Annotated in this window: 55 protein-coding genes, 1 tRNA gene and 1 pseudogene (2 of these 57 running past the window's edge); 36 read left to right on the forward strand and 21 right to left on the reverse strand. The window is 61.8% G+C overall.

Going from position 1 to position 57193, the window contains the following annotated elements; all coding sequences use genetic code 11:
* From PYR71_RS04305 to PYR71_RS04320, 4 genes are all read left to right on the forward strand, one after another.
* Positions 1–1212, forward strand: the 3' portion of a protein-coding gene (locus PYR71_RS04305; RefSeq protein ID WP_275618348.1) for a phosphopentomutase. It extends 9 nt beyond the left edge of the window; 1212 of the gene's 1221 nt are visible here — the last part of the coding sequence; the start codon falls outside the window, past its left edge; it ends in the stop codon at positions 1210–1212.
* Positions 1209–2177, forward strand: a complete 969-nt coding sequence (locus tag PYR71_RS04310) for an adenosine deaminase (protein ID WP_183919221.1) — start codon at positions 1209–1211, stop codon at positions 2175–2177. Before PYR71_RS04305 ends, PYR71_RS04310 begins: the two co-directional genes overlap by 4 nt.
* Before the next feature lie 131 nt (positions 2178–2308).
* Positions 2309–2938, forward strand: coding sequence for a uracil phosphoribosyltransferase (upp, locus tag PYR71_RS04315; protein ID WP_097608133.1), 630 nt, complete (start codon positions 2309–2311; stop codon positions 2936–2938).
* A gap of 127 nt (positions 2939–3065) precedes the next feature.
* Positions 3066–3629 (forward strand): TIGR02281 family clan AA aspartic protease, encoded by a 564-nt coding sequence (locus tag PYR71_RS04320; protein ID WP_275618349.1) that lies wholly within the window; start codon positions 3066–3068, stop codon positions 3627–3629.
* 6 nt (positions 3630–3635) lie between these two features.
* Here the strand turns inward: PYR71_RS04320 and deoA are convergent, their stop codons facing one another.
* The 8 genes from deoA to PYR71_RS04360 form a co-directional block, all read right to left on the reverse strand.
* Positions 3636–4943 carry a thymidine phosphorylase gene (gene deoA / locus PYR71_RS04325; RefSeq protein ID WP_275618350.1) on the reverse strand — a complete coding sequence of 436 codons (1308 nt, stop codon included), beginning with the start codon at positions 4941–4943 and terminating at the stop codon, positions 3636–3638.
* A gap of 1 nt (position 4944) precedes the next feature.
* Positions 4945–5721 carry a deoxyribose-phosphate aldolase gene (deoC, locus tag PYR71_RS04330; RefSeq protein ID WP_275618351.1) on the reverse strand — a complete coding sequence of 259 codons (777 nt, stop codon included), beginning with the start codon at positions 5719–5721 and terminating at the stop codon, positions 4945–4947.
* A gap of 113 nt (positions 5722–5834) precedes the next feature.
* Complete coding sequence (locus PYR71_RS04335) at positions 5835–6635, reverse strand: purine-nucleoside phosphorylase (protein ID WP_183919217.1); 801 nt, start codon at positions 6633–6635, stop codon at positions 5835–5837.
* Positions 6632–7021, reverse strand: a complete 390-nt coding sequence (locus tag PYR71_RS04340) for a cytidine deaminase (RefSeq protein WP_275618352.1) — start codon at positions 7019–7021, stop codon at positions 6632–6634. The genes PYR71_RS04335 and PYR71_RS04340 overlap by 4 nt, the downstream gene beginning before the upstream one ends.
* A 2-nt stretch (positions 7022–7023) precedes the next feature.
* Positions 7024–7995 (reverse strand): ABC transporter permease, encoded by a 972-nt coding sequence (locus tag PYR71_RS04345; protein WP_275618353.1) that lies wholly within the window; start codon positions 7993–7995, stop codon positions 7024–7026.
* 10 nt (positions 7996–8005) lie between these two features.
* Positions 8006–9109, reverse strand: a complete 1104-nt coding sequence (locus PYR71_RS04350) for an ABC transporter permease (protein ID WP_275618354.1) — start codon at positions 9107–9109, stop codon at positions 8006–8008.
* 7 nt (positions 9110–9116) lie between these two features.
* The gene (locus PYR71_RS04355; protein WP_275618355.1) at positions 9117–10628 is read right to left on the reverse strand and encodes an ABC transporter ATP-binding protein; all 1512 of its coding nucleotides are present in this window, start codon (positions 10626–10628) and stop codon (positions 9117–9119) included.
* An 88-nt stretch (positions 10629–10716) separates the two neighbouring features.
* Positions 10717–11709 carry a BMP family lipoprotein gene (locus PYR71_RS04360; RefSeq protein ID WP_064800277.1) on the reverse strand — a complete coding sequence of 331 codons (993 nt, stop codon included), beginning with the start codon at positions 11707–11709 and terminating at the stop codon, positions 10717–10719.
* A gap of 158 nt (positions 11710–11867) precedes the next feature.
* On the opposite strand from PYR71_RS04360, the gene PYR71_RS04365 reads away from it, so the two are divergent.
* Positions 11868–12065: a hypothetical protein gene (locus tag PYR71_RS04365; protein ID WP_275618356.1), complete on the forward strand. Its 198-nt coding sequence runs from the start codon at positions 11868–11870 to the stop codon at positions 12063–12065.
* A gap of 59 nt (positions 12066–12124) precedes the next feature.
* On the opposite strand, the gene PYR71_RS04370 is transcribed toward PYR71_RS04365, so the two are convergent.
* A complete protein-coding gene (locus PYR71_RS04370) occupies positions 12125–12442 on the reverse strand; it encodes a hypothetical protein (protein WP_038686170.1) in 318 nt (105 codons plus the stop codon).
* A gap of 226 nt (positions 12443–12668) precedes the next feature.
* Here PYR71_RS04370 and PYR71_RS04375 point away from each other — a divergent pair.
* Positions 12669–12758: transfer RNA gene (locus tag PYR71_RS04375), tRNA-Ser, on the forward strand.
* 245 nt (positions 12759–13003) lie between these two features.
* Here PYR71_RS04375 and PYR71_RS04380 read toward each other — a convergent pair.
* On the reverse strand, positions 13004–13480 hold the full coding sequence (locus PYR71_RS04380; protein ID WP_183919212.1) for an Lrp/AsnC family transcriptional regulator: 477 nt from the start codon (positions 13478–13480) through the stop codon (positions 13004–13006).
* 109 nt (positions 13481–13589) lie between these two features.
* On the opposite strand from PYR71_RS04380, the gene PYR71_RS04385 reads away from it, so the two are divergent.
* From PYR71_RS04385 to PYR71_RS04395, 3 genes are all read left to right on the forward strand, one after another.
* Positions 13590–14153 (forward strand): RBBP9/YdeN family alpha/beta hydrolase, encoded by a 564-nt coding sequence (locus PYR71_RS04385; RefSeq protein WP_183919211.1) that lies wholly within the window; start codon positions 13590–13592, stop codon positions 14151–14153.
* 122 nt (positions 14154–14275) lie between these two features.
* The gene (locus tag PYR71_RS04390; protein ID WP_275618357.1) at positions 14276–14485 is read left to right on the forward strand and encodes a KTSC domain-containing protein; all 210 of its coding nucleotides are present in this window, start codon (positions 14276–14278) and stop codon (positions 14483–14485) included.
* A 327-nt stretch (positions 14486–14812) separates the two neighbouring features.
* Positions 14813–15037 carry a CrpP-related protein gene (locus tag PYR71_RS04395; protein ID WP_183919209.1) on the forward strand — a complete coding sequence of 75 codons (225 nt, stop codon included), beginning with the start codon at positions 14813–14815 and terminating at the stop codon, positions 15035–15037.
* Here PYR71_RS04395 and pncB read toward each other — a convergent pair.
* The 7 genes from pncB to PYR71_RS04430 form a co-directional block, all read right to left on the reverse strand.
* Complete coding sequence (gene pncB / locus PYR71_RS04400; protein WP_275618358.1) at positions 15034–16338, reverse strand: nicotinate phosphoribosyltransferase; 1305 nt, start codon at positions 16336–16338, stop codon at positions 15034–15036. The two genes, PYR71_RS04395 and pncB, sit on opposite strands and share 4 nt — an antisense overlap.
* 167 nt (positions 16339–16505) lie before the next feature.
* On the reverse strand, positions 16506–16862 hold the full coding sequence (locus PYR71_RS04405; protein ID WP_275618359.1) for a hypothetical protein: 357 nt from the start codon (positions 16860–16862) through the stop codon (positions 16506–16508).
* Positions 16863–17060: 198 nt separating this feature from the next.
* The gene (locus PYR71_RS04410) at positions 17061–18020 is read right to left on the reverse strand and encodes a 2-hydroxyacid dehydrogenase (RefSeq protein ID WP_275618360.1); all 960 of its coding nucleotides are present in this window, start codon (positions 18018–18020) and stop codon (positions 17061–17063) included.
* Between the two features lie 8 nt (positions 18021–18028).
* Positions 18029–19666 (reverse strand): ABC transporter ATP-binding protein, encoded by a 1638-nt coding sequence (locus PYR71_RS04415; protein ID WP_275618361.1) that lies wholly within the window; start codon positions 19664–19666, stop codon positions 18029–18031.
* Positions 19663–20811 (reverse strand): ABC transporter permease, encoded by a 1149-nt coding sequence (locus PYR71_RS04420; RefSeq protein ID WP_275618362.1) that lies wholly within the window; start codon positions 20809–20811, stop codon positions 19663–19665. The genes PYR71_RS04415 and PYR71_RS04420 overlap by 4 nt, the downstream gene beginning before the upstream one ends.
* On the reverse strand, positions 20811–21899 hold the full coding sequence (locus PYR71_RS04425; RefSeq protein ID WP_275618363.1) for a microcin C ABC transporter permease YejB: 1089 nt from the start codon (positions 21897–21899) through the stop codon (positions 20811–20813). Before PYR71_RS04425 ends, PYR71_RS04420 begins: the two co-directional genes overlap by 1 nt.
* A 150-nt stretch (positions 21900–22049) precedes the next feature.
* Positions 22050–23882 carry an extracellular solute-binding protein gene (locus PYR71_RS04430; protein ID WP_275618364.1) on the reverse strand — a complete coding sequence of 611 codons (1833 nt, stop codon included), beginning with the start codon at positions 23880–23882 and terminating at the stop codon, positions 22050–22052.
* Between the two features lie 246 nt (positions 23883–24128).
* On the opposite strand from PYR71_RS04430, the gene mepA reads away from it, so the two are divergent.
* From mepA to PYR71_RS04460, 6 genes are all read left to right on the forward strand, one after another.
* Positions 24129–25205 carry a penicillin-insensitive murein endopeptidase gene (mepA, locus tag PYR71_RS04435; protein ID WP_275618365.1) on the forward strand — a complete coding sequence of 359 codons (1077 nt, stop codon included), beginning with the start codon at positions 24129–24131 and terminating at the stop codon, positions 25203–25205.
* A 99-nt stretch (positions 25206–25304) separates the two neighbouring features.
* The gene (locus PYR71_RS04440) at positions 25305–25685 is read left to right on the forward strand and encodes a methylglyoxal synthase (protein ID WP_183919201.1); all 381 of its coding nucleotides are present in this window, start codon (positions 25305–25307) and stop codon (positions 25683–25685) included.
* Between the two features lie 17 nt (positions 25686–25702).
* Complete coding sequence (locus PYR71_RS04445) at positions 25703–26728, forward strand: glucokinase (protein ID WP_275618366.1); 1026 nt, start codon at positions 25703–25705, stop codon at positions 26726–26728.
* Positions 26729–26852: 124 nt separating this feature from the next.
* Positions 26853–28640: an ABC transporter ATP-binding protein gene (locus PYR71_RS04450; protein WP_275618367.1), complete on the forward strand. Its 1788-nt coding sequence runs from the start codon at positions 26853–26855 to the stop codon at positions 28638–28640.
* Between the two features lie 19 nt (positions 28641–28659).
* Entirely contained in the window at positions 28660–29484 is an 825-nt protein-coding gene (gene dapB / locus PYR71_RS04455; protein ID WP_275618368.1) for a 4-hydroxy-tetrahydrodipicolinate reductase, read from the forward strand.
* A 20-nt stretch (positions 29485–29504) separates the two neighbouring features.
* Positions 29505–30140 carry a 2,3-bisphosphoglycerate-dependent phosphoglycerate mutase gene (locus PYR71_RS04460; protein ID WP_275618369.1) on the forward strand — a complete coding sequence of 212 codons (636 nt, stop codon included), beginning with the start codon at positions 29505–29507 and terminating at the stop codon, positions 30138–30140.
* Positions 30141–30185: 45 nt separating this feature from the next.
* Here the strand turns inward: PYR71_RS04460 and phnF are convergent, their stop codons facing one another.
* The gene (phnF, locus tag PYR71_RS04465; RefSeq protein WP_275618370.1) at positions 30186–30923 is read right to left on the reverse strand and encodes a phosphonate metabolism transcriptional regulator PhnF; all 738 of its coding nucleotides are present in this window, start codon (positions 30921–30923) and stop codon (positions 30186–30188) included.
* Between the two features lie 161 nt (positions 30924–31084).
* Between phnF and phnG the strand changes: the two genes are divergently transcribed.
* The 15 genes from phnG (at position 31085) to PYR71_RS04540 (ending at position 43809) form a co-directional block, all read left to right on the forward strand.
* Positions 31085–31561 (forward strand): phosphonate C-P lyase system protein PhnG, encoded by a 477-nt coding sequence (phnG, locus tag PYR71_RS04470; RefSeq protein WP_275618371.1) that lies wholly within the window; start codon positions 31085–31087, stop codon positions 31559–31561.
* Positions 31561–32169 carry a phosphonate C-P lyase system protein PhnH gene (gene phnH / locus PYR71_RS04475; protein WP_275618372.1) on the forward strand — a complete coding sequence of 203 codons (609 nt, stop codon included), beginning with the start codon at positions 31561–31563 and terminating at the stop codon, positions 32167–32169. The genes phnG and phnH overlap by 1 nt, the downstream gene beginning before the upstream one ends.
* Positions 32170–32173: 4 nt before the next feature.
* Entirely contained in the window at positions 32174–33280 is a 1107-nt protein-coding gene (locus PYR71_RS04480) for a carbon-phosphorus lyase complex subunit (RefSeq protein WP_275618373.1), read from the forward strand.
* The gene (locus PYR71_RS04485; RefSeq protein ID WP_275618374.1) at positions 33277–34152 is read left to right on the forward strand and encodes an alpha-D-ribose 1-methylphosphonate 5-phosphate C-P-lyase PhnJ; all 876 of its coding nucleotides are present in this window, start codon (positions 33277–33279) and stop codon (positions 34150–34152) included. Before PYR71_RS04480 ends, PYR71_RS04485 begins: the two co-directional genes overlap by 4 nt.
* Positions 34149–34925 carry a phosphonate C-P lyase system protein PhnK gene (gene phnK / locus PYR71_RS04490; RefSeq protein ID WP_275618375.1) on the forward strand — a complete coding sequence of 259 codons (777 nt, stop codon included), beginning with the start codon at positions 34149–34151 and terminating at the stop codon, positions 34923–34925. The genes PYR71_RS04485 and phnK overlap by 4 nt, the downstream gene beginning before the upstream one ends.
* Before the next feature lie 127 nt (positions 34926–35052).
* Complete coding sequence (gene phnL / locus PYR71_RS04495) at positions 35053–35760, forward strand: phosphonate C-P lyase system protein PhnL (RefSeq protein ID WP_275618376.1); 708 nt, start codon at positions 35053–35055, stop codon at positions 35758–35760.
* A complete protein-coding gene (locus PYR71_RS04500) occupies positions 35757–36374 on the forward strand; it encodes a DapH/DapD/GlmU-related protein (protein WP_275618377.1) in 618 nt (205 codons plus the stop codon). Before phnL ends, PYR71_RS04500 begins: the two co-directional genes overlap by 4 nt.
* 118 nt (positions 36375–36492) lie before the next feature.
* Positions 36493–37338 carry a phosphonate ABC transporter ATP-binding protein gene (gene phnC / locus PYR71_RS04505; protein WP_275618462.1) on the forward strand — a complete coding sequence of 282 codons (846 nt, stop codon included), beginning with the start codon at positions 36493–36495 and terminating at the stop codon, positions 37336–37338.
* Between the two features lie 83 nt (positions 37339–37421).
* Positions 37422–38327 carry a phosphonate ABC transporter substrate-binding protein gene (phnD, locus tag PYR71_RS04510; protein WP_275618378.1) on the forward strand — a complete coding sequence of 302 codons (906 nt, stop codon included), beginning with the start codon at positions 37422–37424 and terminating at the stop codon, positions 38325–38327.
* Positions 38328–38393: 66 nt separating this feature from the next.
* Positions 38394–39353 carry a phosphonate ABC transporter, permease protein PhnE gene (gene phnE, locus PYR71_RS04515; RefSeq protein WP_275618379.1) on the forward strand — a complete coding sequence of 320 codons (960 nt, stop codon included), beginning with the start codon at positions 38394–38396 and terminating at the stop codon, positions 39351–39353.
* A gap of 7 nt (positions 39354–39360) precedes the next feature.
* Positions 39361–40704, forward strand: a complete 1344-nt coding sequence (phnE, locus tag PYR71_RS04520) for a phosphonate ABC transporter, permease protein PhnE (protein WP_275618380.1) — start codon at positions 39361–39363, stop codon at positions 40702–40704.
* A gap of 141 nt (positions 40705–40845) precedes the next feature.
* Entirely contained in the window at positions 40846–41541 is a 696-nt protein-coding gene (locus PYR71_RS04525; protein WP_275618381.1) for a DUF1045 domain-containing protein, read from the forward strand.
* 13 nt (positions 41542–41554) lie between these two features.
* Positions 41555–42694 (forward strand): alpha-D-ribose 1-methylphosphonate 5-triphosphate diphosphatase, encoded by a 1140-nt coding sequence (locus PYR71_RS04530; RefSeq protein ID WP_275618382.1) that lies wholly within the window; start codon positions 41555–41557, stop codon positions 42692–42694.
* Entirely contained in the window at positions 42691–43287 is a 597-nt protein-coding gene (gene phnN, locus PYR71_RS04535) for a phosphonate metabolism protein/1,5-bisphosphokinase (PRPP-forming) PhnN (RefSeq protein ID WP_275618383.1), read from the forward strand. The genes PYR71_RS04530 and phnN overlap by 4 nt, the downstream gene beginning before the upstream one ends.
* Before the next feature lie 18 nt (positions 43288–43305).
* The gene (locus PYR71_RS04540; protein ID WP_275618384.1) at positions 43306–43809 is read left to right on the forward strand and encodes a GrpB family protein; all 504 of its coding nucleotides are present in this window, start codon (positions 43306–43308) and stop codon (positions 43807–43809) included.
* Between the two features lie 36 nt (positions 43810–43845).
* Here PYR71_RS04540 and PYR71_RS04545 read toward each other — a convergent pair whose 3' ends face one another.
* Both PYR71_RS04545 and polA read right to left on the reverse strand, forming a co-directional pair.
* On the reverse strand, positions 43846–46242 hold the full coding sequence (locus PYR71_RS04545) for a DNA translocase FtsK (protein WP_275618385.1): 2397 nt from the start codon (positions 46240–46242) through the stop codon (positions 43846–43848).
* 171 nt (positions 46243–46413) lie between these two features.
* The gene (gene polA, locus PYR71_RS04550) at positions 46414–49413 is read right to left on the reverse strand and encodes a DNA polymerase I (RefSeq protein WP_275618386.1); all 3000 of its coding nucleotides are present in this window, start codon (positions 49411–49413) and stop codon (positions 46414–46416) included.
* 435 nt (positions 49414–49848) lie between these two features.
* Between polA and PYR71_RS04555 the strand changes: the two genes are divergently transcribed.
* Positions 49849–50265: a MarR family winged helix-turn-helix transcriptional regulator gene (locus PYR71_RS04555; RefSeq protein WP_004674042.1), complete on the forward strand. Its 417-nt coding sequence runs from the start codon at positions 49849–49851 to the stop codon at positions 50263–50265.
* A 155-nt stretch (positions 50266–50420) separates the two neighbouring features.
* Here PYR71_RS04555 and PYR71_RS04560 read toward each other — a convergent pair whose 3' ends face one another.
* On the reverse strand, positions 50421–52748 hold the full coding sequence (locus PYR71_RS04560; protein WP_275618387.1) for a bifunctional diguanylate cyclase/phosphodiesterase: 2328 nt from the start codon (positions 52746–52748) through the stop codon (positions 50421–50423).
* 212 nt (positions 52749–52960) lie between these two features.
* Here PYR71_RS04560 and PYR71_RS04565 point away from each other — a divergent pair, with 212 nt between their 5' ends.
* From PYR71_RS04565 to PYR71_RS04580, 5 genes and pseudogenes are all read left to right on the forward strand, one after another.
* The gene (locus PYR71_RS04565; protein WP_275618388.1) at positions 52961–54349 is read left to right on the forward strand and encodes a dipeptidase; all 1389 of its coding nucleotides are present in this window, start codon (positions 52961–52963) and stop codon (positions 54347–54349) included.
* 387 nt (positions 54350–54736) lie between these two features.
* Entirely contained in the window at positions 54737–55426 is a 690-nt protein-coding gene (locus PYR71_RS04570) for an SH3 domain-containing protein (protein ID WP_275618389.1), read from the forward strand.
* A 237-nt stretch (positions 55427–55663) separates the two neighbouring features.
* Positions 55664–55816: a hypothetical protein gene (locus tag PYR71_RS04575; RefSeq protein ID WP_275618390.1), complete on the forward strand. Its 153-nt coding sequence runs from the start codon at positions 55664–55666 to the stop codon at positions 55814–55816.
* Between the two features lie 86 nt (positions 55817–55902).
* Positions 55903–56122 (forward strand): annotated as a pseudogene (locus PYR71_RS30800) (hypothetical protein).
* 262 nt (positions 56123–56384) lie between these two features.
* Positions 56385–57193, forward strand: partial view of a transglycosylase domain-containing protein gene (locus tag PYR71_RS04580; protein WP_275618391.1) — the 5' portion only. Its footprint extends 1519 nt past the window's final position; the window shows 809 of its 2328 coding nt (coding positions 1–809); its start codon is at positions 56385–56387; its stop codon lies beyond the right edge, outside the window.

Here is a 57193-nt window from a genome sequence, read left to right on the forward strand (position 1 = left end):
GCCTTTCTTTTCGTTCTGGATTCCTTCGGCGTCGGCGGCGCCCCGGACGCGGCGGCCTATGGCGACGAGGGTGCCGATACGCTCGGCCATATCGCCGAATTCTGTGCAGCCGGAGCCGGCGATCGCGCTGGGCTGCGCAGCGGACCGCTTTGCCTGCCGAATATGTCCGAGCTTGGGCTGATGCATATCGCGCGCGCGGCCTCCGGTCAGTTTCCGGCCGGTATGTCTCTTCCGGAAAAGATCTACGGCGTTTATGGCACCGCCAACGAAATCTCCCGCGGCAAGGACACGCCCTCGGGCCATTGGGAGATCGCGGGAACCCCGGTCAATTTCGATTGGGGATATTTCCCGACGGAGGGCGACGCCTTCCCGCCGGAACTGATAGAGGCCTTGTGCAGAGACGGCGATGTCCTCGGCATTCTCGGCAACTGCCATGCTTCCGGAACCGAAATCATCGCCCGGCTCGGCGAAGAGCATATCCGCACCGGCAAGCCGATATGCTATACCTCTTCGGATTCAGTCTTTCAGGTCGCCGCGCACGAAGCGCATTTCGGTCTCGAACGCCTGCTCACCTTCTGCCGCATCGCCCGCGGCCTGCTCGATCCCTACAATATTGGCCGAGTCATCGCCCGGCCCTTCATCGGCCAGTCGGCTTCCACCTTCCAGCGCACCGGAAACCGGCGCGACTTCTCGGTGCTGCCGCCGGAACCGACATTGCTGGACAGGCTGCTCCAGAACGGCCGACACGTGCATGCCGTCGGGAAGATCGGCGATATCTTCGCCCATCAGGGAATTTCGCGCGTCATCAAGGCGACAGGCAACGAGGCGCTGATGGATGCGTCGCTGTCGGCGATCGACGCGGCGAACGACGGCGATCTCGTCTTCACCAATTTCGTCGATTTCGACATGAATTACGGCCATCGCCGTGACGTGCCGGGATATGCCGCAGCCCTCGAAGCCTTCGATGCGCGCCTGCCGGAAGTGCACAAGAAGCTCAAGCCCGGCGATCTTGTCGTGCTTACCGCCGATCATGGCTGCGATCCGACCTGGCGCGGCACCGATCATACGCGCGAACGCGTGCCTGTTATCGCCTTTGGCCCCGGCATCGGGTCGCGATCGATCGGCGTGCGCCGCACCTATGCCGATATCGGCGAAAGCATTGCGCGCCATCTCGGCATTCCGGCCGGGCCGCATGGGAGGAGTTTTCTGTGACATCGCATTTGAAGAAGGTCGAGCTGCACTGCCATCTGGAGGGCGCGGCACCCCCTGCCCTGACTGAGGCGCAGGCGCAGAAATACGGCATCGACATCAGCGGGCAGCTTCGCGACGGCGCCTATATCTGGCATGATTTCGCAAGTTTCCTCGAATGCTACGACAAGGTTTCGGAGGTCTACAAGACCGAGGAGGACTATGCGCTTCTGACCGAAACCTATCTCGATGAACTGGCCGCCATCAACACGATCTATAGCGAACTCATCGTCTCACCCGATCACGGAAAACGCATCGGGCTCGGCGCCGATGCCTATATAGCGGGTGTCTGCGAAGGCATCCGGCGCGCTCGGGAAAAGAGCGGCATCGAGGCCCGGCTGATCGTCACCGGAGAGCGGCATTTCGGCCCGGAGAGCGTGATCGGGGCGGCCGAATATGCGGCCAAGGCCGGCAATCCGTTGATAACAGGCTTCAACCTGGCCGGCGAAGAGCGCATGGGCCGCGTCGCCGATTATATCAGAGCCTTCGATATCGCTCGCGATGCCGGCCTGGGGCTCACCATCCATGCCGGCGAGGTTTGCGGCGCCTTCAGCGTCGCCGATGCACTTGATGCCGTGCGCCCCGCGCGCATCGGTCATGGCGTACGCGCCGTCGAAGATCTCGATCTGGTGAAGCGGCTTGCCGATCTCGGCACCGTGCTCGAGGTCTGCCCCGGCTCCAATATTGCACTGCGGGTCTTTCCCGATTTCGCTTCGCATCCGCTGCGCCGGCTGAAGGAAGCGGGCGTGCAGGTGACGATCAGCTCGGATGACCCGCCTTTCTTCCATACGTCGCTCGAGCGCGAGTATGCGCTTGCCGCTGAAGCTTTCGGCTTCGGCGATGCGGAGATCGACGCCATGACGCGCACTGCAATCGAAGCGGCCTTTGTCGACGAGGAGACGCGGAGGGCTCTGCTCGCCCGCCTTTGAGGGTGAGAGCCTGTCCTAACCGGGAAAGGCTCCGGAGGTTGGGGAAGATCGGCGCAAATTCGGCTGCACTCTTGCGGTCGGGCCGATTTCCGTGAAAGAAACATTCAATAGAAAGAATGAAAGGCTTCCCCATGGACGGCGTCACGGTCATCGATCACCCGCTTGTGCAGCACAAGCTCACCATCATGCGGCGCAAGGAGACATCGACGGGAAGTTTCCGGCGGCTGCTGCGCGAAATCTCCACGCTGCTCTGTTACGAGGTTACCCGCGATCTCGAATTGACGATGGCAACGATAGAGACGCCGCTGCAGACAATGGAATCGCCGATCCTGGAAGGCAAGAAGCTGGTCTTCGCCTCGATCCTGCGCGCCGGCAACGGGCTGCTTGAGGGCATGCTCGACTTGGTGCCTTCCGCCCGCGTCTCACATATCGGCGTCTACCGCGATCACGAAACGCTGCAGCCGGTCGAATATTACTTCAAAGCGCCGGAAGATGTGGCCGAGCGCCTGATCATCGTCGTCGACCCGATGCTGGCGACCGGCAACTCCTCGATCGCGGCGATCGACAAGCTGAAGGAACGCGGCGCCCACAATATCCGCTTCCTCTGCCTGCTTGCCGCCCCGGAAGGCATCCGCAATTTCCGCGCCGCGCATCCCGACGTTCCCGTCTTCACCGCGGCGATCGACAGCCACCTTAACGAGAAGGGCTATATCGTGCCCGGCCTCGGCGACGCTGGCGACCGCATGTACGGCACCAAGTAATTTCAGCCTTCCTTTACCAAATCGAAAGAGTTTAACGGCCCCGCGGTTCTCCCCGGGCCGTTTTCCTGCCGATATTAGCAACTTATCAGCACTTGCCGCTTAGCAGTCTGAAAGCATGAGGCCTCGCATGAAGCGGGGTTTATACAGGAAGGATTTCTGTTTCATGCTCGTGCGTACGATCATATTCGCCAGCATCGCCGCCGTGCTCGCCACACAGGTGCCGTCCTTCTTCGCCGGCACCGGCGAACAGCCCGCCGAAACTCCTTCCGCCAATTACATCTCGACCGAAAGCGGTACGCCCGCAGCCCCCATCTCCGGCAGCAATGCGATCCGGCTGCAGGCGGATGCGCAGGGCCACTATACCGGCAGTTTCAAGATCAACGGCAAGCCGGTGCAAGGCCTGATCGATACCGGCGCCACCTACGTCGCACTCAACGAGACGCTCGCGCGCCGGCTGGGCTTCACCGCCAACCAGCTCGATTTCCGCTATGGCGTGAACACCGCGAACGGCCAGACCAAGGCCGCGCATGTGACGCTCGACCGGATCGAAATCGGCGGCATCCGCGTCCGTGATGTCGAAGCCTTTGTCCTCAAGGATGAAGCGCTGACGACGACGCTGGTCGGCATGAGCTTCCTGCAGAAGCTCGCCTCCTATTCCGTCGCTGACGGCTCGCTCAGCCTCAAGCAATAGACGGCGTCAGATAAGACCCGCAATAACGGGATTCAGCACCGGCTCGTCCTCGGTGATGCGATAGTGCGCGGCAAGTGCTGTGGCTGCCCTCTCCGCCGCAGCTTCGTCGGCGGCGTGAACGAGGGCGATGGGCTCGCCGGCATTCACGCGGGTGCCGAGCGGCAGGAGTTCGGAGAAGCCAACGCGGTGATCGATCCGATCCGCGGGATGGCGTCTTCCGCCACCGAGATCGATGACGCTGACACCGATGCCACGGGCGTCGCAGGCGGCAAGCCAGCCGGAGCGGGCCGCCGGGACAGGCTTTTCGACCGGCGCTCTGGCCAGGTATTTGTCCGGGTTCTCGACGAGATCGGCCGGGCCGCCGAGCATGGATACCATGCGCGCAAAAACCTCGACTGCCTTGCCAGACGACAGAGCCCGGCGCGCCATTGCCTCGCCTTCCTCAAGCGAAGCGGCAATGCCCGATTTCTCCAACATCTCGGCGGCGAAGGCAAGAACGACAGTATCGAGCCGCGTATTCCCTTTCCTGCCCGCCAGGAAATCCAGGCAGTTGCGCATCTCGACGGCATTGCCGGCGCTATCGGCGAGCGGTTCGTTCATGTCGGTGATCATTGCCGAAGTCTTCACACCCGCGCCATTTGCCACTTCGACCAGCGACCGTGCCAGAATTTCCGCCTGATCGCGGTCCGCCATGAAGGCGCCGTTGCCGACCTTGACATCGAGCACCAGCGTCTGAAGACCGGCGGCAAGTTTTTTGGAGAGGATGGAGGCGGTGATTAAGGGAATGGAATCAACGGTGGCGGTCACATCGCGCACGGCATAAAGCCTGCCGTCGGCGGGCGCCAAGGCGCCGGTCTGGCCGATGATGGCGCATCCTGCCTGTTTGACCACTTGGTGAAACAGATCTGCATCCGGGGTGATCATATAGCCGGGAATGGATTCGAGCTTATCGAGCGTGCCGCCGGTATGGCCGAGGCCGCGGCCCGATATCATCGGAACGGCAAGGCCGCAGGCGGCAGCGATCGGAACCAGCATCAGCGAGACATTATCGCCGACGCCTCCGGTCGAGTGTTTGTCGGCAATCGGACGGTCGATATCGGCCCATTGCAGCCGATTGCCGGAATCGGCCATCGCCAGCGTCAAGGCCACGATTTCCTCGCGCGACATGCCCTTGAACCAGACGGCCATGGCGAAGGCGCCGATCTGGCCTTCGGACAATCGACCGGCGGCAAGCGCATCGATGAAAGACCGGATATCGGCAGCGTCGAGTTCGCCGCCGTCGCGCTTACGCCGGATGATCTCCTGCGGGATCATCTCAATAGCCCGACGCCGCGGCCGATGCCGGCTGCGCTCCGCTTAGAACCGCCAGTATATCGTCGAGCAGGCCGGAAGCGCCGAAGCGGAAGGTCGAAGGCATGGCCCAATCCGGCGCCATGATTGTTTCGGCGAGGCTGAGATAGAGCGCCGCATCGGCCACCGAGCCGATGCCGCCGGCCGGTTTGAAGCCGACCTTGCGTCCGCTTTCGCGAATGGCCCGGATCATGATGTCGGCGGCTTCGAGCGTTGCGTTGACGGCGACCTTGCCGGTGGAGGTCTTGATGAAATCGGCGCCGGCATCGATCGCAAGTTCGGAGGCGCGGCGGATCAATGCCGCCTCCTTCAATTCGCCGGTCTCGATAATGACCTTCAGCAGAACGGGGTCGGCGCATTCGGCGCGCACCGCCTTGACCATGTCGATCACCGCCTTCTCGTTGCCCGACATGAACTTGCGGTAGGGGATGACCAGATCGATCTCGTCGGCGCCGTCGGCAATCGCCTCGCGGGTTTCGGCTGCAACATCGGCCAATTCCATCTCGCCCGCCGGGAAATTTACGACGGTCGCGATCCGCACGGCATGGCCGGTGCCGAGGATATTGCGGGCCTGGGCGACGAAGCGCGGCCAGATGCAGATCGCAGCGCTGTTGCCATAGGGCGTCTGCGCGCGGGCGCAGAGCGCTTCGATCTGCGCCTCGGTGCAATTGTCCTTCAGATTGGTGAGATCGAGAAGGGAAAGGGCGACCGCCGCCGTTTCCCGGATGGAATGGCTATTCATCTTCACTTCCTCTACAGCATGATGCCGAAAAGTGTGAGCGGTTTTCGGACGACATCATGCTCTCACTATTTAATGTAGAACAGGATTCAGATTTTAGGCCGACCGGCCTAAAGTCATCCTGTTCTGGCCGCAATCATGTCTTTCAGTATGGCGGCGAGACGGGCGCCACCGACAGGCGCCATATCCTTGGTTTCTTCATGGCTGAGCTCATTGCCGGTCATGCCTGCCCCATAGTTGGTGATGACGGAGGCGGCTGCAACCCTCAGGCCGAGCATTCTTGCGATGATGACCTCGGGCACCGTCGACATGCCGACGGCATCGGCGCCGAGGATGCGCGCCATGCGGATTTCGGCCGGCGTTTCGAAGCTTGGACCGGAGAACCACATATAGACACCCTGCGCCAGTTCGATCTTGAGCTTTGCCGCAGCCTTCCGCATCGCCGCGGCGAGGCCGGCGTCATAGGCATTGGTCATGCCGACGAAGCGATGGTCGCTCTCCTCACCGATCAGCGGGTTCATGCCGGAATAGTTGATGTGATCGGTGATCTGCATCACTGAGCCGGGCGGCATGTCGTCACGCAGCGATCCTGCCGAATTGGTCAGGATCAGCGCCTCGACGCCAAGCGCCTTCAAGACCTCGATCGGCAGGCGCATGGCGTTGGGATCGCCCTTCTCATAATAATGGACGCGGCCGGAAAGCATGACAACGGGCACGCCGCCGAGCCGGCCGGCAACAACTTCGCCGGCATGGCCGGAGACGGCGCTGACGGGAAAGCCCGGCAGGTCGCGATAGGGAATACGGACGGCGCCGTCCAGCTGACCGACGAGGGAGCCGAGGCCGGAGCCGAGCACGATGCCATGGCGCGGCTTGATGGCGCCGAGCAAGGCGGCGAGCAGGTCAACCGTCGCCTTCATCCGAGTTCCGTCTCAAAACTGAAGGGAAGAAGCTCTTCCATCGTCATGGTCTTCTGCACGCCCGCCTCATCGCAGAGATAGATCTTCGTGTCCTTTGCGGCGAATTCGGAAATCTTCTGGCGGCAGCCGCCGCAGGGCGGGCAGAGCGGCAGTTTCTCGGCGATCACGGCCATTTCGACGATCTTCCTGGCGCCGCCCATGATCATGGCGCTGATCGCCGTCGGCTCGGCGCACCATCCTTGCGGAAAGGAGAGGTTTTCGATGTTGGCGCCGGTATAGACCTTGCCGTCCTCGGCGCGGATCGCCGCGCCGACCGGGAATTTCGAATAGGGCGCATGCGCAAAGGCCATGGCGCCGCGAGCGGCCTCGAACAGGTCGTGGGACATGATCAACGTTCCTTCGTATAGGGCACGCCACCTGCCTTCGGCGGGATTGCGACGCCGATGAAGCCGGCAAGCAGAATGCAGGTCAGGATATAGGGGAGCGCCTGGAAGACCTGAACCGGCACTTCGCCGACCAGCGGCACCTGCTTGCCCTGCATGAAGTTCGCCAAAGCATCGAGGAAGCCGAAGAGAAGGCAGGCGAACATCACCGGCACCGGCTTCCACTTGGCGAAGACCAGCGCCGCCAGCGCGATATAGCCCTTGCCGGCCGACATGTCCTTGATGAAGGCGGCCGATTGAGCGATCGCCAGATAAGTGCCGGAAAAGCCGCAAAGGATGCCGGCGCACATGACGGCGCGGTAGCGCAGCCAGGCAACCGAGATGCCTGCCGTATCGACTGCGCCCGGATTTTCGCCGACGGCGCGCAGCCTGAGGCCGAAACGCGTGCGGTAAAGCACCGACCAGGAGAAGGGCACGGTGAGGAAGGCGAGATAGGTGAGGATATTGTTGCCCGAGATGACATTGGCATAGAGCGGGCCGAGGATCGGCACACTATGGATGGCATCTGCGCCCGGCAGGATGATCGGCGCGAAGCGCGCTTCCGGCGAAAGCTGCGGCGTGCGCCCGCCCTGGCCGAACCAGGCCTGGCCGAGGACGATGGTGATGCCGGCAATGAAGAAGTTGATCGCCACACCGGAGACGATTTGATTGCCCCGGTTTGTGATCGAGGCGAAGCCATGCACCAGGCTGAGCGCCACCGAGCAGACAATGCCGGCGCCGAGCCCGAGCCAGGCCGAATCGGTGAGATAGGCGATGCAGGCGGCGGCGAAGGCCGAGCCCAGCATCTTGCCCTCGAGGCCGATATCGAAGATGCCGGCGCGTTCCGAAAACAGACCGGCGAGTGCAGTGAAGATCAGCGGGATCGACAGGCGGATCGTGGAGGCGAGAATGCTGACGAAAATGTCATAATAATCCATCGTGCACTCCTCAGGCTCGCTTGAACTGTTGATAGAGACGCACTATCGCCGGCCGGAACATGTATTCTAGTGCACCGGCGAACAGGATCACCAGACCCTGGATGACCAGGATCATTTCGCGGGTGATGTTCGGCATTTCGAAGGAGATCCAGTCGCCGCCCTGATAAAGGATACCGAAGAGGATCGCCGCGAAGATGATGCCGAGGGGATGATTGCGGCCCATCAGCGAGACGGCGATACCGACAAAGCCGGCGCCGCTGACGAACCCCACCTGCAGGCGTGCAGACGCGCCCATAACAGGATTGAGCGCCATCATGCCAGCCAGCGCACCGGAAAGCATCATCGCGATCATCACGATCCGTACGTAGGGAATACCGGCGTAGGAAGCGGCGGTGGGGCTAACGCCGAGCGTGCGCATCTCGAAGCCGAGCTTCGTGCGCCAGATAAGAAGCCAGACGATATAGCACATAACCAGCGCGATAATGAAAGAGACGTTTAACGGGGCAGCGCCGAGCTTTGTCCCGAATATCTCCATCAACCAAGCCAGCTTCGGTAACTGCCCACCCTCAAGGAAGGTCCGGGTTTCCGGCGCCATTTTTCCTGGCACGATCAATACGTGCACAAGCAGGTAGTTCATCAGCGAGGCGATGATGTAGTTGAACATGATCGTCGTGATGACGATGTGGCTGCCCCGCTTCGCCTGAAGCCATGCTGGAATGAAGGCGGCAATCGCGCCGAAGAGCGCGGCGCCAACAACCGCAACCGGCATCGTCACATACCATGGCACGTAATTGTCGAGCGAAAGCGCCACCAGGGCACAGCCGAGGCCGCCGATATAGGCCTGGCCTTCAGAACCGATGTTGAAGAGGCCGGCATGGATGGCAACTGCCACGGAGAGGCCGGTGAAGATGAAACTCGTCGCATAGAACAGTGTGAAGCCGATGAATTCGCCATTGCCGAGCGCGCCTTCCAGCAGCAGCGACAGGGCACCGAGCGGGCTTTCGCCGATCAGCCAGACGACGAAGCCGGAGATCAGGAAGGCGACGATGAGGTTCAAAAGCGGGATCAGGCCATAGTTGATCCAGTTTGGCAGCGGAACGGAAGCAGTGCTCATTAGGGCCTCACGCGGCAATGCCGGCCATCATCAGGCCGAGGGTCTGTTCACCGGCATCGGGCGTCTTCTCGCCGACGACATGGCCGGCAAACATGACAAGGATACGGTCTGAAAGGGCGCGGATCTCATCGAGTTCGACGGAGACGAGCAGGATCGCCTTGCCCGCATCGCGCATCTCGATGATCCGGCGGTGGATGAATTCGATGGCGCCGATATCGACCCCGCGCGTCGGCTGGCCGATGATCAGCATCTTCGGATCGCGTTCGATTTCGCGGGCGACGACGATCTTCTGCTGATTGCCGCCGGAAAAATTCGCCGTCTTCAGCCGCGGGTTCGGCGGGCGGATGTCGTATTTTTCGATCTTTTCCATTGCGTCCTTGCGGATCGCATCGAGATCGAGCAGCGGGCCTTTGCTGTAGCCCGGGCGGCGGTGATAGCCGAGCACGGAGTTTTCATATTCCTCGAATTTCAGCACCAGCCCCATGTGGTGCCGGTCCTCGGGAATATGGGCAAGCCCGAGGTCCCGCAGGCGGGCGGGATCGGCCTTGTCGATCGTCTGGCCGTCGAGAAGGATTTCGCCGGAGACAGGCTTGCGGATTCCGGCAATCGCCTCCAGCAATTCCGACTGGCCGTTGCCGGCGACACCGGCGATGCCGACGATCTCGCCGGCGCGCACCTCGAAAGAGACGTTGTCGACCATGGTGACGCCGCGATTGTCCTTGACCGTGAGGTTGCGGACGGAAAGCACGGCAGCACCTGGATTGGCTTCGCCCTTCTGCACCCGCAGCAGCACGCGGCGGCCGACCATCAGCTCGGCAAGCTCCTCCACCGTCGTTTCCGCCGTCTTGCGGGTGGCGACCATCTCGCCGCGGCGCATGACGGAGACCGTATCGGTGATCGCCATGATCTCGCGCAGCTTGTGGGTGATGAGGATGATCGTCTTGCCCTGGTCGCGCAGCACCTTGAGGATGCGAAAGAGGTGATCGGCTTCCGCCGGCGTCAGCACGCCTGTGGGTTCGTCGAGGATCAAGATTTCGGCGCCGCGATACATGGCTTTGAGAATTTCGACGCGCTGCTGCAGTCCAACAGGAAGCTCTTCGATCAGCGCGTCCGGATCGACCTCGAGGCCGTATTCGGTTTCCAGCCGCTTGAGTTCGGCGCGGGCCGAAGCGACGCCTCTTGCCAGCAACGAGCCGCCTTCGGCGCCGAGCATGACGTTCTCAAGCACCGTGAAATTGTCGACCAGCATGAAATGCTGGTGCACCATGCCGATGCCGGCGGCGATCGCCGCCTGACTGTCGCGAATGGTGATCGGACTGCCGTTGACGCGGATTTCACCGCTGTCGGCGTGGTAAAAACCGTAAATGATCGACATCAGCGTCGATTTGCCGGCGCCATTTTCGCCGATGATGCCGTGGATCGTCCCCTTGGCAACGGTGAGGTTGATGTCCTTGTTGGCATGGACGGCACCGAATTTCTTATCGATGCTGACGAGCTCGATAGCGGGCTTATCTGTCACAGCAGGCTCCAAATAAGAAAAGGGCGTATGGCGAAAATCCCCTCCGCCATACGCCCGATCTCAATCGTCGATTACATCAGGGCGCGGATCACTTCGGGCAAGCGTTGTCCGAGGTGTAATCGTGAACCTTGACGGTTCCGGCGATGATATCGGCCTTGGCCTTGTCGACGGCGGCCTGCATTTCCGGCGTGATCAGCGACTTGTTGTTGTCGTCGATTGCAGCGCCAACACCATCTTCCTTGACGCCGAGCGCCTGAACGCCGCCGGTGAACTTGTCGTTCTTGGTATCGGTATAGGCGTTGTAAACGGCAAGGTCGACGCGCTTGACCATCGAGGTCAGCACCGAGCCCGGATGCAGATGGTTCTGGTTGGAGTCGACGCCGATCGACAGCTTCTTGTTGTCGGCGGCGGTCTGCAGAACGCCGAGGCCGGTGGCGCCGGCTGCCGCGTAAATGACGTCGGCGCCCTGGTCGATCTGGTTCTTGGTGAGCTCGCCGCCTCGAACCGGGTCATTCCAGGCCGCGCCGGTGGTGCCGGTCATGTTCTGGAAAACCTGGATATCGGCCTTGGCGGCGCGAGCGCCCTGCTCATAGCCGCATTCGAATTTGCGGATCAGCGGAATGTCCATGCCGCCGACGAAACCGACCTTGCCGGTCTTGGAGGCCATGCCGGCGAGAATGCCGACGAGATAGGAGCCTTCTTCTTCCTTGTAGACGACCGAGCGGACGTTCGGCTTGTCGACGACGGAGTCGACGATGATGAACTTGGTGTCGGGGAACTCGGCTGCGACCTTCTCAATGGCCGAAGTCCAGGCGAAGGAAACGGCGACCACGGGATTGAAGCCGCGGCTTGCGAAGTTGCGGATGGCCTGTTCGCCCTGCGTGTCGCCCGTCGGCTCGAAGTCGCGATAGGCAATGCCGGTCTCGGCCTTGAACTTCTCGGCGCCGTTATAGGCCGCTTCGTTGAAAGACTTATCGAACTTCCCGCCAGTGCCGTAGACCAGCGCCGGCTTGACATCGGCGGCCAGCGCCGTCGTCGACATGGCAGCCACGGCAAGAAGGGTGAGAAGGGATTTTTTCATGAGTTGCAGCCCTGTTGTTGCTATTTGTTTGGGGTCCTCCCGCAAGCCCTTTTCGGACGTGTCTGCGGAACCACCGACCTCCCCCCGGAGGCCTGGCTGCGCGCATCCTTGCATGGCTCACGGAAAAATTCACCAGAAATTTTTCAGGCGGTAAAGATTTGCAGCAATTGCTGAAAATCAGTTCTGCCGAGCGGTTTTTTGGACATTTCGCCGACCGGGATGCGGATTTTTTAGCCGATCCGCTGGCCGTTGCTGAAACTAGGGACGGGCTAATGCACCTAGTCTTTTGCCGGATCGCACCGGCTCAAACAGCGAAAGCACGTCGCATCAAATTTGATTCATGCGACGCGCTTTAGCTGTTTGTTTTTATGCATGTCGTTGTCCTGGAACCGCTGCACACTTCCGGCGACATGCATTAAGCCGTGAAGCGACCGGCGATCGGCGGCTTCTTGTAGCCGATCATCCAAAGAAGCAGCGCGATCACCAGAAAGACGGCAAAGGCCGGCTGGAGCATCAGCCACTGGAAGATGAAGGCGTAGAAACGGGGATGGATATAGTAGGATAGCGCAGATTGCAGCGAGGTCAGCGTGTCCGGGCTCACATCCTGCCAGGCCTCCGACATCGGCGTCATGACGACGGCGGATGCCGCAACCGATTGGATCGAATCGATGGTCCCGGCAATAACGGCCGCCGCAAGCGCGACAAGACTGGCCAGACGCAACAGGAAACGCATCAATTCCTCCGACGCTTCGATATGCCGGACAATTCCGGCGAACCCGCGCCATTCTCCACCTTGAGAATTACATAGTCATCGATGGGGTGAAGCACAATGGACGGGCGCAGGCGAGTTTTATCGGAAGAAGTCAAAAAACTGTTAGATTTGGGTTGATCGGCAAAAATTCATCGGTATATATCGCGCCGTTCCGACGATTTGCTCCTCTCCTGGTGCGAACGCTAAAGGACAGGTGGCCGAGTGGTTTAAGGCGCACGCCTGGAACGCGTGTGTACGTGAAAGCGTACCGAGGGTTCGAATCCCTCCCTGTCCGCCATTTTTCGTCGATCTTGCGCCCGGCGCGGTACTCTGTGCGGCGGTACGCAAATACCTCTGCCTCAGGTCTACTAGGACGGTCCAGCGATCCTCTCGACACCGAACTGAGCGGGATTGCCCTAATAACTCCCCCTCGCGTAACGTGGGCACTGCCTGAACGTGTCCTCGCCATCGTCGAACCCGGCCTCTCACGTCGCTCGCGTCGATTGGATTCAAGCCGTACCTAAATAAAGTGTCCGGATATTCTTAAGGGCGCTGCAGCAGGGCGCGTCCGATCGGCTTCGGATTCTCGCTGCGCAACACCAGAGACGTCGTCACGGCGCCAAAACGTGCGATCGTATCGACGATGGTTTCCAGTTCTCCCGGAGACGGAACCAGCACCTTCAAGAGGAAACAGTCCTCTCCGGTAAGGCGCAATACTTCCATGACTTGCGGCATCTCGGCAAACTGTTTCAGGCAGGCCTTGATATGTTCATGCGTCGTCCGCAGGCGAAGCACCGCCGTCATTCCAATGCCCAAAGCCGCGGGATCGATGCGGGCGGAATAACCGACAATGATGCCGCGGTCCTCCAGCCGCTTGACCCGCTCCGATGCCGCCGGCTGGGAGAGTCCGACCCGTCGACCGAGTTCGGAAATTGCGATGCGGCCATTTTCCTGCATCGCCTCGATAATCGCGACATCGGTCGGATCGAGCGCTACACGATTATTTTCCTGCAAAGCCATGGGATCACCTTGAAATCATCGGAGAAGGACGCGGTTTTCCGATGATCATTCATTCCGATGCAAATGAAAATGCATCATTTTTACCTGCACGATTGATCAGAGGAAACGCATGAAGGACATCATCATATTGCCAGGCATTGGCGGTTCGGGCGACGCTCATTGGCAGACCCGCTGGGAAATATCGAGCCCGGAAATGCGGCGTTTCCAGCCAAGCGATTGGGATAGGCCCGACTTGACGGACTGGATGTCGGCCCTCGATCGCGCCGTCGGCGCATCGGCAACCCCGCCGCTGCTGGTCGCCCACAGCCTCGCCTGTCTGCTGGTTGCGCATTGGCAGCAGCTTTCATCGCTTGCCGTTGCCGGAGCTTTTCTCGTGGCGGTCCCGGATCCGCAGTCCGCTTCATTTCCTAAGGAGGCGGCCGGTTTCGGCAATCCGCCATCGCAAGAGATGCGCTTCCCCACTCTGATTGTTGCAAGCGCCAATGATCCTTTCGGCACGCTCGAGCATGCCCGGGCACGAGCCGATCTCTGGGGTAGCGGCCTTGTCGAGATCGGTGCTTTCGGCCATATCAACGGGCAAAGCGGCCTTGAGGAGTGGACGCAGGGGAAGGCTCTGCTGACGGCCTTCGCCGCCGGATTGGCAAAACCTGATCGGTGTGATCTGGCTGAATAGAGCTCGGCGATGGCCGAGGTTTAAAACACCACGCGATTCCTGAATTTTTACCATGCCGCTTCACCGGGTCTTTGCACGTGACGCGGTATGCTCTGGAAAATTAATAACCAGAGGTAAAACAGGTGGAAGAACTTTCGGTGAAGTCGAAGATCATCAAATCCGTCTATTTCAGCCAGGAAGACGGGCGGCTCAGGATTTGCTTCAGGAATGGCGAGGAGCGGCTGTTCGAGGGCGTTCCCTCTTCGGAAGCGCATGCGATGACGGCGGCGCAGTCTCCCGGCCATTATTACCTCGACCGGATCAGAACCCGGTTTCGCAGGCTGGCTGCGTGAACAGTCGAGGAATGCCGCAACCGACCTGCCGGATCGTGTGGGATCGGCGCAGATTCGGTGGATATTAGCCGACCGTTCACCATTGATCTCATCTTGGTTGGATCGCACCGGCCGTAACGCGCCAAGTTGTCGGCGCTGCCGACTTGAAGATCGGCCAGCCGGGAGGCTCGGCGGCGGACCCCAGCCAGGAAGCCGGGCCTCCCCGTCAACTCAGCATCGAGATAGCAAATTAGGGCTAATCCTGTGAAAAACCGAAATCGTCGCATCCGGACTCGACAATGCTTCATTAGCATGATTGCATAAACCCCGTCTAAAGAGGGGGTGACGATGTTCGACGATCTGCTTGAGATGCAGGAACGCGGTGCACGCGACCGTTCGCTCGGCCGCAGTCTGGCCGACAATCCGATGTCGAAACCGGATGTCCTGCCGATCACCGACCTGCAGGAATGGTTTTCGATGTTCGACGCCTGGCGCTTCGGCTGGTCAATCGAGGACGCGATGGCCGGGCACATCGATATGCCCCGGGACGGCCGTGCGGCGCGGCGAGCCTAAACCAGGACGGTCTGATCGACCCTGTCCTCGGTGCCGAAGAATTTCAGGTAACGTTCGACCTCTGCCGGTTCGCCGGTCGCCTTCTGCGGATTGTCTGAGAGCTTCACCGCCGGACGGCCATTGGCATCGCTGACCTTGCAGACGACCGAGATCGGGTTGAGGCCCGAGATTTCGGTCGGGGCGCAGCCGGCAAAATCATTGGTCAGGTTCGTGCCCCAACCGAAGCTCATCCGCACCCGGCCTTCGAAATGCCGGTAGGTATCGATGATGGCATCGACATCGAGGCCGTCGGAAAAGATCAGCAGCTTCTGCCGCGGATCGCGGCCCATCTTTTTCCACCAGTCGATGATCTTCTCACCGCCTTCGATCGGTGGCGCGCTGTCCGGGCGGAAGCCGGTCCAGTCGGCCACCCATTCCGGGGCGTCGCGCAGGAAGGCCGCAGTGCCAAAGGCATCCGGCAGGACGATCAGAAGGTTGCCGCCATAGAGCTTGTTCCAGTCGCGCAGGATCTTGTAGGGCGCGTTGCGCAGCTGCTCGTCGGTTTGCGCCAGGGCAGCGGCCACCATCGGCAGTTCGTGGGCATTGGTGCCGACCGCCTCGAGATCGGAATCCATAGCCAGCAATACATTGCTGGTGCCAGTAAAGGCCGGGCCGATGCCTTCCTTCAGCGCCTCGACGCACCAGCGCTGCCACAGAAAACTGTGGCGGCGGCGGGTGCCGAAATCGGAGATGCGCAAGCCTGGCAGTTCCCTCAGCCGCTCGACCTTCGACCACATCTTCGCCTTGGCGCGGGCATAGAGCACGTCAAGGGTGAAAGGGCCGAGTGCCTTCATCGCCGAGCGCGACCGCAGCTCGTTGACGATCGCGAGCGCCGGGATCTCCCACATCGTGGTATCCTTCCAGGCCCCGTGAAAATCCAGCACATATTGGCCGTCCTTCTTCGACAGCTCGTATTCGGGAAGCTGAAAGTTGGAAAGCCAGCCGAGGAATTCCGGCTCGAAAATCTGCGCGCGGCCGTAGAAGCTGTTACCCGCAAGCCAGATCATCTCCTTCTTGGAGAGCCTCAGCGTACGGGCGTGATCCAGCTGTTCACGCAGTTCACCTTCGTCAATCTCCTCGGCGAGGTGGACGCGTTTGGTCCGGTTGATCAGCGTGAAGGAGGCATTGACGTCTGGATAGAGCTTCCAGATCATCTGCAGCATCAGCAGCTTATAGAAGTCGGTGTCGATCAGGCTGCGGATGATCGGGTCGAGCTTCCAAGCGTGATTGTAGACGCGTCGTGCAATATCGGTCTTGGCCATGAATTCCTGCCCCTGTCCAATCCGGTCAGGTGCTGCCAAGTGTCCGGGCCGGCGCACGAAACCGGCTCGTGCGTCTTCTTATCGAAAAATCGGCGGGCAAAGTCCAGATAAAACATAAACATCCCGCCGCGGCACGGCGGCGGGATGGGAGATCATCTGGAATTGCTCTATTGGGCCGGCGCCGCAGGCTGGGCCGGTGCCGCAGGCACAACATTCGGGGCCGGCGCTGTTGCCGGCGTCTCGGTCGGCACTGCGTTGCTATTCTGCTGCGTCGGGGTAGGTGCTGTTTCCGATTGCTGGAGCTGCTGGCCGGGCTGCTGTGGCGCCACCTCGTTCGCCTCGCGATTACCCCAGATCTCGACCGGGATCCACACGACGAAAGCGAGGATCAGCGCGACGAGCAGCACCGTGAGGATCCGGTATCCCATGCGCCCCTGTTTTGCCTTGACCGGCGGGATCTGCTCTTCCTTGTGAAGCTTGCCGTCGGATTTTTCCCAGCGTGTTTCCGTCTGATGCGCCATCATCGTCTCCTTCCGCTGCCTTAGAGCATGATGCCGAAAAGTGTGAGCGGTTTTCGGACGACATCATGCTCTAACTCTTTAATTTAGAACAGGATTCAGATTTTAGGCCGACCGGGCCTAAAATCATCCTGTTCTAGCGGCCGATCCGACCGCAAAACGTTCGCAGAGAAAACGGTCAGTCGTCTCGAAGGTTCCGGGCGCTCAATAGCCGGCGGTGCGGTCGATCACGAATTGCAGCGGTTCACCGCGCTCGAAGCGGGCGATCTGTGTCTCGACATGACGGAACAGCGCGTTCTCTTCGGAGACCGCCGCGTCATGCGGGGTAATGAAGACGTTCTCCAACGCCCACAGCGGGTTATCTGATGCTAAGGGCTCCGCCTCGAAAACATCAAGCGAGGCGCCGCCGAGGATGCGGCTCCGGACCGCCGAGACGATATCGGCCTCGACTTGGCTGCGGCCGCGGCCGGCATTGATGAAGACCGGGCGTCCAAGCGCACCGTCGCGGCGGAGCTTCCTAAATAGCCCGCTATCATAGAAACCCGTAGTGTCTGGTGTCAGCGGCAACAGACCGACGAGAATGTCGGTCCTGGCGAGGAAGCCGTCCAGTTGGCGCGCGTCGAAGGTCTCGACGCCGTCGATCTCTTTGCGGGTGCGCGACCAGCCGATGACGTTGAAACCCATCACTTTCAGCTTGGCGACCGCGTCCTGCCCGAGCACGCCGAGGCCCATGACGCCGACCGTCACCTCCGCTGCTTCGGGCGCGATCAATTTGGCCCATTCGCGCCGCCGCTGGCTGATATCGTGGGCGTATTGCCCGCGCAGATGCATCAGGCATTGCATCACTACCCATTCGCTCATGCGGGTGGTCAGGCTGCGGTCGACGAAACGAACGATCGGTATGTCAGGCAGGCCATCCATGCCGATGATATGGTCGACGCCGGCGCCGCCCGAGAAGATGACCTTGAGGTTCGGAGCCCGGTTGAAAAGATCGGCATCAGGCTTCCAGACAAGCGCGTATTCGGCCGCTCGCAGATCCCGCATGCGATCGGCCGGATCGGCGAGATTGATGCTGCCGCGGTCGGCAAAGGCCGTTTTCAGCACGCGGGCGACGCCTTCGGGATTGAACTTTATGTCGACGAGAACAGGAGAGGGTGTGGACATGATGTTCTTTACTGCTGCACGGCGGGCGTCGGCACCGCCTCGATGTTGAAGGCGGCGGCCATCAGCGCCTTGGTGTAATCGTCCTTCGGAGCACGGAAGATTTCCGAGGAAGGCCCCTGCTCCACCACCTTGCCGAAACGCATGACGATGACGTCGTTGGCAAGCGCCTTCACCACCTTCAGATCATGGCTGATGAAGAGATAGGCGAGGTCGTGCTTCTTCTGCAGGTCGCGCAGGAGATCGACGACCTGGGCCTGGACGCTCATATCGAGCGCCGAGGTCGGCTCGTCGAGCATGACGAAGCGCGGTTTGAGCACCATGGCGCGGGCAATGGCGATGCGCTGGCGTTGGCCTCCGGAAAACTCATGCGGGTAACGCCACCGGGTCAGAGGGTCGAGACCGACCTCCTCCAGCGCCCAGCAGACGCGCTGGTCGCGCTCTTCCGCGCTCAAGGAGCGCTCATGCACCTTCAGCCCTTCGGCAATGATATCGCCGACCGACATGCGCGGGCTCAACGAGCCGTAAGGATCCTGGAAGACGATCTGCAGCTGATTCCGCAGCGGCCGCATCTCGCTGAACGAATAGACGGCTATGTCCTTGCCGACGAAAGCGATCCGCCCTTGCGAGGAGATCAGCCGCGTGAGCGCCAGGCCGAGCGTGGTCTTGCCGGAACCGGACTCGCCGACGACGCCGAGCGTCTGCCCGGCGCGTAGCGAAAGATCAATGCCGTCGACTGCCTTGACGTGGTCGACGACGCGGCGCATCAGCCCCGCCTTAATCGGGAACCAGACGCGAATGTCGGAACCTTCCATCACCACCGGCTTCGACGGATCGGCAAGCGGCGGCTCGCCGCGCGGCTCGGAAGCAAGGAGATGCCGGGTATAATCGTGCTTCGGATTGGCGAACACCTCCGTGACGGTTCCCGTCTCGACGATCCTGCCCTTGGTCATGACGCAGACGCGATCGGCGAATTTGCGTACGATGCCGAGATCATGGGTGATGAACAGCAGCGACATGCCGTGCGCCGCCTTCAATTGCCGCAGCAGTTCGAGGATCTGCGCCTGCACGGTGACATCGAGCGCCGTGGTCGGCTCGTCGGCGATCAGCAATTCCGGCCGGTTGGCGAGCGCCATGGCGATCATGACGCGCTGGCGCTGGCCGCCGGACAGTTCGTGCGGATAGGCCTTCAACCGCTTTTCCGGCTCGCGGATGCCGACCTGGTTCAACAGGTCCAGCACGCGCTGGCGCGCCGGCTGGCCGGTGATGCCCTGGTGCAGGGCGAGGATTTCGGCGATCTGCTTCTCGATCGTCTGAAGCGGATTGAGGGAGGTCATCGGCTCCTGGAAGATCATGGTGATGTCGTTGCCGCGAACCTCACGCAACTCCCGCTCCGACGCCTTCAAGAGATCCTTGCCCTTGAACAGGATCTCGCCGGACGGATGGCTTGCGGTGGGATAGGGCAGAAGCTTCAGGATCGAATTGGCCGAGACCGACTTGCCGGAACCGGATTCGCCGACGAGCGCGACCACCTCGCCCTTGGCGATATCGAAGGAGATGCGATCGACGGCAAGCGAGGTGTCGCCGCCCTGATGAAAGGCAACCGAGAGATCGCGGACGGAAAGGAGCGGTTCTGTCATGTCATTCATCGGAACGTCTTCCTCGGGTCGAAGGCGTCGCGCACGGCTTCGCCGATGAAGATCAGCAGGGACAGCATGATCGACATGGTAAAGAACGCCGTCAGCCCGAGCCATGGCGCCTGCAGGTTGGTCTTGCCCTGGGCGATCATCTCGCCGAGCGAGGGGGAGCCCGGCGGCATGCCGAAGCCCAGGAAATCGAGCGAGGTCAACGTGGTGATCGAGCCGGAGAGGATGAAGGGCAAGAAGGTCAGGGTCGCGACCATTGCGTTCGGCAGCAGATGGCGCCACATGATGGTGCGGTTATTGACGCCGAGGGCGCGGGCGGCGCGCACATATTCGAAATTTCGGGCGCGCAGGAATTCGGCGCGCACGACGCCGACGAAGCCGACCCAGGAAAAGAGCAGCATGATGCCGAGCAGCACGAAGAAGCCGGGCGGCAGGATGGCGGCGATGATGAGCAAGATGTAGAGCACTGGCATCGACGACCAGATCTCGATGAAGCGCTGCAGCAAAAGGTCGGTCCAGCCGCCGAAATAACCCTGCACCGCGCCGGCCGTCACGCCGATGATTGCCGAGCAGATGGTCAGCGCCAGCCCGAAGAGCACCGAGATGCGGAAACCGTAGATGACGCGGGCGAGCACGTCGCGGGCCTGATCGTCGGTGCCGAGCCAATTGAGATTGCCCAGCGTGCAGGCCGGATCGTTGACCCCTTGCGGATAGCCGGAGCAGCGCTCCTCCTTTGTCATCAGCCAGAAGGGCGGCGTCGGCGCCGAGTGCGGAATGTTGGAGTTGACCGAGCGGTAGGAATAGCGGACCGGCGGCCAAATCATCCAGCCATTGGCGTTAATCTCGTCTGCGATCACCGAGGAACGGTAATCGGTTTCGGCAAGGAAGCCGCCGAACTTCTCCTCGGGATAGTCGATCAGCACCGGGAAGAGGATTTCGCCCTTGTAGGAAGCGATGATCGGCCGGTCGTTGGCGAGGAATTCTGCAAACAGGCTGAGTACGAAGAGCAGCAGGAACAGCCACAACGACCAGTAGCCGCGGCCGTTCGCCCGGAAATTCCGCCAGCGGCGAATATTGGTCGGCGACAGCAGGCCCTTGCGCGGCGGCTTGACGGGGGTTGCGACTGCAGGATTTGCGGTAGCGTCCATCAGACATCCCTCCGCTCGAAATCGATGCGCGGATCGATCCAGGTGTAGATCAGGTCGGAGATCAGGCTGACGAAAAGGCCGAGCAGCGAGAAGATGTAGAGGGTGGCGAAGACGATCGGATAATCCCGGTTGACCACCGAGAGATAGCCGAGGCGGCCGAGACCATCGAGCGAGAAGATGTTCTCGATCAGCAGCGAGCCGGTGAAAAAGGCGGAGATGAAGGCGCCGGGAAATCCGGCGATGATGATCAGCATGGCATTGCGGAACACATGGCCATACAGCACCTGCCGCTCGTTCAGCCCCTTGGCACGGGCGGTGACGACATATTGCTTCTTGATCTCCTCGATGAAGGAATTCTTGGTGAGCAGCGTCGTCGTGGCGAAGGCGGCGAGCGAAAGCGAGATCAGCGGCAAAGTGAGGTGCCAGAAATAATCGAGCGGCTTCTGCCACCAGGCGAGCTGGTCGAAATTATCGGAAACCAGGCCCCGCAGCGGGAACCAGTCGTAAAATGAGCCGCCGGCGAAAAGCACGATCAGCAGGATGCCGAAGAGAAAGCTCGGCACGGCATAACCGACGACGATGACGCCCGAAGTCCAGACATCGAAGGTCGATCCGTCCTTGACCGCCTTGCGGATGCCGAGCGGGATGGAGATCGCGTAGGAGAAGATCAGGATCCAGATGCCGAGCGAGATCGACACCGGCAGCTTTTCCTTGATGAGGTCGAGCACCGAGGTGTTGCGGAAGAAGCTCTCGCCGAAATCGAAGCGGATGTAGTTCCACATCATCTCGCCGAAACGCGTCAGCGGCGGCTTGTCGAAGCCGAATTGTTTTTCAAGCTTGGCGATCAGCTCCGGATCGAGCCCCTGGGCGCCGCGATATTTCGAGCTTTCTTCGCCTCCCCCTCCGCCGAGAAGATCACCGCCGCCGGACAGGCGCTGATCGGCGCTGTCGGCCTGGCCGGTCAGTTGGGCGATCACCTGCTCGACCGGACCGCCGGGGGCGAATTGAACGACGATGAAGGAAATCGCCATGATGCCGACGATGGTCGGAATCATCAAAAGCAGGCGGCGAATGATATAGGCGCCCATCAGCCTTCAGCCTCCGGGAATGTTTTTCCTGTCTGCACGCCGTTCAGTCCAATGCCGCTCAATCCGCCAGCCTTCCCTTGCCGGCCCCGCCGGCTTGTCGTGATTCGCGCTCGCCATTTGGAGCCCAGGCCCGCTGCAATGCAAGCCCACTCATTTTGCCGAGGTGGACCACCAAGCGTCCGGAAAACCAAGGCTGTAGGCCGGAAACTCCGCCGGATGCGTAATGGTGTTCCAATAGGCAACGTTTTGCGTCTCGCGGTAGAACAGCGGGATTACGTAGTGATTTGCAAGCAGGACCCGGTCCATGGCCTTGATCGCCGCTATCTGCTCATCGCGGTTCGGCGCGAAGATAATCATGCGAATGAGCTCATCGACGGCCGGGTTGGCAATGCCGGCATAATTGCGAGAACCCTGCTGATTGGCCGAGCCGGAACCCCAGTAGTCGGCCTGCTCATTGCCCGGATTCATCGTTTCAGCCCAAACATTCCAGATCATGTCGAAGTCGAAGGTGCGTTCGCGATTGACAGCTTGCGACGCGTCGACTGTACGGACGCGCGCATCAATCCCGATTTTCTTGAGGTTGTTGGCGTACGGCACCGCCCAGCGCTCCAACATTGGACTCGACAATAGGATCTCGAAACTCATCGGTTGGCCGGTTTTGGAGTTGACCATCCTGTTGTTCTTGAGCTCCCACCCGGCTTCTTTCAACAGTGCAATAGCCTTGCGGAGGTTGTCGCGGCTTTTCTGCGGATCACCACCGACCGGATTAGTGTAAGGCGTCGTAAAGACCTCTGGCGGAACTTTGTCCTTCAGCCCCTGCAGTAGTTCAAGTTCCCGTCCCTGAGGCAGGCCGGAGGAGGCGAGGTCGGTGTTCCAGAAATAGCTGTCGATCCGCTTATAACTGTTGAAAGCAACCGTGCGGTTCAACTCTTCGAAATCGAAACCGTAATTCAGCGCCTTGCGAACCCTGATGTCCTTGAAGAGGTCGCGCCGCATGTTGGGCACGAGCGCTTGCAGGATGCCGGTAGAGCGAAGCGGGTTTGCAACCTCCTCCTTCTTGACGCGTCCTTCCTTCACTGCGGGAAAATCATATCCCGTCGCCCAGCGGGCAGCGGTTGTTTCTTGCCAGTAGTCGCTGTTGCCGGCGCGAAAGGCTTCGAACTCGACGTCCCGATCACCGAAATAGGTGTAGATGACGTTGCGGAAATTGTTCTGGCCGACATTCACATTGAGGTCCCTTCCCCAATAGTCATCACGCAGTTCATAGCGGATCGTGGCGCCGGGCGAGAAGGAGGCGATCTTGTAAGGTCCCGACCCCATCACCGGCTCCAGGGTCGTCTTGGTAATGTCGCGCGGTTTACCGTCCGGTCCCGGCGCCTCCCACCAATGTTTGGGGACGACCATCAATTGGCCAAGAATGTTCGGCAGTTCGCGATTGTTCTTCTCATCAAAGGTGAAAGTGACATCACGCTCACCCGTCTTTTCCGCTTTAACGACGTGCTGGTAGTAGTTGCCGGTAATCGGGTTCAACTCCTTGGTCTTGCTCAGACTAAAGATGACGTCTTCAGGCGTTACCGGCTGACCATCGGCCCATTTCGCTTCCTTGCGCAGCCGAAAGGTCGCGCTTGAGACGTCATCTGGATAGGAGAGCCCTTCGGCAAGCAGGCCGTAGGAGACGAGGAGTTCGTCATCGGCCGGCTTCAGCAAGGTGTCATAAACAAGCGACAGACCTACCGCTGTCTGGCCCTTCGCAAGCAGAGGATTGAAGGTATCGAAGGCACCGCTTGCGGACAGACGGAGATCGCCACCTTTTGGGGCATCGGGATTGACGTAGTCGAAATGCGCAAAGCCAGGCTTGTACTTCATCTCGCTGACGACCGAGCTTCCGATCTGAAATGGCTGGTCCTGGCCCACGGCCGTCAATGGCGCCAACACACCTGCAAGCGCCAGAAACACACCGATCTTCAACCACAGAGCCGCCATTCACGTTTTCCCCTGATTTTTCATAGATTCGACAATACGAGAAATAGGGGCGAAAAACAGGAGAGAGTTTGGTTTTTGCCGGGCTCGCGAAATTTTGAGCCCTTATCGGCGTCAGCGATCGCAGATGCCTTTGACCGCTGCGGCGATCCGCCACCGCCGCCTCCGGCGCCCGCCCGGCAAATCATCGATTCACCAAAATCTCTTTTCACGTTAGATTCGCAACAAATCACTTCTCAAGGGAACAGCATGGCATTCGGCTTCGCTCAAGCTTTCAGGACATTCGGCAGACTGGCGCTCGCCGGCGCAATCGGCGCAGGCCTTGCCGCCGGCGACGTCGGCGCCGAGCAGAAGACGCCGAGCCCGGGCAGTGCCAAGGCGCTATTCGCAGGTGTCAGCCTGCCGACGCAGGGGGCGGCCCAGCCGATCGGCTTTTATGCCAAGGGCTGCATGACCGGCGCGGTGGCGCTGCCGACCGACGGGCCGACCTGGCAGGCGATGCGGCTATCGCGCAACCGCCGCTGGGGCAACCCGGCGATGATTGCGCTCCTGGAACGGTTTTCGCAGGATGCGGTCAAATATGCCGGCTGGCCGGGCATACTCGTCGGCGACATCGCCCAGCCGCGCGGCGGGCCGATGCTCAACGGCCATTCCTCCCACCAGATCGGCCTCGATGCTGATATCTGGTTCACCCCGATGCCGGCGCGCCACATGACGGCTCAGGTGCGCGAAGACCTGCCCTTCACCAGCATGCTGCAGAAGGACAAGTTCCTCACGGTCAATCCCAAGGTATGGACGGAATCGCGTGCGCGGCTTTTGATGCTGGCGGCGAGCTATCCCGAAGTGGAGCGCATCTTCGTCAATCCGGCGATCAAGAAGAAGATGTGCGACACCTGGACCGGCGACCGCACCAACCTTGGTAAGCTTCGGCCAATATACGGCCATGACTCGCATTTCCACATCCGCATCAAATGCCCGCCCGGCGCTGCCGGATGCACGCCGCAAGCTCCTGTCGGCTCCGGAGACGGCTGCGACAAGTCGCTTGCCTATTGGTTCACACCGGCGCCTTGGGCGCCACCGAAACCGCCCAAGCCCGGCGCCAAGCCGCCGAAGCCGCCGCGTGAGATGATGGTCTCCGATCTGCCGAAGGCCTGCGCCGCAGTGCTCGATGCCGCTTCCGTCGCTTCGGTGCAGGCCGCCACCTATGGCGGGACGTCCGCCGCAACGGCCTTCACCGCCGCTCCGGCAGCAGCGCCGGCTGCCGACGACGATGAGGCGCTGCCGGATGTCGGCCCTGTTCCGAACGATAAGCCGACGATCCAATGAGGCCGCCCGAGACCGAGGGCAGGGCGCTGTCTTTCAAATCGCAACTTCTTGGTATAAAGCGATCAAATCGATTGAATTGTTCGGGCGGAGATTGACTTCATGGCCGGCAGCAAATGCGTTGCGTTGATCGCGCATGACCAGAAGAAGGATGACATGGCGGCGTTCGCCCGCGCCAACGAGCATCTTCTCTCGCGCTGGAAAATCGTCGCCACAGGCACGACCGGCGGGCGCGTGCTCGACGCCGCTCCCGATCTCAACGTCACCAGGCTGAAAAGCGGGCCGCTTGGCGGCGATCAGCAGATCGGCGCGCTGATTTCGACCGGCGAGGTCGATGCGCTGATCTTCTTCGTCGATCCGCTGACGCCGATGCCGCATGATGTCGACGTGAAGGCGTTGATGCGGCTGGCGATCGTCTACGACATTCCGATGGCGCTCAACCACGCGACCGCTATAAAGCTCCTTCCCACCCTCGAAGCCTGATCAGCACGGAACCGGCCATGCCAAAACCGAACCAAAGCACCGCTCCGCTGCCCTTCCCGATCCTGATCGGCGATATCGGCGGCACCAATGCCCGCTTCTCCATCCTGTCCGATGCCTATGCCGAGCCGAAGCAGTTTCCGAACGTGCGCACGGCGGATTTCGCGACGATCGACGAAGCGATCCAAAACGGCGTGCTCGACAAGACCGCTGTGCAGCCGCGTTCAGCGATCCTCGCCGTGGCCGGGCCGATCAACGACGACGAGATCCCGCTGACCAATTGCGACTGGGTGGTGCGGCCGAGAACGATGATCGAGGGTCTCGGCATCGAGGACGTGCTCGTCGTCAATGATTTCGAGGCACAGGCGCTGGCAATCGCCGCCCTGTCGGATGAAGACCGCGAGCGCATCGGCAATGCCACCGGCGACATGATCGCGTCACGCGTCGTGCTCGGGCCCGGCACCGGCCTCGGCGTCGGCGGGCTCGTGCATGCCCAGCACAGCTGGATCCCGGTTCCAGGCGAAGGCGGCCATATCGATCTCGGGCCGCGCAGCAAGCGAGACTATGAGATTTTCCCGCATATCGAGACGATCGAAGGCCGCGTCTCGGCCGAGCAGATCCTCTGTGGGCGCGGCCTCGTCAATCTCTATAACGCCATCTGCATCGTCGACGGCATCCAGCCGACGATGAAGGATCCGGCCGACATCACCTCGCACGCGCTCGCCGGCAGCGACGAGGCCGCCGTCGAGACCGTCTCGCTATTTGCTACCTATCTCGGCCGCGTGGCCGGCGACATGGCGATGGTGTTCATGGCACGCGGCGGCGTCTACCTCTCCGGCGGCATCTCGCAGAAGATCCTCCCCGCGCTGAAGAAGCCGGAATTCCGGCAGGCCTTCGAGGACAAGGCGCCGCATACTGCGCTGCTTCGCACCATCCCGACCTATGTAGTGACGCATCCGCTGGCAGCCCTTGCCGGGCTTTCCTCCTATGCGCGCATGCCGGCCAATTTCGGCGTCTCGACGGAAGGCCGCCGCTGGCGGCGCTGATCCAGTGCGCGTCCCACCCGGACGCGCCGCACTCTAGCCAAACCGATCCCAACTCTTTATAGAGCCGCCAAAAGCACGCGTCGCCCCCCTGCGCCGCGTTGGGTCGAGACAGGAAAGCTCATTATTGGAAGCGGCGGAAAGCAGAAAGCAGAGCGTCAGCAGCGATACCGTCACCGGCATCCTGAAGCGCATCATCGCTGAAAACGGCCGCGACCATCTCTGGGGTTATGTCTTCGCGATTGCCTGCCTCATCATCGTGGCGCTTTCGACGGCGTTCACTGCCTGGATCATGCGGGCGATCATCGATGAGGCCTTCGCCAATCGCCGCGCCGACGTCGTCTGGATCATCTGTCTTTCGATCTTCGTCGCCTTCGTGCTGCGCGGTTTTGCGAGCTACGGTCAGGCGGTGGCGCTTTCCAAGGTCGGCAACGATATCGTCGCGCGATATCAGCGCCGCCTCTACGCGCATCTGATGACGCTTTCCGTCGGCTTCTTCAGCGAAGCGCGCTCGGCCCATATCGCCGCGCAGGTGAGCCAGAACGTCAGCGGCATTCGCGACGTGCTCAACCTCACGATCACGTCGACGGTCCGCGATCTCCTGACCTTCGTTTCGCTGATCGGCGTGATGGTCCTCCAGGACCCGCTGCTCAGCCTTGCCGTGTTCATCATGGCGCCGCCGCTGCTCTATGCGCTTCGCTATGTTTCCAAACGGCTGCGCTCGGCAACCCGCGAAGCCGTGCATCTGAACAGCCACGTGCTGGGCGCCATGCAGGAGACGATCCAAGGCATCGCCATCGTGAAAGCCTTCACGATGGAAGAGGAGCTGGAACGCAAGGTCAACAAACTTATCAAAGGTGCTGAAAACCGGGCAAACCGGATTGCCCGGCTTTCCGAACGCACCTCGCCGCTGACCGAGAGCTTTGCGGGCTTTGCCGTTGCCAGCGTGCTTGCCTATGCCGCCTACCGCTCGATCTATTACAACGTGCCGCCTGGCGCCTTCTTCTCCTTCGTCACCGCCTTGCTGCTGGCTTATGACCCAGCCCGCCGGCTTGCGCGCCTGCAGGTGCAGATGGAGCGCGCCGTCGTCAATGCGCGAATGATCTATGAACTGCTCGACATGGAGCCGCGCCAGCGCGACCTGCCGGATGCTCAGCCGCTGACGGTGACGCAAGCCAGGATCGAATTCCGCAACGTTTCCTTCGGCTACGGCAATGAGAGCGTACTGAGCGGAGTCAGCTTCATCGCCGAGGGGGGCGCGACGACGGCCCTGGTCGGGCCCTCGGGGGCCGGCAAATCCACCGTCATCAACCTCATTCCGCGCTTTTACGACCCGCGCGAGGGCGAGATCCTGATCGACGGGCAGGACATCGCCCACATCACCAAGAAATCGCTGCGCCAGCAGCTCGCCTACGTCTCGCAGCAGCCTTACCTGTTCGAGGGCACGATCCGCGACAACATCCGCTATGGCCGGCCGGAGGCGACCGATACCGAGGTAGAAGAGGCAGCCCGGCTTGCCTATGCGCATGATTTCATCTGTGCCCAGCCACAGGGTTACGATACGCCGGTCGGCGAAAACGGCGTAACGCTTTCGGGCGGCCAGCGCCAGCGGCTGTCGATTGCGCGGGCCCTGGTGCGCAATGCGCCGATCCTGCTTCTCGACGAGGCGACCTCGGCGCTGGACACCGAATCCGAAGCCGCCGTCCAGAAGGCGCTCGACGAGGCGATGACCGGACGCACCGTCGTCGTCATCGCCCACCGGCTTTCGACGGTTGTGCGCGCCGACAAGATCGTCGTCATGCAGCAGGGCCGGGTCGTGGAAGAAGGCAATCACGAGACGCTTGCGAAGGTCAGCGACGGTCTTTACGCTCGCCTCAACAATCTGCAGAGGCCTTCGGCTTCCGATTCAAACTGAGCTGATACGAGAGACCGAAATGAGCGATGCTGCGATGAAACTGGTGGTGGTCGGCGCGGCAGGGCGCATGGGACAGACGCTGATCCGGCTCATCCATTCCATCGAGGGCGTGACTTTGCATGCTGCCGTCGAGCGCCCCGGGTCGCCGTTCGTCGGCAAGGATGCCGGCGAGATTGCCGGGCTCGGCCCGACCGGCGTCATCATCGGCGACGATCCGCTCAATGCCTTCCTGCATGCCGAAGGCGTGCTCGACTTCACTTCGCCGGCGGCGACGGTGGAATTTTCAGGCCTTGCCGCCCAGGCCCGCATCGTCCATGTCGTCGGCACCACCGGCTGTTCGGAAGACGACAATGCCAGGATCGCCGCGGCCGCCCGCCATGCCCGCGTCGTCAAGTCGGGCAATATGAGCCTCGGGGTCAATCTGCTCAGCGTGCTCGCCGAGCAGGCAGCCCGGGCGCTCGAACCCGCTGACTGGGACATCGAAATCCTGGAAATGCACCACAAGCACAAGGTGGATGCGCCTTCCGGCACCGCGCTTCTTCTCGGCGAGGCCGCGGCCAAGGGGCGCAATATCGATCTCGCCTCGAAATCGGTCCGGGTGCGCGACGGCCATACCGGCGCTCGGCAAGCGGGCACGATCGGCTTTGCGACGCTGCGCGGCGGCTCCGTCATCGGCGAACATTCCGTGCTTTTCGCCGGAGAAGGCGAAATCGTCACCCTGTCGCACAGTGCGGCCGACCGCTCGATCTTCGCGCGCGGCGCCATCAAGGCGGCTCTCTGGGCGCGCGACAAGAAGCCGGGTCTCTATTCCATGCTCGACGTGCTCGGGCTTTCTTCCCAATAACGACATTCGGAGACATATTGATGAGCGGAACCCTCGTCCTCGTTCGCCACGGCCAGAGCGACTGGAACCTGAAGAATCTCTTCACCGGCTGGAAGGATCCCGATCTGACCGAGCTCGGCATCCAGGAAGCCAATGCCGGCGGCGCAGCACTCGCCGAATACGGGATCAAATTCGACGTCGCCTATACGTCGGCGCTGGTGCGCGCCCAACACACGCTGAAGCTCGTCCTCGACAAGGTCGGCCAGCCCGACCTGCCGACGATCCGCGACCAGGCGCTGAACGAGCGGGACTATGGCGATCTCTCCGGGCTGAACAAGGACGACGCCCGCGCCAAATGGGGCGAGGAACAGGTGCATATCTGGCGCCGTTCCTACGACGTGCCGCCGCCCGGCGGCGAAAGCCTGCGCGATACCGGCGCCCGCGTCTGGCCTTATTATCTCACCGATATCCTGCCGCGCGTGCTCAGGGGCGAGAAGGTGCTGGTCGCCGCCCACGGCAATTCGCTGCGTTCGCTGGTCATGGTGCTCGACAAGCTGAGCAAGGAAGGCGTGCTTGCCCTCAACCTCGCGACCGGCGTTCCCATGGTCTACAAGCTGAACGCCGATTCCACCGTCGCTTCCAAGGAAGTGCTCGGCGACATGTCCGGCGCACATTGAAGCCAATCGCCGCGCCAGCCGACGACGGCTGGCACGGCGCATGTATCAATTCTCGATCGTGAACTGCACCCGGTCGGCCGCAAACCGGCTGATCGAATATTGCACCGGCACGCCGTCAAGATCGGTATTCATCGCCTTGGCGATCAGAAGGATCGCACCGGGGGTGAGTTCGAGATCGGCCAGATCGGCCGTGTCGGCATGGGCCGCCGTCACCTCGGTCGTCGCCCGAACATAATCCGCCAGCCCAAGTTCGGCGAAAGCTTTGGTGATCGATTGATGTTTACGGTAGGCCTCGCCGATCCCGGCGAAACGCTCGGCGGGAAACCAGCTCGTCGCCTTTGACACCGGCCGCCTGTCGGCCTCGCGCAACGTTTCCAGCCGGATCACCTGTGCGCCCGGCTTCAGGCCCAGCCAACGGGCGACCTCGGCGCTCGCCTCCTCCGTCACCTCATCCAGCAGCAGGCTGCGCATCTCGCGCGCCTGATCGCCAATGCCGGCGGTAAAACGCGTGCGCCGGGTGATCGGGAAGCTCAGCCGCTCCTTGCGCTCGATCAGCGTGCCGCGACCTTGCACCGCACGAACGATGCCTTCCTGCGCCAAGGCTGCCAATGCGCTACGCACCGTATGCCGGTTGACGCCGAATTGCAGCGCCAGGACGGTTTCGGGTGGCACCATTCCGGTTTCGTCATAGGCGCCGTTGCCGATCGCCTCGCGAATTCGGTCGGCGATCTGACGCCAGAGCGCCACGCCGGTCTGCCTTTGCACCTGATTCAATCCCGCCATTCCATCCCCGCCCTGCCATTTCGCGCCTTTTAACACCCTTCACACGCCTGAAAGGACGCGGAGGCGCTCCAGGGTGTCACACGCTTGTCACGGCATCGTTTTAGGAATAAGTCTAACTTGTGCGGTTGTCTATATCAATAGACATTTCGAGGAAAGCGGCGATGAAATCAGCGGACAGGAACAACGCTGCGTCACAGATGGCATCGGGGCGCAAACGCGCCGCCGATCTGTTGGCGCGCGCAGAACGCAGCGAACTCTCGGCGGCCTGGGATGCGTTGCCGCAAAAGCCTGCGGCGCATCCGGTTCGTGGACCGGAGACCGGGCTGGTGATGGTGCGCGGACGCATCGGCGGCGGCGGCGCTCCCTTCAATCTTGGCGAGGTGACGGTCACGCGCGCGACGGTCCGGCTCGACTCCGGCTCGGTCGGCCATGCGCAGGCGCTCGGCACCGACCGCGAGAAGGCGCGCCTGGCGGCGATCTTCGATGCGCTGTGGCAGGAGGAAGCGACGAAGGATTTCGTCGAACGGGCGCTGCTTTTACCGATCACTGAGCGGATCGCCGCTGCCGAACGCCGTAAGGCCGACGAGACGGCGGCGACCCGCGTCGATTTCTTCACCATGGTGCGGGGAGACAACTGATGGATTTCAACATGGAAGCCTTGACCGGCGGCTTTGCAGAGCCGGTCTTCCACGCCCAGAGCGTCTTCAAGATGCTGATGGATGGCATGGCCCGTCCCGGCACGATCCAGACCGTTCAGCCCGATGTCACACCGCCTGCGCCGCTCGGCATTGCCGCCGGCGCGATCGCGCTGACGCTTTGCGACCACGACACGCCGGTCTGGCTTTCGCCGGGGCTGACGAAATCCGCTGTGCCGGAATGGCTCGGCTTCCACGCCGGCGCGCCGCTGACCACGGAGAAGGCCGAGGCACGCTTCGCCTTCATCGAAGCCGGTGCCGCGCTTTGCCCCTTCGGCCTCTTCGCCTCTGGCACGCAGGAATATCCCGACCGCTCGACGACGCTCATCATCGAACTTTCCGCCCTCGAAGGTGGCCGCGGACTGGCGCTGATCGGCCCCGGCATCCAGAGTGTGACAGAGATCGCACCTGTTGGGATGCCGGAGACCTTCCTTCGGCTCTGGACCGAGAACCGCGCGCCCTTTCCGCGCGGCATCGACATCGTGCTGACATCGGACGAGCGCTTCCTCTGCCTGCCGCGCACCACCAAGATCACAGCAACGGAGATCTGAGCTCATGTATGTTGCCGTCAAGGGTGGCGAAGCCGCCATTGCCAATGCCCACCGCCTGCTTGCCGACCGCAGGCGCGGCGACCGTTCGCTGCCGGCGATCGGCATCGACCAGATCGTCGCGCAGCTGGCGCTTGCCGTCGACCGTGTCATGGCGGAAGCCTCGCTTTTCGACCGCACGCTCGCCGCGCTCGCCATCCGCCAGTCGCGCGGCGATATGATCGAGGCGATCTTCCTGCTGCGCGCCTACCGCACGACGCTGCCGCGCTTCGGCTATTCCAGGCCGCTCGACACGGCTGATATGACGATCGAACGCCGTATCTCGGCGACCTACAAGGATCTCCCGGGCGGCCAGCTCCTCGGGCCGACCTTCGACTATACCCACCGGCTGCTCGATCCATCGCTGCTTGCCGACGAAGCGGTCGAGACGCCGGCGCAGCGCGCCGCCGAGACCGGCCGCGTCATGCGAGTCTCGGAAATCCTCGGCGAAGAGGGCCTGATTGAGACCGATGGCGACATGCCGGAGGATCACGAGGTCAGCGACCTGACGCGCGAGCCGATGGAATTCCCGATGAGCCGTGACCTTCGCCTGCAGGCGCTCGCCCGCGGCGACGAAGGCTTTCTGCTGGCGCTCGGTTACTCCACCCAGCGCGGCTACGGCCGCAACCATCCCTTCACCGGTGAGATCCGCATCGGCGAGGTCGAAGTCGAATTCGACGTGCCGGAACTCGGTTTCGCCGTCTCGCTCGGTACGATCCAGATCACCGAATGCCAGATGGTCAACCAGTTCAAGGGGTCGGCCAAGGCGCCGCCGCAGTTTACCCGCGGCTACGGCCTGGTGTTTGGCCAGAGCGAGCGCAAGGCGATGGCGATGTCGCTCGTCGATCGGGCGCTGCGCGCCGAAGAACTCGGCGAGGATATCACCGCGCCGGCCCAGGACGAGGAATTCGTCATCTCGCATTCCGACAACGTTCAAGCGACGGGCTTCGTCGAGCACCTGAAGCTTCCGCATTACGTGGACTTCCAGGCCGAGCTCGATCTCGTCCGCCGCATGCGCCGCGAATTCGAAGCCGCCCGCAACGGTGGCGAAGACATGAAGGAAGCCGCCGAATGAGCGATCTGGCCAGCTACAACTTCGCCTATCTCGACGAACAGACCAAGCGGATGATCCGCCGCGCCATCCTGAAGGCGATCGCCATTCCGGGCTACCAGGTGCCTTTCGCCTCGCGCGAGATGCCGATGCCTTATGGCTGGGGCACCGGCGGCGTGCAGGTGACGGCCTCGATCATCGGACCTGATGACGTGCTCAAGGTCATCGACCAGGGCGCCGACGACACGACCAATGCCGTGTCCATCCGCGCCTTCTTCCAGAAGGTCGCCAATGTCGCGGTGACGACGCACACCAGCGAGGCGACGATCATCCAGACGCGCCACCGCATCCCCGAGGAAAAGCTCGGAACCGGCCAGGTGCTCGTCTATCAGGTGCCGATCCCGGAACCGCTGCGCTTCCTCGAACCGCGCGAGACCGAGACGCGCAAGATGCATGCGCTCGAGGAATACGGCCTGATGCATGTGAAGCTCTACGAGGACATCGCCCATAACGGCCGCATCGCCACGACCTATGCCTATCCCGTCAAGGTGCATGGCCGCTACGTCATGGATCCCTCGCCGACACCGAAGTTCGATAATCCGAAGATGCACAGGTCGGAAGCGCTGCAGCTTTTCGGCGCCGGACGCGAGAAGCGCATCTATGCGGTGCCGCCCTATACCGACGTCGTCAGCCTGGACTTTGAAGACCATCCCTTCGAAATCCAGCGCTTCGGCAAACCCTGCGCCCTTTGCGGCGCAGAAGAGGTCTACCTCGATGAGGTCATTCTCGACGACAAGGGCGGGCGCATGTTCGTCTGCTCCGATACCGACCATTGCGAAGACCGCCGCGCACAGGGGCATGCCGGCGAAATGCTGGCCCGGGAGGCTGCAGAATGACCGACACACCGCTTCTCAAAGTCCATGACGTTTCGAAATTCTACGGCAACCGCATCGGCTGCCGGAACATCTCCTTCGAGCTCTGGCCCGGCGAAGTGCTGGCCATCGTCGGCGAGTCCGGCTCCGGCAAGACGACGCTGCTGAACTGCCTCTCGACCCGGCTGATGCCGACGACCGGCAGCGTCGAATACCACATGCGCGACGGCAGCTACCGCGATCTCTACCGCATGAACGAGGCCGAGCGGCGCTTCCTGATGCGCACCGACTGGGGTTTCGTGCACCAGAACCCGGCCGACGGCCTGCGCATGGCGGTCTCGGCCGGCGCCAATGTCGGTGAACGGCTGATGGAGATCGGCGACCGGCACTACGGCAAGATCCGCGCCTCGGCGATCGACTGGCTCGAGCGCGTCGAGATCGATGCCGACCGCATCGACGACCAGCCGCGCGCCTTTTCCGGCGGCATGCGCCAGCGCCTGCAGATCGCCCGCAACCTCGTCACCGGCCCGCGCCTGGTCTTCATGGATGAACCCACAGGCGGCCTCGATGTCTCGGTGCAGGCGCGCCTGCTCGATCTCGTGCGCGGCCTCGTCAACGATCTCGGCCTCTCGGCCATCATCGTCACCCACGATCTCGCTGTCGCCCGCCTGCTCTCGCATCGGATGATGGTGATGAAGGACGGCTACGTCATCGAACACGGCCTCACCGACCGGGTGCTCGACGATCCCAGAGAACCCTACACGCAGTTGCTCGTCTCCTCGATCCTGCAGGTCTGAGGTCCGAAACCTAGAGCGGTTCAGTTTTCGTCGAAGCGCAGAACCGCTCTAACCTTTTGTTTTTACGCAATTCCGGACGGAAAACCGCTTCGCACTTTTCCCGGCATTGCTCTAGAAAGAAGACATCATGCCAACGCCCCTCGTCGTTTCCGAAGTCTCGAAGAGCTTCACCATGCATCTGCGCGACGGCATCAAACTGCCCGTCGTCTCCGATGTCGCCTTTTCGGTCGCAGCGGGCGAATGCGTCGTGCTCGGCGGCCCCTCGGGCATCGGCAAGAGCTCGCTGCTGAAGATGATCTACGGCAATTATGCCGTCGACACCGGCCAGATCCTTATCCGCCACGATGGGCGCATCGTCGATCTGGCCTCCGCCGATCCGCGCACCGTGCTCAATGTGCGGCGCCATACGCTCGGCTATGTCAGCCAGTTCCTGCGCACCGTGCCGCGCGTGGCGGCGATCGACGTGGTCGCCGAACCGCTGGTGGCGCGCGGCGAAGCAGCCGCCACGGCACGAGAAAAAGCGGGCGCCCTGCTGGCCCGGCTCAATCTGCCGGAAACACTCTGGCAGCTGCCGCCCGCGACCTTCTCCGGCGGCGAGCAGCAACGCGTCAACATCGCCCGCGGCTTCATCACCGAGCACACGATCCTGCTTCTCGACGAACCCACCGCCTCGCTCGACGCGAAAAACCGCGCCGTCGTCGTCGGCATGATCGCGGAAAAGAAGCAGGCGGGTGTCGCCCTTCTCGGCATCTTTCACGATGAGGAGGTGCGCGAGGCGGTCGCCGACCGCATCCTCGACGTCCAGCAGTTCTCACCGGGAAAGATTGCCGCATGAGCCGCAAGCTGGGTGTCGAGCCCTATATTCACGAAACAGCCGCCGTCAGCGATTCCACCTTCGGGCGCTATACCGAGGTCTCCGAACGCTGCCGCATCAGCGAAGCCACCTTCGGCGACTATTCCTACATCATGCAGGACGGCTCGGTCTGGTGCGCGACGATCGGCAAGTTCGTCAATATCGCCGCCGCCGTGCGCATCAACGCCACCAACCATCCGACCTGGCGGGCGACGCTGCATCATTTCACCTACCGCGCCGCCGACTACTGGCCGGACGGCGACATGGAGCAGGACTTCTTCGCCTGGCGGCGCGCAAACCGGGTGACGATCGGCAACGACGTCTGGATCGGCCATGGGGCGACCATCCTGCCCGGCGTCAGCGTCGGCAACGGCGCGGTGATCGGGGCCGGCGCCGTCGTTTCGAAGGACGTCGCGCCCTATGCGATCGTCGGCGGTGTGCCGGCTAAATTGATCCGCGAGCGCTTTCCCAAAGAGGTCGGCGAGCGCATGGACAGGCTCGCCTGGTGGGACTGGGAACATGACCGTCTGCGCCTGGCGCTCCAGGATTTCCGCAACCTGAGCGCGGAAGATTTTCTGTCGCGCTACGAGGGCTAGATACTGCCGCCACGGTGCCGGGATTTGTGACACGACTTACACAAATATGACATTGGAGGTTCATCAAGCGGGACTAATGCGATGCTGACAAAGGCCTGGATCGCAAGGGAAGAGCATGATGTTCGAGCTGAAGGATGTCACACGTCGGTTCGGAAAAAAGCTCGCCGTCGATGCCGTCACGCTCGACATTCCCCAGGGCCAGATGGTCGGCATCATCGGCCGCTCCGGCGCCGGCAAGTCGACGCTGCTGCGCATGATCAACCGCCTGCAGGAGCCGAGTTCCGGCTCCATTCATTTTTCCGGCGTCGAGGTCTCCGGGCTTCGCGGCCGGGCGCTGCGCAACTGGCAGCGCGACTGCGCGATGATCTTCCAGCAGTTCAACCTGGTGCCGCGCCTCGACGTTCTCACCAATGTCATGCTCGGCCGCCTCAACCACCGTTCGACGCTGATGAGCCTGCTCAACATCTTCACCCGCGAGGAACGCGTGCATGCGATCGCAGCGCTGGAACGCCTCGGCATCGAGCAGACGGCGCTGCAGGCAGCCGGCACGCTTTCCGGCGGCCAGCAGCAGCGCGTGGCGATCGCCCGGGCGCTGATGCAGAACCCGAAGATGGTGCTCGCCGACGAGCCGATCGCCTCGCTCGACCCGCTGAACGCCAAGATCGTCATGGATGCGCTGCGCGATATCAACGAACGCGAGGGCATCACCGTCATCACCAACCTCCACACGCTCGATACCGCCCGCAACTATTGTGAGCGCATCGTCGGCATGGCCGGCGGCCGCGTCGTCTTCGACGGCAAGCCCTCGGAGCTCACCGCCGAAGCGGTGAAGGCGATCTACGGGACGGATAAGGACGGCGCCGGCATCGACGAAACGATGACCTCGACCTCCATCAATATCGCTCCCGAACGGGCAGACAACCAATCCGCCGGCATCCAACCGCTGGCGCTGGCCGGTCTTTAGAGACGGTCGCGATCGAGCGCCCGCGTCAAGGGCACACTTCTTCGTAACGGGACACCGGAAACACCGGTCAATAGGAGAGACACATGTTGAAGAAAGCACTCTTTGCGGCAACGGCGCTCTTCGCGCTCGCCGGCGCCGGCCATGCTGCAGATCTCAAGGAATTCCGCATCGGCATCCTCGGCGGCGAAAACGAAACCGACCGCCTGCGCAACTATGCCTGCCTTGCCGACCACCTGAAGCAGGAATTCGGCTTCGAGAAGGTCTCGCTGTTCCCGGCCGCCGATTATGACGGCGTTATCCAGGGCCTGCTCGGCGGCACGCTCGACTTCGCCGAACTCGGCGCTTCCGGCTACGCAGCCGTCTACATCAAGGATCCGAAGGCTGTCACGCCGATCCTGACGACGCAGCAGAAGGACGGCTCGACCGGCTATTACTCGATCGGCCTCGCGCTGAAATCCTCCGGCATCAAGTCCATCAAGGACGCCAAGGGCAAGAAGCTCGGCTACGCCGATCCGGATTCCACCTCGGGCTACCTCGTTCCGCTGACGCAGATCCCGAAGGACACGGGCATGCCGAACGACAAGTTCTTCGCCTCGACGCAGTTCAACGGCGGCCACGAGAACAACCTGCTTGCCGCCTATGACGGCAAGGTCGACGTCGCCGTCGACGACTCGTCGGGCCTCGGCGATTTCAAGGACGGCTACACCTCCGGCACCTTCCGCAAGGAAGTCGACAAGGGCGCCGTCGATCCGAACAAGCTGGTCGAAGTCTGGCGTTCGCCGCTGATCCCGAACGGCCCGCTCGTCGTTCGCAACGCTCTCGGCCAGGACTGGCAGACGAAGCTTGCAGCCTTCTTCACGGCTCTGCCGGAGAAGGATCACAAGTGCTTCGCGGCTGTCGAAGGCGGCGACTACAAGGGCTACTCGCCCGTCAAGCACGACTTCTACAACGCCGTCGTTGAAGTCCGCAAAGCTGCTATCGGCGGCTGATCGGCATCGTGAATGCTGGGGCGGCCGGAAACGGCCGCCCTTATCTTATAACCGGGCGAGGCGTTGATGACTATTGCCGATACACAGCCGCACATGCAGAGCACGCAGGAGATCGGCACCGCCTGGGACCGTATGATCGCCAAGCGCCGCTTCTACACCATCCTCGGCCTGATCATCCTCATTGCGGCTTTCGTCAGTTCCGTCCGCTTCGCCGACGAGAGCAATGCCGGCCATTTCTTCGAGCGCCTGCCGCATCTCTTCGACTTCCTGAGCTGGCTCATCCCCAGGGACTGGAACGACGTCTGGCGCGCGCTGTTCGACATAGCAAGCGTGAACGACAGAGGCGGCGAGGAATTCAATTTCGACAAGGGCCGCGTCTACGTCTGGGGCGCCTTCTACATTCCCGAATATTTCGAGCTGATGATCGTCACCATCAACGTGGCGCTGATCTCGACCATCATCGCCTTCATCTTTGCCGTTCCCTTGAGCTTCTTTGCCGCCCGCAACCTGACGAGTTCATGGCCGCTGCGCATCTTCACCAAGCGGCTGATGGAATTCCTGCGCGCCTTCCCCGAGATCGTCATCGCCGGTCTGTTTTCGGCGATCCTGTCGATCGGACCGGTCGCCGCCATCATTGCCATCACCCTGCATACGATCGGCGCGCTCGGTAAACTTTTCTATGAAGTGGGCGAGAATATCGACATGAAGCCCGATGAGGGCATGAAAGCCGTCGGCGCCAACTGGTGGGAGCGCGTGCGCTTCGCCGCCCTGCCGCAGGTGCTGCCGAATTTCACCTCCTACGCGCTGCTGCGCCTGGAGATCAACGTGCGCGCCTCGACCATCATCGGCGCTGTGGGCGGCGGCGGCATCGGCGAGGAACTGAAGCTTTCGATCTCGCGCGGCTTCGGCGCCAAGACGATGGCGCTCGTTCTGCTGCTCTTCGTGACGATCGTCGCCGTCGACCAGTTCTCCGCATGGCTGCGCCGCCGGCTCGTCGGCGATCATGCCTTCCTCCTGCAACATTGAGGCCGCCATGACGGTGATCGACGCCAACCGCATGCATGAGATCGAAACGCGCTATCCGGAATATTTCCACCGGTCGTTCCGCCAGCGTTTCGGCGGGCTGATGATCGTCATCGCGACGCTGCTCTACAGCCTCTATGCCGTCTGGTTCTTCGACCTGCCCAAACTTTTTGCCGAGGCCCATTGGGAGCGCGTCGGCATCTATCTCAGCCAATGGGTGAGCTACGACGTGCAGCCGGAATTCCGCATCGGGGATGACGGCTCCATCGAGGTGCGTTATCCGCGTTTCTCGCCGCTCGGCGACAATCCGCATCCTGACTGGCTGATTAACAATCCCGACGGCAGCATCACCGTTTCGATCAGCGGCACCAGCCGCAGCGTCACCGTCTCGAAGAGCGAGACGATCGTCACCGCGCACGGCGTCAGCGTCCCGGTCGAGCTTTCCGGCGGCGCGCCGAAAGTCGTCGGGCCGGTGCCCGGCTGGATGACGGTTTATGACGACAATGTGCTCGCCGATCTCGGCTTTGCCGGCAATGTCAGCATATCCGTCGACCGGGTGAAAATCCGCAAGCGGTTCATCGGCTGGGCGAATTTCATCTTCGATACGCAATCGTCCTTCTTCGACAAGCCAGTCGGCGAGGTTATCAGCCTCATCGTCTCCGGGCCGCGCATCAAGCCCGACCAATCCAACCTGTCGCTCGCCTTCGACGACATCTGGAACAACAGCGAATGGCAGCATGGCGACGTCTGGACCAAGCTTTTCCAGACGATCGTCATGGCGTTCCTCGGAACGCTGCTCGGCGCGCTTACCGCCTTCCCGCTCGCCTTCATGGCAGCGCGCAACATCACGCCGAACCGCTTCCTGAACCAGGTGCTGAAGCGCTTCTTCGATTTCCTGCGCTCGGTCGACATGCTGATCTGGGCGCTGTTCCTGACGCGCGCCTTCGGTCCCGGCCCGCTTGCCGGCAGCGGCGCGATCTTTCTCACCGAGACCGGCACACTCGGCAAGCTCTATTCCGAAGGGCTCGAAAACATCGATAACAAGCCGCGGGAGGGCGTCAAATCGACCGGTGCCGAGACCGTGCTCGTCCATCGTTACGGCATTATGCCGCAGATCGTTCCCGTTATCGTCAGCCAGACGCTCTATCAATGGGAATCCAACGTGCGCGGCGCAACCATCATCGGCGCCGTCGGTGCGGGCGGCATCGGCCTCAAACTCTGGGAGGCCATGCGTACCAATGCCAACTGGGAAAACGTCGCTTACATGGTCATTCTGATCCTGATCGTCGTCTTCCTTTTCGACGCCGCCTCGAATGCGCTGCGCCATCGGCTGATGGGCACGAAAGCGCACTGATCCCCAGGCCAAAAGGCGATGGCGGTGCTGCCGTCATCATCATTCTGTCACGGAAATCTTTTAGCCGGGACCTGCTTGCGGTTCGCCGCCAAATCACTGCACATTGCGCTCCCCGTTTCGACGATCCCCAGGATAAAAGCCTTGCGCTACGCTCTCTATTTCTCGCCGCCGAAGGATGATCCCCTGACCGGCGCGGCCTCGCTCTGGCTCGGCCGCGATGCGTTCAGCGGTGAGACCTATGCTGCTCCGGATCATGAGCGGCTCGGCCAGGCGGAGCAGTTCGAGCTGACCGCCGATCCGCGCCGCTACGGCTTTCATGCGACGATCAAGGCGCCGTTTTCGCTCGCCGCTTCGGTCACCGAGAAGGACCTCCTGACAGTTGCCGAGGAGTTTGCCTCGCGCACGCCTGCCTTCGAGATTCCCGAACTGGTACTCGGCCAGCTCGGCCGTTTTTTTGCCCTCATTCCCGCTTCTCTTCATCAACCTCTTCAGGATTTCGCCGCGAAGGTGGTAAAGTCCTTCGAGCCGTTCCGCGCAACGCTTTCTCCGGCCGATATCGCGCGGCGCAACCCGGAGAAGCTCAGCGACAGCCAGCGCGCCAATCTGCAGCGCTGGGGTTATCCTTACGTCATGGAGGATTTCGGCTTCCACATGACACTGAGCGGCCAAGTGCCCGAGACACGCGCCGAGGTGATGAAAGCGATTCTGACCGAGCGTTTTGCCGATTTCACCGGCCGGCCGCTTTCGATTTCCGGCCTTGCCGTCTTCGTCGAGGAGACGCGCGGCGCCCCGTTCAAAGTCCATTCCTGGCTGCCGCTTTCCGGCGCCAAAAGCTGAAAGACCTGACGAGATGAGCAAAGAGACCGTGTTTTCCAACGCCCGCATCGTTCTCGAGGATGACATCCTCGCAGGCTCGATTCTCATTCGCGACGGCAAGATCGCCGACATTTCAGAGGGAAATTCGGTAGCCGGCGAAGATTTTGAAGGCGACTACATCATTCCCGGCCTTGTCGAGCTGCATACCGACCATCTCGAAGGCCATTACCAGCCGCGTCCCGGCATTCGCTGGAACAAGACCGCGGCGGTCCAGGCGCATGACGCCCAGATCGTCACATCGGGCATTACCACGGTGTTCGACTGCCTGCGCATGGGTGCGGATGAGGATGGCGGTTTCGAACATGGCGAAATGCGCGAGATGGCGGATGCGATCCAGTCGGCGGAGAAGGAAGGCCGGCTGCGCGCCGAACACCTGCTGCACCTGCGCTGTGAGGTCTCGGCCGACAACGTGCTCGAACATTTCGCCGATTTCGAAAACGACCACCATGTGCGGCTGGTCTCGCTGATGGATCATGCGCCCGGCCAGCGGCAGTTCCAGACGATGGATCAATATATCTTCTATTACCAGAAGAAGCGGGGTCTGAGCGACGAGGTCTTTGCCCGTTTCGTCGCTAAGCGCCAGGCGGAATCGGCGCGCAATTCGACGCCGCACCGCAACGCCATCGCCAAGGTCTGCGCTGAACGCGGCATCACCGTTGCAAGCCATGACGACGCCACACTCGCCCATGTCGACGAGGCCATCGATAACGGCGTGCGGCTTGCCGAATTCCCGACCAGCTTCGATGCCGCCAGGGCATCGCACGAGCGCGGCATGAGCGTGCTGATGGGCGCGCCCAACATCGTGCGCGGGAAATCCCATTCCGGCAATATCGCCGCCCGCGATCTCGCCGAAATGGGCGTGCTCGACGTGCTGTCCTCCGACTACGTACCGCTCAGCCTGCTGCATGCTCCCTTCATCCTCGCCGACGAGGTGGAAAGCATCACCCTTCCGAAAGCGATCGCGATGGTGACGTCGACGCCTGCCCGCACCGTCAGCCTCGATGATCGAGGCCGGATCGCGACCGGGCTGCGCGCCGATCTCGTCCGTGTCCACCGCTCGCACGGCGTGCCGGTCACACGCTCCGTCTGGCGCCAAGGACGCCGTGTCGCATGACGCCGCACGAACCCCATCCCGGAGCCGGCGCCGAGCGCGGCATCATGGTCGTCGTCGTCGGGCCGAGCGGCGCCGGCAAGGACACGCTGATGAATCTTGCCGCCCGGCATTTCGCCGGCCGCGCCGACGTTCACTTCACCCGCCGCGTCATCACCCGCCACCGCGACGCCGGCGGCGAAGACCATCTTTCCGTCTCCCTCCAAGGCTTTACGGCGATGGAACAATCGGGCTCCTTCGCCGTCTGGTGGGAGGCGCACGGTCTGAAATACGGTATTCCGGCCGAGGTCTCGGTGGCACTGTCTCGCGGCCATGTCGTTGTCGCCAATGGTTCGCGTTCGGCACTTCACCGTTTCCAGGCCGCTTTCCCGCGGCTCAAGGTGATCAACGTCACCGCCCGCCCGGAAGTGCTCGCCAGCCGGCTGGAGGCGCGCGGACGCGAGACGCATGAGGATATCATGGCGAGACTCGCCCGCGGGCCGCTGACGGTGCGCGGCGACTACGACGTGACGGAGCTCGACAATAGCGGCTCGCTCGAAGAGGCCAAACAGAAGATGGTCGCGATCCTCGACGGGCTGCTCGCCGAGGTGCATTGACCACAGCAGAGAGGCAGGATGCGCGCCATCAAAGTCGTCGACTACGATCCCTCTTGGCCGCGGCGCTTTGCCGAAATCAGCGCCGAGATCTCCGTCCTGCTCGGTGACGTGGTGTTTTCAATCGACCATATCGGCAGCACTTCGGTGCCTGGCCTGGCGGCCAAGCCGAAAATTGACCTCGATGTCGTCACGATCTCAGATGGAATTCTGCCGACGGCGGTCGACATGCTGCGCGCTGCCGATTTCGTCTTCCACGGCGATCGGGGAAAGAAACGCTGGGCCTTCACTCGAGACCACGATGGCTACGGATTCAAGCTCTATCTCTGCGGCCCCAATAAGCGCGCCCATCGCGAGCGGCTCGTGTTTCGCGACTATCTCCGGGATCACCCCGACAGGGCCACAGCCTATGCCGAGCTGAAACGCCGGCTGGCCGTGGAGGCAGACGGCGACCGGGGTCTCTATACCGGCGGCAAGACCGCGTTCGTCGGCGAAACGCTGCGATTGGCAAGCTTGATGACGTGAGATCGGAGTGCGCAAGCGCTCCAGTCTCGGTATCTATCAATCCCCGTCGCCCCGTCCCGATACGATCTCGCGCTTGCCGACGTGATTGGCGGGGCCGACGAGGCCTTCCTTTTCCATGCGTTCGACCAATGAGGCGGCGCGGTTATAGCCGATGCCGAGGCGGCGCTGGATGTAGGAGGTCGAGCACTTCTTGTCGCGCATGACGACCTTGACCGCCTGCTCGTAAAGCTCGTTGCCGTCCTCGGAGGCCATGGCGCTCTTGTCGAACACGGCGCCGGTCTCTTCCTCTTCCGGCTCTTCCTCCTCGTCGGCGGTCACGGTGTCGAGATATTCGGGGCGACCCTGCGTCTTCAGATGCGCAACGACTTTCTCCACTTCGGCATCGGAGACGAAGGGACCGTGGACGCGGGAAATCCGTCCGCCGCCCTGCATATGCAGCATGTCGCCCTGGCCGAGCAGCTGTTCGGCGCCCTGCTCGCCGAGGATGGTGCGGCTGTCGATCTTCGAGGTGACCTGGAAGGAAATGCGGGTCGGGAAATTCGCCTTGATCGTGCCGGTGATGACGTCGACCGACGGGCGCTGCGTCGCCATGATCAGATGGATGCCGGCCGCACGCGCCATCTGCGCCAGACGCTGGATCGCGCCTTCGATCTCCTTGCCGGCGACCATCATCAGGTCGGCCATTTCGTCGACGATGACGACGATATACGGCATCGGCGCGAGATCCAGCTCCTGCTGCTCCTCGACCGGCGCACCGGTTCCCCTGTCGAAGCCGGTCTGGACCATGATATGGATGGTCTCGCCCTTTTCGCGCGCCTGGGAGACGCGGCCATTATAGCCGTCGATGTTGCGCACGCCGAGGCGCGACATCTTGCGATAACGCTCCTCCATCTCGCGCACCGCCCATTTCAGCGCCATGACCGCCTTCTTCGGGTCGGTGACGACGGGAGTCAGCAGGTGCGGGATGCCGTCATAGACCGAGAGCTCGAGCATCTTCGGGTCGACCATGATCAGCCGGCACTGTTCCGGCGTCATGCGGTAGAGCAGCGACAGGATCATCGTGTTGATGGCGACCGACTTACCCGAGCCGGTGGTGCCGGCGACAAGCAGATGCGGCATCTTCGCAAGCTCGGCGATCACCGGCTCGCCACCGATGGTCTTGCCGAGGCCGAGCGCCAGCTTATAGCCGCTCTTGTCGAAATCCTGGCTCTCGATCATCTCGCGGAAATAGACTGTTTCACGGGTGACATTCGGCAGTTCGATGCCGATGACGTTGCGGCCGGGAACGACGGCGACGCGGGCCGAAAGCGCCGACATCGAGCGGGCGATATCGTCGGCGAGGCCGATGACGCGCGATGACTTCACGCCGGGCGCCGGCTCGAATTCATAGAGGGTGACGACGGGGCCGGGGCGGACATGAATGATCTCGCCCTTAATGCCAAAATCTTCCAGCACGCTTTCCAGAAGACCGGCATTCTGTTCCAGCGTCTCCTGCGACATGATCTCGCCAAGCCGTTCCGGTGGCTCCTGCAACAGGGCGCGCGGCGGGAATTCATAGCCTGACGCATCGACCTTTTCCGGTCTGGCCACAAGGCGCGGCGACGGCAGGACGGCGGCCACCGGCGGCGTGGGCCGAGGCGCCGGCGCCGCCTGGGGCAACGGTGTCGCCTGGGGCAACGGTGCCGCCTGGGGCAACGGTGTCGCCGGGGGCAACGGTATCGCCTGCGGCATTGGCGCGATCTGGGATACCTGGGGCACGCCTCTCGTCGCCAGCACAATCGGCTCCGGAGCACGAAGCGGCTTTTCCAGGGATATCGCGGTCGGCGGCCGCAGAGCTGCCGATGCGGGCGTTGCGGCCGGCGGCTGGATCGGGCGCGATGCGGCGGAAGCCGGTTTCGGCGCGCCCGGACGCCATTCCATGACGCGGAATAGGGCGGTGATCGATTCGGGCGTGGTCTCGATCTTCGGAACAACGATCGAGGGTTTGCGGATCGGCTCGCCTTCTTCGAAGGCCATGACTTCCCAGAAGGCGAAATCGGAAATCGAAGCCAGTTCGGAAGCAGCGCGCAAGGCCGGCGCCTCTGCCCGGCCGGAGGCCGACGGCTGCGGCATCTCGATCATCGGAGCCGGTGCTGCGGCAAGCTCGCTCGGCTCCGGCAGATAGATGTCGAAAGGCACATCGACGGCGACCGGTTCTATCCGGATCGCTTGCTGCTCGAGTCGCGTTTCGTCGCGAACGGGCTCGTTCGGCGGACGGCGCCGGCTGATCAGCGTTTCCGGGGTGCGCGTGAAGCGAACATTCGGCGCGAGCGAGAAGTTGCTCTGCCAGATCGGCGCCGCCGGCTTTTCACCGGGATTTTCCTCCACAAGCTCGGTTTCAAGCCCGCTGGAAAAATCTGCGGCATCCGTCAAATTGGTTCTGGGAAAACGCATGCGTCCGCTACTCACTCATGCCTAACAAATTACGACCCTACCGGGATAGAAAAGGAAGGTTAATAAGTTCCTTCCAGCTGGATCGTTCCGATACAGCTTCCAGAGGCAAACCGTCGCTATTTCAATGAGTTGCGTGAAACGTAAAAATCTTTTTCCGTTTTGGGGAGGCGCTCAATGCGCCTCGTCCCAATTGGTGGCGGCGCGGGCATCGACGCGCAGCGGCACGCGCATTTCGAGCGCCGGCATGGTGGCGTTTTCCATGACCGAGACGATGATCGGCATTGCCTTTTCGACATCCTCATCCTCGACTTCGAAGATGAGTTCGTCGTGCACCTGCAAGAGCATGCGGACACGCTCGGCAAGACCGGCTTCAACAAGCGCCGGCTCCATCTTGATCATCGCCCGGCGGATGACGTCGGCGGCCGAACCCTGGATCGGCGCGTTGATCGCGGCGCGTTCGTTGAAGGCGCGCACCGACGGATTGGAAGAACGGATTTCGGGATAGTTGATTCGCCGGCCGAAGATCGTCTCGACATAACCCTTGTCGCGCGCCATAGCCTTGCGGCTTTCCATATAGTCGCGGATGCCGGGGAAACGTTCGAAATATTTCTTGATATAGTCGCCGGCTTCCGACCGCTCGATCGAAAGCTGATTGGCGAGCCCGAAGGCCGAGATGCCGTAGATGATGCCGAAATTGATCGCCTTGGCGCGGCGGCGCACCTCGCCCGGCATGCCTTCGACCGGCACGCCGAACATTTCCGACGCCGTCATCGCATGGATATCGACGCCATCCTCGAAGGCCTTGGTCAGCTGCGGGATCTCGGCCACATGGGCAAGCACGCGCAATTCGATCTGGCTATAATCGGCGGAAATCAGCTTGTGGCCCGGTGTCGAGATGAAGGCGGTGCGGATCTTGCGGCCTTCGGCGGTGCGCACCGGAATGTTCTGCAGGTTCGGCTCGGAGGAGGATAGCCGCCCGGTCGTCGTCGAGGCCAGCGAGTAGGAGGTGTGGACCCGCTTTGTTTCCGGATGCACATAGCCGGGAAGCGCATCGGTGTAGGTCGATTTCAGCTTGGTGAGCTGGCGCCAGTCGACGATCTTGCGCGGCAGCTCGAAACCGGCGGCGGCGAGATCCTCGAGTACCGAGGCGGAGGTCGACCATTGCCCGGTCTTCGTCTTGCTGCCGCCGGCAAGACCCATCTTGCCGAACAGGATATCGCCGAGCTGCTTCGGCGAGCCGATATTGAAGCGCTCGCCGGCCAGCGTGTAGATCTCGTCTTCCAGCCGCGCCGCACCCTGGGCCAGCTCGCCCGACAGGCGCGACAGGATCTGCCGGTCGACGGTGATGCCGCGCGCTTCCATACGGGCCAGCACCGGCAATAGCGGCCGCTCCAGCCGTTCATAAACGCTGGTCAACCCGGCTGCCGCCAGCCGCGGCTTCAGCACCAGCCAGAGGCGCAGCGTCACGTCGGCGTCTTCGGCGGCATAATGGGTGGCGCGGTCGATATCGACCAGATCGAAGGTCACGTTCGCCCTGCCGCTGCCGGCCACGTCCTTGTAGGGGATCGGCGTATGGCCGAGGAATTTTTCCGAGAGCGGATCCATGCCATGGGCGCCGGTGCCGGCGTCGAGCACGTAGGAGATCAGCATCGTATCGTCGAAGCTCTTCGTCTCGATGCCGTAGCGCTTCATCAAGAGGTAATCGTATTTCAGGTTCTGGGCGACCTTGAGAACCGATTCGTCCTCCAGCAATGCCTTCAGCCGCGGCAAGGCATCGCGCATAGGGATCTGGTTTTCGGCAAGGCCGCCGCCGAGCAGATCGCCGACGCCGTTCTTATGGGCGAGCGGCACATAAGCGGCACGGATCTTCGTGCCGGAGGGATCGGCGACGTTGTCGGCGATCGCCATCGCGAAGCCGACGAGCTCGGCCTGCATCGCATCGAGTGACGTGGTCTCCGTATCGAAAGCGATGAGCCCTGTGTCGCGCGCAGCGGCAATCCATCGGTCGAGCGCCGCCAGATCGCGGATCGTTTCATAGGTCGAGTGGTCGAAGGGCAGCGCCGCAAAAGCCTCGGCCCGCGCCTTGGCAAGATCGGCGGGTGAAAATGCGCCTTCGCCGCCGGGCTTCGCCTTTGCACGAGACGGCACGGGCACCGATTCGCCCGAAACGTCGGGGATGCCGCCGGCAACCGGCTCCGGCTCGGCGGCATCGAGATCGGGACCATGGGCAGCCGCGCCCCATTCGATCGGAACGACCGCCGGTTCGATGGCGCTCGCATCGCAATCGCAGACTTCGGCGACGCGGCGCGTCAACGAGGTGAATTCCATCGTCTTGAGGAAACCGATCAGCTTCGGGCCGTTCTGCGGTTCCAGCACCAGCGCGTCGAGATCGAGATCGAGCGGCACGTCGGTGCGCAGGCGGACGAGGTCGCGCGAGAGCTTGGCCATTTCGATATTGGCAAGGATCGTCTCGCGACGCTTGACCTGCTTGATCTCGGTGGCGCGTTCGAGCAGCGTGTCGAGGTCGCCGTATTCCTCAAGCAGCTGGGCGGCGGTTTTAGGGCCGATGCCGGGAATGCCTGGAACGTTGTCGACGGAATCGCCGGTCATCGCCTGCAGGTCGATCATCTTTTCGGGCGGCACGCCCCATTTCTCGACGACGTCGGGAATGCCGATCTGTTTGTCCTTCATGCTGTCATACATGTGGACGTTTGGCGTTACGAGCTGCATCAGATCCTTGTCGGAGGAAACGATCGTGACGTCGGCGCCTGCCGCCTCGGCCTGGCGGGCATAGGTGGCGATGATGTCGTCAGCCTCGAAGCCTTCGGTCTCGATGCAGGGCAGGTTGAAGGCGCGGGTCGCCTCGCGGATGAGGCCGAATTGCGGGATGAGCTCTTCGGGCGGGGCCGAACGGTTCGCCTTGTAAGCGTCGTAGAGATCCTTGCGAAAGGTCTTGGCGGAATAATCGAAAATGACGGCGAGATGGGTCGGTGTTACCCCGACATCGGTGTTGCGCGCATCCCGCAAGAGCTTCCACAGCATGTTGCAGAAACCGGAAACGGCGCCGACCGGTAGGCCGTCCGATTTGCGCGTCAGCGGCGGTAATGCATGAAACGCCCGGAAGATGAAACCGGAACCATCGACTAGGAAGAGGTGATCGCCATTTTTCATGCGTGCATGGATAGCGCGGGCACGGAACGAGGTCCATATAAAGTTCGGCGCGCCAAGAGATTATGGGTCGGGTTCAAGGAAATATGCAGAAGGGATTCCTGCTCACCAAACTGTTACCGATTTGTAACGTGGCGTGACCCTTGAAAAACCACATTCGCAGTTACAAATCCATGTCACCGGCGCTTGATCGTGCCGCGGGTCTGATTACCGGCTTGTCCCCCGCCGCATCAGGCTTGGACAAAGGCCTTATCCCCCTCTCCGGGCCTTTGTCCCCATTTTAAAGTCGCCATGGCCAACCTCCAGGTCATGGCGACTTTTGTTTTTCCAGCCGCGAAATGATGGCGGAGCCTGCATTTTTTGGAGCGTCCTGTGTGATTTGCTGCATTGTCTCCGGCATGGTTTTGAGCCTAACTTGCAATCATGGGATTTAACCGCATGGATTCGGGAGCTTACCTTGCCAGCCAGCTGGCGAAGGGTTTTGCCCGCTCGCTGCACCGGCGCGCGGTCGGGCTCGGTTTTTCCCCCGGTCAGTTTCCCATTCTGCTGGAGCTCTGGGGCGAAGACGGCCTGACCCAGAAACAGCTGCTCGAGCGGGTCGATATCGAGCAGGCGACCATGGCCAATACGCTGTCGCGCATGGTCCGCGACGGGCTGATTGAACGCCGGCCGCATCCATCCGACAAGCGGGCGCAGCTGATCTTCCTGACGCCGAAGGCGCGTGCCATGGAAGCCGAGGCGATCGAAAGCGCGCGCGAGGCCGACCTCGCGCTGTTCAAGGGCTTTCGGACTTTCGAGCGCGAACTGACGCTCGAATATATCCGCCGGCTGCTGGAAAACGCCAAGGCGCTCTGAGCGGCATTACTCGCCAGGGTGGGTCGCCGCCACGGTATCGACGGATCGTCCATTTAAAGCGCGTCGCATCGAATTTGATTCATGCGACGCGCTTTAGCCTTTTGTTTTTATGCATGTCGCGTCCCGGACCGCTGCACACCTCCGAGCGACATGCATTAGGCTGTCGAGGACAGGCGGCTTTCGCGGGCAGCGAGCTTGGTACTCGGCTCGACATCCGGTCTGCCGAGCAAAAACCCCTGTACCTGCGCACAGCCTTCTTCGACGACGATCTGACGCTGTGTCTCGGTTTCGACGCCCTCCGTCACGACAGGCATGCCGAGACTGTGACCGAGGCCGATGATCGCGCGCACGATCGAACGCGCCGCCGCGTCATGGTCCAGCATTCCGGTGAAGCTGCGGTCGACCTTGATCTTGTCGAAAGGGAAGGTTCGCAGGTTGGAAAGCGAGGAAAAACCGGTGCCGAAGTCATCCATGACGATGTGAACACCCAGGCTGCGCAGGCGCTGCAGCGTGGCCATCACGCGGTCTCGATCACGGATGAGAGCGGCCTCGGTGATCTCGATTTCCAGCCGGCCGGGCGCAAGCCCGGTTTCCTTGAGGATCGTCTCGATCCGCTCGCAAAGGTTCGGCAGCATGAACTGCACCGGCGAAACGTTAACGGCGATCCTCAGTGGATCCGGCCAGCGCGCGGCCTCTTTGCAGGCCTGCTGCAGCACCCACTCGCCGAGCTGGACGATCGACCCGCTTTCCTCGGCGATCGGAATAAAGATATCCGGCTCGCTCAAGCCGTGGCCCGGCCGGTTCCAGCGCATCAAGGCCTCGTAACCGCTGATCTCGCCGCTCTGTGCATCGAGAACCGGCTGATAGCTGACATGGATCTGATTGCGGGTGACGGCGTGGCGCAGTTCGCTTTCGATCTGGCGGCGGGCTCGCGTGGCCTTGTCCATTTCCGCATTGAAGAAACAGGCCTTGCCGCGACCATCGTGCTTGACCCGATAGAGTGCGATATCAGCGCTGTTGCAGATCTCGTCTGCATTGCTTCCGTCGGTCGGATAAAGAGCGATGCCGAGGCTGACGCCGACGGCGGTTGGGTCGCGCGCCATATCCATTTCGGCGGCGAATTCGTCGAGGATCGCGGCTGCGAGCTTCTGCGCGGCCGCCGGTTGCTGTCCGGCCGACTGAATGATGGCAAATTCATCGCCGCCGAGACGGGCGATCGTATCGCGTTCATCGGCCACACGACGCAGGATTGCGGCGACTTTGCAAAGAATGCGGTCGCCCTCAGCGTGGCCGAAAATATCGTTGACGGTCTTGAAGCGATCGAGATCGATATAGAAAAGGGCAACCTCGCTGTTCTTTCCCTTGGCCATCTGCAGCGCCTGGCGGATGCGCTTGTCGAACATCGACCGGTTTGGAAGGTCGGTGAGAACATCGTGATGGGCTAGGTGTTCAATCATCTCCTCGGCCTGCCGGCGCTCGGTAAGATCGCGCACCGCCAGCACGTCGCAGTTGTGGCCACGATAGACGATCCTGCTCGTGTTGACTTCGACGGCGATCTCCCGGCCGTTCCTGGTGTTGAGCAGCGTCTCGCCGTTCTGTCCCTGGACGGCGGTTAAGACCATGGAGGGCGCCTTGCCCGAGAGATCGGCAAGCTTCCAGCCGGAAAGGCCCTGAAAGCGTTCGTTGGTATCGATAATTCTGCCGTCGCGCAGGATCAGCAATCCTTCCTGCGACGCATTTGCGAGTCCCCGCAGGTCCGTCATGTGGCTTTCGACAAAAACAACGGCAATCGCGATCAGAATGAGAGCTGTGGCCGCCACCACGACGATCGCGGCCAGCAGGCTGGTATCCAGCACCGTTGCCGGAACCTCTTTGCCGGGATCCGGCACGAGCGTGATGCTGGCCATCGAAATGAAGTGGAGTGCGCAGATCGCGAGGACGAAGGCGATCGAGGAGGTGAGGAGCCGTCTCAGTCCATTCAATTGGAAGAAGGCGTGGAAGGCAGTGCTCGACAGCAGCGCTCCCGCAAGCACGGCAGTTACGGTCATATACGGATCGTAGAGGATTTCCGCCTGTGTTTCGATCGCCTGCATGCCGGTCAAGTGCATCGAGGCGATGCCGAGCGCCATCAGGACGCCGCCTTGGATGCGCGAAAACCTGCCCCGGCCTTGCGAAGCGACGAGGATTGCCGCCCACGAGGCGACCACCGACAAGAAGAAGGAAAGCGCCGTTAGGCCCAGCTGGTAGCTGATCGGCATGCCGCCGTCATAGGCCAGCATCGCGATGAAATGGGTTGCCCATACGCCGGTGCCGAAGGCGAAAGCCGACGCGCCGATCCAAAGCTTGCGGCGTCCGGCATCGCATTCCTGGGCGCGGGAAAGCGGCAGCATCGCTGCCATTGCGCCGATCAGGCAGACAACGGCCGCCGCGAGCACCAGCCGCCAATCGTGATCGTCGCGAATACAAGTAATGACCGAAAACATCTCGCCCTCGTACAGCTGAATTTGGTCAAGCTAATTCGGTTGTACTAAATAACCGTAAATTGAATTAGGATGTTCTTCTATAGCATCCGACAAATCTTCCCGACACGGGTCCAGACCTGGTCACTTTCGCCACGCCCACTTTCGCTTTTTCCGCCTCGCCTGCCCTGCTGGTTTGGTCTATCGTCCGGCCGAATTTCAAAAAGGAGTCGAAAATGACGGATGTACAACAGGTGCTTGCACGCGCGGATCAGAACCTTTCCTCGAGTCTCGAAAAGCTGTTCGAGCTTCTGCGCATCCAGTCGATTTCCACCGATCCCGCCTTCAAGGCGGAATGCCGGAAAGCCGCCGAATGGCTGGTCGCCTATCTCCAGGGCATTGGCTTTTCCGCTTCGGTGCGTGACACGCCCGGCCATCCGATGGTGGTCGCCCACCATGCCGGGGCCTCCGCTGATGCGCCGCATGTTCTGTTCTACGGCCATTACGACGTGCAGCCGGTCGATCCGATCGAGCTTTGGGAAAACGATCCCTTCGAGCCGTCGATCAAGGATATCGGCGAAGGCCGCAAGATTCTGACCGGCCGAGGCACATCGGATGACAAGGGCCAGCTGATGACCTTCGTCGAAGCCTGCCGCGCCTATAAGGAGATCAACGGCGCGCTTCCCTGCCGCATCACCATTCTCTTCGAGGGCGAGGAAGAATCGGGCTCGCCGTCGTTGAAACCTTTCCTCGAAGCCAATGCCGCCGAGCTGAAGGCCGATTATGCGCTTGTCTGCGATACCGGCATGTGGGACCGAGACACGCCCGCAATCGCCGCGGCGCTGCGCGGCCTCGTCGGCGAGGAGGTGGTCGTGACCGCCGCCGACCGCGATCTGCATTCCGGTCTGTTCGGCGGCGCGGCAGCAAATCCGATTCATATTCTCGTCGAGGCGCTTGCCGGCCTGCGCGACGACACCGGCCGCATCACGCTCGATGGTTTCTATGACGGCGTCGAGGAGACGCCCGACAACATCAAGGCGTCATGGGAAACACTCGGCAAGAGCGCGGAAAAATTCCTCGGCGAAGTCGGCCTGTCCATTCCCTCCGGCGAGAAGGGCCGCTCGGTGCTTGAACTGACCTGGGCGCGGCCGACCGCCGAAATCAACGGCATCTGGGGCGGATATACCGGCGAGGGCTTCAAGACGGTGATCGCCGCCAAGGCCTCGGCAAAGGTTTCGTTCCGGCTCGTCGGCACCCAGGATCCGACCGCCATTCGCGAGGCTTTCCGCAGCTATGTCAGGTCGAAAATTCCGGCCGACTGCTCGGTCGAATTCCATCCGCATGGCGGCTCGCCGGCGATTCATCTCTCCTATGACTCGCCTCTGCTGACCAAGGCAAAGAGGGCGCTTTCCGATGAATGGCCGAAACCCGCCATCGTCATCGGCATGGGCGGCTCGATCCCGATCGTCGGCGACTTCCAGAAGATGCTCGGTATGGAATCACTGCTCGTCGGCTTCGGCCTCAGCGACGACCGCATCCATTCGCCGAACGAAAAATACGAGCTTGTCTCCTATCACAAGGGCATCCGCTCCTGGGTGCGGATTCTTCAGGCCCTTGCCGCCTGAGAGAGACTGGCGCGTCCCACGCAGCACGAACAATGGCGACAACAAAAAGGCCGGTTCAAACCGGCCTTTCGTCATCCGCGCGTCTCAGTGCCAGTTCATCCGTGGTCAAGAAGAAAGCGGTATTGCAATGAGACTGCCTTCGAAAGGTTAACGAGCGGTTAACGACACTTGCACAAGCGTCTTCCCTATCGAGAACACCATATCGCATCACAAAATCCCCCGTTCAAGCTGCGTTCATCGCGATCTCAGTATAAGCCTTTGAAAGACAAGAAAAATGGTGACGCCCTAACAAATGCCGGCGATCGCTCTATCTTTGCGCATATGGCATATGCCTCAAAGAAACGCAGCCAAGGGCTGCTGAAAACACGCCAACGAGGAGTGAGAAGCGTGAAAAACCTCATCGTCAAGATCGCCGCGGCCGCGCTGCTTGTGCTGGCTCCGGCAATTGCACAGGCCGCCGAGGGTTACTCGACGGCGAATGTCAACATGCGTGCGGGACCAAGCACGCGCTATCCCGCCGTCGCAGTCATCCCCGCCGGCTCTTCCGTCGAAATCCGTGGATGTCTTTCCAATGTCAATTGGTGCGACGTCGAATTCTATGGCGGCCGCGGCTGGGTTTCCGGCCAGTATGTGCAGGCCGTCTACCAGCAACGCCGTGTCTATGTCGGTCCGCAATATTACCGTCCGTTGGGCATTCCGATGGTTACCTTCAGCGTCGGCAATTATTGGGACCGCTACTACCGTGGCCGCGATTTCTATCGCGAGCGTGACCGCTGGAGCCGCGGCCCGGACTATTATTACCGCGACCGCGACTACCGGGAGCGGGATTACCGGCCGCGGGAGTATCGGGATCGGGATTATCAGGTCCGCGAGTACCGGGATCGTGACCGCGACCGGCGCGACGATGCCCGCAGGGAGGAACGCCGCAGAGAGGTCCGCAGGGATGACGACAACAGGAGTTCGGATTTCCGTGATCTGCCGCAGTTCAGGGGCGGAAAGGCCGATACCTATAACCGGCCGGACCCCAGGGCTTCACCCTTTGTCTGCCGCCCGGGCGATCCGTCCTGCGACAACTGAAATATCGAGGGCGGCAGCAATGCCGCCCTCTCTGCATAGACGGGTCCAATGCGACAGCAGTGCCAGAAAAAGCCCGGCGCTCCTTGGGGGGATGCACCGGGCCTGATGTCGATCGGCCGCGTTGAGGGGAGACGGCCGATCTAGGCGGGACGTGAGGGGGTGTCCCGCTGCTTAATAAACAATCGTCGAGCCTATTGGTTCCACCCTGCGCATAATTCGTTAAATCAGAAATCGCATTTGATCGATGCAACGTGTCTCTGGTCCCGCATGTCGCCGCGAAAGGCGATCCGCAAAGGGCGCGATCTGCCGGCCTCAGCGGGCGTGACGAAGAGCAGCGAGGTAGCGGCGGGAAGCCTTGGTCCGCGCGAGGTCACCGACCATTCGCTGTGAGTGCGTGTCGCTCTTGTTTTGCCGGCTTGCTTAGAGCAATTGCGGTATTGCGGATCGATCTTGATCCGTTCGAGGCTGGAACCCTGATGACGCAAGACCACTTTGGCTTTGTTCGGGCTGTTCTGCCCTCGGGCGGCCGCCACGGACACCCTCTGGCATAAATACAACCCCATGCTTCCTGTCCGCCTGACTGATGGAGCAAGCCTCAACCCTTCAGGCCAGATCTGGCGCCGCTTTCATCTGGGCGAGTGGGAACATAAGCAGGATCCGGAAACGCCGGACGATTACGAAGCCCGCCAATGTTGAAGAAACGATTTAACGCGAGGCAGCGCGACGTCGTGTTTGTCGCCCTTTAACACCCCGTTAAATCGCCGCAATTAAAGTTCAACCGGATGATCGCGTCGCCCGCTGCATCGTTCCTTGAACCGAAATCGGTTGAAGGCAAAATCACGCAGCCCGTCAAAGTGCTGCAGCGTTCTTTGCGCGTCCGGAAGGACACGAGGCGCTGCAGGGGCGCCGTTATGCGAAGTGGGCTTCGCGATCGAACAGGGGATGCGACCGGTCGGCGATGGCAGGCAGAGGCAGATCAAGCGACAGAATAGAACCGTCCTTCAGCGGCCGCCCGGTCCGCGACGATGACGAATTTTCGCTCGATGCCGATGACCGCGTCGTCGGCAGCAGATCGGCGCGGCGCGGCGGTTCCAGACCTCCAGCGCAGCGTGCCGCCCGCCAGCGGCGGCGCGAGCCGCGCGAGCGTGAAGGCGGCGGCTTTTTCGGCTTTCTGCGCCGTGCGGTCTATTGGTGCGTCGTGCTTTTCATCTGGGCCGGCATCGGCGTTGCCGGGCTTGTGGTCTATTATGGTTCGCGTATGCCGAGCGCCAGCACATGGGCAATTCCCGAGCGGCCGCCGAACGTCAAGATCACCGCCGTCGACGGCAGCGTCATCGCCAATCGCGGCGCCACCGGCGGTGAGGCGCTATCGCTCGAAAACATGTCGCCCTATATTCCCGAGGCCGTCATCGCCATCGAAGATCGGCGTTTTTATTCGCATTTCGGCGTCGATCCGCTCGGCCTCGGCCGGGCGATCGTCACCAATTTCACGGCCGGCCACATGGTGCAGGGCGGCTCGACGCTGACGCAGCAGCTTGCCAAGAACCTCTTCCTCTCTCCCGAGAGAACGCTGGAGCGCAAGGTGCAGGAGGTACTGCTCGCCCTCTGGTTGGAGCAGAAATACACCAAGGACCAGATCCTTGCGATGTATCTCAATCGTGTGTTCTTCGGATCGAACGCCTATGGCGTCGAAGCGGCGTCACGCCGCTACTTCAACAAATCGGCGCGCGACGTGAACCTTGGCGAGGCTGCGGTGCTGGCCGGCCT

It is taken from the genome of Rhizobium mulingense (assembly GCF_029194105.1).
GTDB classification, from domain to species: domain Bacteria; phylum Pseudomonadota; class Alphaproteobacteria; order Rhizobiales; family Rhizobiaceae; genus Rhizobium; species Rhizobium mulingense.

Coding starts and splice junctions, on each gene's coding strand:
- PYR71_RS04480 (WP_275618373.1), top strand. CDS start 32,174: ATGTATGTTGCCGTCAAGGGTGGCGAAGCCGCCATTGCCAATGCCCAC.
- PYR71_RS04410 (WP_275618360.1), bottom strand. CDS start 18,020: ATGTCCACACCCTCTCCTGTTCTCGTCGACATAAAGTTCAATCCCGAA.
- PYR71_RS04320 (WP_275618349.1), top strand. CDS start 3,066: ATGAAGCGGGGTTTATACAGGAAGGATTTCTGTTTCATGCTCGTGCGT.
- PYR71_RS04560 (WP_275618387.1), bottom strand. CDS start 52,748: ATGTTTTCGGTCATTACTTGTATTCGCGACGATCACGATTGGCGGCTG.
- mepA (WP_275618365.1), top strand. CDS start 24,129: ATGGCATTCGGCTTCGCTCAAGCTTTCAGGACATTCGGCAGACTGGCG.
- PYR71_RS04540 (WP_275618384.1), top strand. CDS start 43,306: ATGCGCGCCATCAAAGTCGTCGACTACGATCCCTCTTGGCCGCGGCGC.
- phnL (WP_275618376.1), top strand. CDS start 35,053: ATGCCAACGCCCCTCGTCGTTTCCGAAGTCTCGAAGAGCTTCACCATG.
- PYR71_RS04445 (WP_275618366.1), top strand. CDS start 25,703: ATGCCAAAACCGAACCAAAGCACCGCTCCGCTGCCCTTCCCGATCCTG.
- phnC (WP_275618462.1), top strand. CDS start 36,493: ATGTTCGAGCTGAAGGATGTCACACGTCGGTTCGGAAAAAAGCTCGCC.
- PYR71_RS04350 (WP_275618354.1), bottom strand. CDS start 9,109: ATGAGCACTGCTTCCGTTCCGCTGCCAAACTGGATCAACTATGGCCTG.
- upp (WP_097608133.1), top strand. CDS start 2,309: ATGGACGGCGTCACGGTCATCGATCACCCGCTTGTGCAGCACAAGCTC.
- PYR71_RS04500 (WP_275618377.1), top strand. CDS start 35,757: ATGAGCCGCAAGCTGGGTGTCGAGCCCTATATTCACGAAACAGCCGCC.
- phnK (WP_275618375.1), top strand. CDS start 34,149: ATGACCGACACACCGCTTCTCAAAGTCCATGACGTTTCGAAATTCTAC.
- PYR71_RS04345 (WP_275618353.1), bottom strand. CDS start 7,995: ATGGATTATTATGACATTTTCGTCAGCATTCTCGCCTCCACGATCCGC.
- PYR71_RS04425 (WP_275618363.1), bottom strand. CDS start 21,899: ATGGGCGCCTATATCATTCGCCGCCTGCTTTTGATGATTCCGACCATC.
- PYR71_RS04530 (WP_275618382.1), top strand. CDS start 41,555: ATGAGCAAAGAGACCGTGTTTTCCAACGCCCGCATCGTTCTCGAGGAT.
- PYR71_RS04380 (WP_183919212.1), bottom strand. CDS start 13,480: ATGGCTTTGCAGGAAAATAATCGTGTAGCGCTCGATCCGACCGATGTC.
- PYR71_RS04420 (WP_275618362.1), bottom strand. CDS start 20,811: ATGGACGCTACCGCAAATCCTGCAGTCGCAACCCCCGTCAAGCCGCCG.
- pncB (WP_275618358.1), bottom strand. CDS start 16,338: ATGGCCAAGACCGATATTGCACGACGCGTCTACAATCACGCTTGGAAG.
- PYR71_RS04430 (WP_275618364.1), bottom strand. CDS start 23,882: ATGGCGGCTCTGTGGTTGAAGATCGGTGTGTTTCTGGCGCTTGCAGGT.
- PYR71_RS04335 (WP_183919217.1), bottom strand. CDS start 6,635: ATGAAGGCGACGGTTGACCTGCTCGCCGCCTTGCTCGGCGCCATCAAG.
- PYR71_RS04405 (WP_275618359.1), bottom strand. CDS start 16,862: ATGATGGCGCATCAGACGGAAACACGCTGGGAAAAATCCGACGGCAAG.
- PYR71_RS04340 (WP_275618352.1), bottom strand. CDS start 7,021: ATGTCCCACGACCTGTTCGAGGCCGCTCGCGGCGCCATGGCCTTTGCG.
- deoC (WP_275618351.1), bottom strand. CDS start 5,721: ATGAATAGCCATTCCATCCGGGAAACGGCGGCGGTCGCCCTTTCCCTT.
- PYR71_RS04565 (WP_275618388.1), top strand. CDS start 52,961: ATGACGGATGTACAACAGGTGCTTGCACGCGCGGATCAGAACCTTTCC.
- PYR71_RS04360 (WP_064800277.1), bottom strand. CDS start 11,709: ATGAAAAAATCCCTTCTCACCCTTCTTGCCGTGGCTGCCATGTCGACG.
- phnN (WP_275618383.1), top strand. CDS start 42,691: ATGACGCCGCACGAACCCCATCCCGGAGCCGGCGCCGAGCGCGGCATC.
- PYR71_RS04440 (WP_183919201.1), top strand. CDS start 25,305: ATGGCCGGCAGCAAATGCGTTGCGTTGATCGCGCATGACCAGAAGAAG.
- deoA (WP_275618350.1), bottom strand. CDS start 4,943: ATGATCCCGCAGGAGATCATCCGGCGTAAGCGCGACGGCGGCGAACTC.
- PYR71_RS04545 (WP_275618385.1), bottom strand. CDS start 46,242: ATGCGTTTTCCCAGAACCAATTTGACGGATGCCGCAGATTTTTCCAGC.
- phnE (WP_275618380.1), top strand. CDS start 39,361: ATGACGGTGATCGACGCCAACCGCATGCATGAGATCGAAACGCGCTAT.
- phnD (WP_275618378.1), top strand. CDS start 37,422: ATGTTGAAGAAAGCACTCTTTGCGGCAACGGCGCTCTTCGCGCTCGCC.
- PYR71_RS04370 (WP_038686170.1), bottom strand. CDS start 12,442: ATGCGTTTCCTGTTGCGTCTGGCCAGTCTTGTCGCGCTTGCGGCGGCC.
- PYR71_RS04395 (WP_183919209.1), top strand. CDS start 14,813: ATGTTCGACGATCTGCTTGAGATGCAGGAACGCGGTGCACGCGACCGT.
- phnE (WP_275618379.1), top strand. CDS start 38,394: ATGACTATTGCCGATACACAGCCGCACATGCAGAGCACGCAGGAGATC.
- polA (WP_275618386.1), bottom strand. CDS start 49,413: ATGAAAAATGGCGATCACCTCTTCCTAGTCGATGGTTCCGGTTTCATC.
- phnF (WP_275618370.1), bottom strand. CDS start 30,923: ATGGCGGGATTGAATCAGGTGCAAAGGCAGACCGGCGTGGCGCTCTGG.
- dapB (WP_275618368.1), top strand. CDS start 28,660: ATGAGCGATGCTGCGATGAAACTGGTGGTGGTCGGCGCGGCAGGGCGC.
- PYR71_RS04460 (WP_275618369.1), top strand. CDS start 29,505: ATGAGCGGAACCCTCGTCCTCGTTCGCCACGGCCAGAGCGACTGGAAC.
- phnG (WP_275618371.1), top strand. CDS start 31,085: ATGAAATCAGCGGACAGGAACAACGCTGCGTCACAGATGGCATCGGGG.
- PYR71_RS04555 (WP_004674042.1), top strand. CDS start 49,849: ATGGATTCGGGAGCTTACCTTGCCAGCCAGCTGGCGAAGGGTTTTGCC.
- PYR71_RS04385 (WP_183919211.1), top strand. CDS start 13,590: ATGAAGGACATCATCATATTGCCAGGCATTGGCGGTTCGGGCGACGCT.
- phnH (WP_275618372.1), top strand. CDS start 31,561: ATGGATTTCAACATGGAAGCCTTGACCGGCGGCTTTGCAGAGCCGGTC.
- PYR71_RS04415 (WP_275618361.1), bottom strand. CDS start 19,666: ATGAATGACATGACAGAACCGCTCCTTTCCGTCCGCGATCTCTCGGTT.
- PYR71_RS04485 (WP_275618374.1), top strand. CDS start 33,277: ATGAGCGATCTGGCCAGCTACAACTTCGCCTATCTCGACGAACAGACC.